At 70.2% G+C, this 41,386-nt stretch carries 46 protein-coding genes; 25 read left to right on the top strand and 21 right to left on the bottom strand.

Going from position 1 to position 41,386, the window contains the following annotated elements; all coding sequences use genetic code 11:
• Positions 1-210: 210 nt before the first annotated feature.
• Entirely contained in the window at positions 211-1,662 is a 1,452-nt protein-coding gene (gene nifE, locus KAK03_RS23965; RefSeq protein ID WP_210857205.1) for a nitrogenase iron-molybdenum cofactor biosynthesis protein NifE, read from the top strand.
• Positions 1,663-1,665: 3 nt separating this feature from the next.
• On the opposite strand, the gene KAK03_RS23960 is transcribed toward nifE, so the two are convergent.
• Positions 1,666-3,291, bottom strand: coding sequence for a methyl-accepting chemotaxis protein (locus KAK03_RS23960; protein ID WP_210857204.1), 1,626 nt, complete (start codon positions 3,289-3,291; stop codon positions 1,666-1,668).
• A 275-nt stretch (positions 3,292-3,566) separates the two neighbouring features.
• Here KAK03_RS23960 and nifN point away from each other — a divergent pair, with 275 nt between their 5' ends.
• The 6 genes from nifN to KAK03_RS23930 are packed head-to-tail and all read left to right on the top strand — an operon-like array spanning position 3,567 to position 6,806.
• On the top strand, positions 3,567-4,967 hold the full coding sequence (gene nifN, locus KAK03_RS23955; protein ID WP_210857203.1) for a nitrogenase iron-molybdenum cofactor biosynthesis protein NifN: 1,401 nt from the start codon (positions 3,567-3,569) through the stop codon (positions 4,965-4,967).
• 22 nt (positions 4,968-4,989) lie between these two features.
• Positions 4,990-5,388: a nitrogen fixation protein NifX gene (nifX, locus tag KAK03_RS23950; protein ID WP_210857202.1), complete on the top strand. Its 399-nt coding sequence runs from the start codon at positions 4,990-4,992 to the stop codon at positions 5,386-5,388.
• A gap of 7 nt (positions 5,389-5,395) precedes the next feature.
• The gene (locus KAK03_RS23945) at positions 5,396-5,881 is read left to right on the top strand and encodes a NifX-associated nitrogen fixation protein (protein WP_210857201.1); all 486 of its coding nucleotides are present in this window, start codon (positions 5,396-5,398) and stop codon (positions 5,879-5,881) included.
• Positions 5,874-6,077: a CCE_0567 family metalloprotein gene (locus KAK03_RS23940; RefSeq protein WP_210857200.1), complete on the top strand. Its 204-nt coding sequence runs from the start codon at positions 5,874-5,876 to the stop codon at positions 6,075-6,077. Before KAK03_RS23945 ends, KAK03_RS23940 begins: the two co-directional genes overlap by 8 nt.
• A 10-nt stretch (positions 6,078-6,087) precedes the next feature.
• The gene (gene fdxB, locus KAK03_RS23935) at positions 6,088-6,393 is read left to right on the top strand and encodes a ferredoxin III, nif-specific (RefSeq protein ID WP_210857199.1); all 306 of its coding nucleotides are present in this window, start codon (positions 6,088-6,090) and stop codon (positions 6,391-6,393) included.
• A 14-nt stretch (positions 6,394-6,407) separates the two neighbouring features.
• Positions 6,408-6,806 (top strand): nitrogen fixation protein NifQ, encoded by a 399-nt coding sequence (locus tag KAK03_RS23930; RefSeq protein WP_210857198.1) that lies wholly within the window; start codon positions 6,408-6,410, stop codon positions 6,804-6,806.
• An 83-nt stretch (positions 6,807-6,889) separates the two neighbouring features.
• Here the strand turns inward: KAK03_RS23930 and KAK03_RS23925 are convergent, their stop codons facing one another.
• Positions 6,890-7,114, bottom strand: a complete 225-nt coding sequence (locus tag KAK03_RS23925; RefSeq protein WP_210857197.1) for a hypothetical protein — start codon at positions 7,112-7,114, stop codon at positions 6,890-6,892.
• 130 nt (positions 7,115-7,244) lie between these two features.
• Entirely contained in the window at positions 7,245-7,634 is a 390-nt protein-coding gene (locus KAK03_RS23920) for a winged helix-turn-helix transcriptional regulator (RefSeq protein WP_210857196.1), read from the bottom strand.
• A gap of 97 nt (positions 7,635-7,731) precedes the next feature.
• Here KAK03_RS23920 and KAK03_RS23915 point away from each other — a divergent pair, with 97 nt between their 5' ends.
• Positions 7,732-8,586 (top strand): SDR family oxidoreductase, encoded by an 855-nt coding sequence (locus tag KAK03_RS23915; RefSeq protein WP_210857195.1) that lies wholly within the window; start codon positions 7,732-7,734, stop codon positions 8,584-8,586.
• 27 nt (positions 8,587-8,613) lie between these two features.
• Positions 8,614-10,077 carry a S41 family peptidase gene (locus tag KAK03_RS23910; protein ID WP_210857194.1) on the top strand — a complete coding sequence of 488 codons (1,464 nt, stop codon included), beginning with the start codon at positions 8,614-8,616 and terminating at the stop codon, positions 10,075-10,077.
• A gap of 61 nt (positions 10,078-10,138) precedes the next feature.
• Here the strand turns inward: KAK03_RS23910 and KAK03_RS23905 are convergent, their stop codons facing one another.
• The 8 genes from KAK03_RS23905 to KAK03_RS23870 form a co-directional block, all read right to left on the bottom strand.
• The gene (locus KAK03_RS23905; protein ID WP_210857193.1) at positions 10,139-10,351 is read right to left on the bottom strand and encodes a hypothetical protein; all 213 of its coding nucleotides are present in this window, start codon (positions 10,349-10,351) and stop codon (positions 10,139-10,141) included.
• 380 nt (positions 10,352-10,731) lie between these two features.
• The gene (locus KAK03_RS23900; RefSeq protein ID WP_210857192.1) at positions 10,732-10,935 is read right to left on the bottom strand and encodes a hypothetical protein; all 204 of its coding nucleotides are present in this window, start codon (positions 10,933-10,935) and stop codon (positions 10,732-10,734) included.
• A 125-nt stretch (positions 10,936-11,060) separates the two neighbouring features.
• Positions 11,061-13,001 carry a serine hydrolase domain-containing protein gene (locus tag KAK03_RS23895; RefSeq protein ID WP_210857191.1) on the bottom strand — a complete coding sequence of 647 codons (1,941 nt, stop codon included), beginning with the start codon at positions 12,999-13,001 and terminating at the stop codon, positions 11,061-11,063.
• A 104-nt stretch (positions 13,002-13,105) separates the two neighbouring features.
• The gene (locus KAK03_RS23890) at positions 13,106-13,303 is read right to left on the bottom strand and encodes a hypothetical protein (protein WP_210857190.1); all 198 of its coding nucleotides are present in this window, start codon (positions 13,301-13,303) and stop codon (positions 13,106-13,108) included.
• 139 nt (positions 13,304-13,442) lie between these two features.
• The gene (locus KAK03_RS23885) at positions 13,443-14,459 is read right to left on the bottom strand and encodes a TRAP transporter substrate-binding protein (protein WP_210857189.1); all 1,017 of its coding nucleotides are present in this window, start codon (positions 14,457-14,459) and stop codon (positions 13,443-13,445) included.
• Positions 14,460-14,502: 43 nt separating this feature from the next.
• Complete coding sequence (locus tag KAK03_RS23880; RefSeq protein ID WP_210857209.1) at positions 14,503-15,792, bottom strand: TRAP transporter large permease; 1,290 nt, start codon at positions 15,790-15,792, stop codon at positions 14,503-14,505.
• Complete coding sequence (locus KAK03_RS23875) at positions 15,792-16,295, bottom strand: TRAP transporter small permease subunit (RefSeq protein WP_210857188.1); 504 nt, start codon at positions 16,293-16,295, stop codon at positions 15,792-15,794. The genes KAK03_RS23880 and KAK03_RS23875 overlap by 1 nt, the downstream gene beginning before the upstream one ends.
• Entirely contained in the window at positions 16,285-16,788 is a 504-nt protein-coding gene (locus KAK03_RS23870; RefSeq protein ID WP_247661392.1) for a gluconokinase, read from the bottom strand. The genes KAK03_RS23875 and KAK03_RS23870 overlap by 11 nt, the downstream gene beginning before the upstream one ends.
• A gap of 158 nt (positions 16,789-16,946) precedes the next feature.
• Here KAK03_RS23870 and gntR point away from each other — a divergent pair, with 158 nt between their 5' ends.
• Genes gntR through KAK03_RS23855 form a run of 3 tightly spaced genes read left to right on the top strand, consistent with a single transcriptional unit; the run spans position 16,947 to position 19,225 of the window.
• Positions 16,947-17,969 (top strand): HTH-type transcriptional regulator GntR, encoded by a 1,023-nt coding sequence (gntR, locus tag KAK03_RS23865; protein ID WP_210857187.1) that lies wholly within the window; start codon positions 16,947-16,949, stop codon positions 17,967-17,969.
• A gap of 9 nt (positions 17,970-17,978) precedes the next feature.
• On the top strand, positions 17,979-18,659 hold the full coding sequence (locus KAK03_RS23860) for a DNA alkylation repair protein (protein WP_210857186.1): 681 nt from the start codon (positions 17,979-17,981) through the stop codon (positions 18,657-18,659).
• Positions 18,656-19,225: a YceI family protein gene (locus KAK03_RS23855; RefSeq protein WP_210857185.1), complete on the top strand. Its 570-nt coding sequence runs from the start codon at positions 18,656-18,658 to the stop codon at positions 19,223-19,225. The genes KAK03_RS23860 and KAK03_RS23855 overlap by 4 nt, the downstream gene beginning before the upstream one ends.
• Before the next feature lies 1 nt (position 19,226).
• Here the strand turns inward: KAK03_RS23855 and ccoG are convergent, their stop codons facing one another.
• Genes ccoG through KAK03_RS23840 form a run of 3 tightly spaced genes read right to left on the bottom strand, consistent with a single transcriptional unit; the run spans position 19,227 to position 22,350 of the window.
• Positions 19,227-20,627, bottom strand: a complete 1,401-nt coding sequence (ccoG, locus tag KAK03_RS23850) for a cytochrome c oxidase accessory protein CcoG (protein WP_210857184.1) — start codon at positions 20,625-20,627, stop codon at positions 19,227-19,229.
• A gap of 60 nt (positions 20,628-20,687) precedes the next feature.
• Positions 20,688-21,140 carry an RrF2 family transcriptional regulator gene (locus KAK03_RS23845; protein ID WP_210804290.1) on the bottom strand — a complete coding sequence of 151 codons (453 nt, stop codon included), beginning with the start codon at positions 21,138-21,140 and terminating at the stop codon, positions 20,688-20,690.
• Positions 21,141-21,150: 10 nt separating this feature from the next.
• Positions 21,151-22,350 carry an NnrS family protein gene (locus KAK03_RS23840; RefSeq protein ID WP_210857183.1) on the bottom strand — a complete coding sequence of 400 codons (1,200 nt, stop codon included), beginning with the start codon at positions 22,348-22,350 and terminating at the stop codon, positions 21,151-21,153.
• Positions 22,351-22,436: 86 nt separating this feature from the next.
• On the opposite strand from KAK03_RS23840, the gene KAK03_RS23835 reads away from it, so the two are divergent.
• The 11 genes from KAK03_RS23835 (at position 22,437) to KAK03_RS23785 (ending at position 31,916) form a co-directional block, all read left to right on the top strand.
• Entirely contained in the window at positions 22,437-23,492 is a 1,056-nt protein-coding gene (locus KAK03_RS23835; protein ID WP_210857182.1) for an HPP family protein, read from the top strand.
• A 105-nt stretch (positions 23,493-23,597) separates the two neighbouring features.
• Positions 23,598-24,032: a c-type cytochrome gene (locus KAK03_RS23830; protein WP_210857181.1), complete on the top strand. Its 435-nt coding sequence runs from the start codon at positions 23,598-23,600 to the stop codon at positions 24,030-24,032.
• 8 nt (positions 24,033-24,040) lie between these two features.
• Complete coding sequence (locus tag KAK03_RS23825) at positions 24,041-25,501, top strand: cbb3-type cytochrome c oxidase subunit I (protein ID WP_210857180.1); 1,461 nt, start codon at positions 24,041-24,043, stop codon at positions 25,499-25,501.
• A 1-nt stretch (position 25,502) separates the two neighbouring features.
• Positions 25,503-26,303 carry a CbbQ/NirQ/NorQ/GpvN family protein gene (locus KAK03_RS23820; protein ID WP_210857179.1) on the top strand — a complete coding sequence of 267 codons (801 nt, stop codon included), beginning with the start codon at positions 25,503-25,505 and terminating at the stop codon, positions 26,301-26,303.
• Positions 26,304-26,368: 65 nt separating this feature from the next.
• Positions 26,369-27,301, top strand: coding sequence for a 4Fe-4S binding protein (locus KAK03_RS23815; RefSeq protein WP_210857178.1), 933 nt, complete (start codon positions 26,369-26,371; stop codon positions 27,299-27,301).
• Position 27,302: 1 nt separating this feature from the next.
• On the top strand, positions 27,303-29,150 hold the full coding sequence (locus tag KAK03_RS23810) for a nitric oxide reductase activation protein NorD (protein WP_210857177.1): 1,848 nt from the start codon (positions 27,303-27,305) through the stop codon (positions 29,148-29,150).
• 70 nt (positions 29,151-29,220) lie between these two features.
• Positions 29,221-29,967, top strand: coding sequence for a Crp/Fnr family transcriptional regulator (locus tag KAK03_RS23805; protein WP_210857176.1), 747 nt, complete (start codon positions 29,221-29,223; stop codon positions 29,965-29,967).
• Positions 29,968-29,977: 10 nt separating this feature from the next.
• Positions 29,978-30,484, top strand: coding sequence for a ferredoxin-type protein NapF (napF, locus tag KAK03_RS23800; protein WP_210857175.1), 507 nt, complete (start codon positions 29,978-29,980; stop codon positions 30,482-30,484).
• A gap of 35 nt (positions 30,485-30,519) precedes the next feature.
• The gene (locus KAK03_RS23795; protein ID WP_210857174.1) at positions 30,520-31,011 is read left to right on the top strand and encodes a hypothetical protein; all 492 of its coding nucleotides are present in this window, start codon (positions 30,520-30,522) and stop codon (positions 31,009-31,011) included.
• Positions 31,012-31,120: 109 nt separating this feature from the next.
• Positions 31,121-31,618, top strand: coding sequence for a DUF922 domain-containing protein (locus tag KAK03_RS23790; protein WP_210857173.1), 498 nt, complete (start codon positions 31,121-31,123; stop codon positions 31,616-31,618).
• Between the two features lie 31 nt (positions 31,619-31,649).
• Positions 31,650-31,916: a hypothetical protein gene (locus tag KAK03_RS23785; RefSeq protein ID WP_210857172.1), complete on the top strand. Its 267-nt coding sequence runs from the start codon at positions 31,650-31,652 to the stop codon at positions 31,914-31,916.
• A gap of 3 nt (positions 31,917-31,919) precedes the next feature.
• On the opposite strand, the gene KAK03_RS23780 is transcribed toward KAK03_RS23785, so the two are convergent.
• The 7 genes from KAK03_RS23780 to KAK03_RS23750 form a co-directional block, all read right to left on the bottom strand.
• Positions 31,920-32,603: a NapC/NirT family cytochrome c gene (locus tag KAK03_RS23780; protein ID WP_210857171.1), complete on the bottom strand. Its 684-nt coding sequence runs from the start codon at positions 32,601-32,603 to the stop codon at positions 31,920-31,922.
• Positions 32,604-32,619: 16 nt separating this feature from the next.
• The gene (locus tag KAK03_RS23775; protein ID WP_210857170.1) at positions 32,620-33,096 is read right to left on the bottom strand and encodes a nitrate reductase cytochrome c-type subunit; all 477 of its coding nucleotides are present in this window, start codon (positions 33,094-33,096) and stop codon (positions 32,620-32,622) included.
• The gene (gene napH / locus KAK03_RS23770) at positions 33,096-34,010 is read right to left on the bottom strand and encodes a quinol dehydrogenase ferredoxin subunit NapH (protein WP_310738722.1); all 915 of its coding nucleotides are present in this window, start codon (positions 34,008-34,010) and stop codon (positions 33,096-33,098) included. Before napH ends, KAK03_RS23775 begins: the two co-directional genes overlap by 1 nt.
• Complete coding sequence (gene napG, locus KAK03_RS23765; RefSeq protein WP_210857169.1) at positions 34,007-34,801, bottom strand: ferredoxin-type protein NapG; 795 nt, start codon at positions 34,799-34,801, stop codon at positions 34,007-34,009. Before napG ends, napH begins: the two co-directional genes overlap by 4 nt.
• 114 nt (positions 34,802-34,915) lie before the next feature.
• Entirely contained in the window at positions 34,916-37,465 is a 2,550-nt protein-coding gene (napA, locus tag KAK03_RS23760; protein ID WP_210857168.1) for a nitrate reductase catalytic subunit NapA, read from the bottom strand.
• A 111-nt stretch (positions 37,466-37,576) separates the two neighbouring features.
• On the bottom strand, positions 37,577-37,903 hold the full coding sequence (locus KAK03_RS23755; protein WP_210857167.1) for a chaperone NapD: 327 nt from the start codon (positions 37,901-37,903) through the stop codon (positions 37,577-37,579).
• Between the two features lie 124 nt (positions 37,904-38,027).
• Positions 38,028-39,611 carry a cytochrome D1 domain-containing protein gene (locus KAK03_RS23750; RefSeq protein WP_310738720.1) on the bottom strand — a complete coding sequence of 528 codons (1,584 nt, stop codon included), beginning with the start codon at positions 39,609-39,611 and terminating at the stop codon, positions 38,028-38,030.
• Between the two features lie 310 nt (positions 39,612-39,921).
• Between KAK03_RS23750 and KAK03_RS23745 the strand changes: the two genes are divergently transcribed.
• Both KAK03_RS23745 and KAK03_RS25545 read left to right on the top strand, forming a co-directional pair.
• Complete coding sequence (locus KAK03_RS23745) at positions 39,922-40,461, top strand: hypothetical protein (RefSeq protein ID WP_210857166.1); 540 nt, start codon at positions 39,922-39,924, stop codon at positions 40,459-40,461.
• A gap of 123 nt (positions 40,462-40,584) precedes the next feature.
• The gene (locus tag KAK03_RS25545; protein ID WP_210857165.1) at positions 40,585-41,196 is read left to right on the top strand and encodes a DUF4304 domain-containing protein; all 612 of its coding nucleotides are present in this window, start codon (positions 40,585-40,587) and stop codon (positions 41,194-41,196) included.
• The last annotated feature ends 190 nt before the right edge of the window (positions 41,197-41,386 follow it).

Genomic DNA, 41,386 nt, shown 5'->3' with positions numbered 1-41,386 from the left:
GGTCGCTGCTTCATCGCAACACTCCTTCCGCCAGGCGGTCATAGTGTGTTGCATCGATCGGTTGAATCCGCCGCAGCGAGCCGTCATTCCTCGTTGTCACGAACCCTTCAATAGCCCCACGGCTGTCGCTACCGCCAACGCCTTCGCCTGGGAAGGTTGCCTGGCATCGAACGTGCATCAGTTGTGCATCCGCATCCCCAGGAGCCCGTGATGTCGCCCTCGCTGAAGAACAAGATCCTGCAGGTGTTCGAGGAGCCGGGTTGTGACAAGAACCAGGGCAAGAGCGAGAAGGAGCGCAAGAAGGGGTGCACCAAGCAGCTCACGCCGGGCGCGGCCGCGGGCGGATGTGCGTTCGACGGCGCGAAGATCGCGCTGCAGCCCATCGTCGACGTGGCCCACCTGGTGCACGGGCCGATCGCCTGCGAAGGCAACAGCTGGGACAACAGGCACAGCGCCAGCAGCGGCTCGCAGATGTACCGCACCGGCTTCACCACCGACATCAACGAGCTCGATGTCATCTATGGCGGCGAGAAGCGCCTGTTCAAGGCGATCCGCGAGATCATCGAGCGCCATGATCCGCCGGCCGTGTTCGTCTACCAGACCTGCGTCACCGCACTTATCGGTGACGACATCGAGGCGGTCTGCGCCCGCGCGGCCGAGAAGTTCGGCAAGCCGGTGATTCCGGTCAACGCGCCGGGCTTTGCCGGGCCGAAGAACCTGGGCAACAAGCTGGGCGCCGAGAGCGTGCTGGACTACGTGATCGGCACCGAGGAGCCCACCACCACCACGCCCTTCGACATCAACATCATCGGCGAGTACAACCTGTCGGGCGAGCTGTGGCAGGTCAAGCCGCTGCTCGACGCGCTGGGCGTGCGCGTGCTGTCGTGCATTGCCGGCGACGGCCGCTACCACGAGATCGCCACCGCCCATCGCGCGCGCGCCAACATGATGGTGTGCAGCAAGTCGATGATCAACATCGCCACCCGCATGCAGGAGCGCTGGGGCATCCCGTACTTCGAGGGCAGCTTCTACGGCATCGCCGACATGAGCACCACGCTGCGCGAGATCGCGCGGCTGCTGGTGGAGCGCGGCGCGCCGGCCGACCTGAAGGAGCGCACCGAGGCGCTGATCGCGGTGGAAGAGGCACGCGCCTGGGAACGCATCCGCGCCTACCGCGAGCGCCTGGCGGGCAAGAAGGTGCTGCTGATCACCGGCGGCGTGAAGAGCTGGAGCGTGGTCAGCGCGCTGCAGGAGGCCGGCCTGGAAGTGGTGGGCACCTCGGTGAAGAAGTCCACCCGCGAGGACAAGGAGAAGATCAAGGCCATCATGGGCGACGAGGCCGATGCGCACATGATCGACGACATGACCCCGCGCCAGATGTACGCGATGCTGCGCGAAGCGAAGGCCGACATCATGCTCAGCGGCGGCCGCAGCCAGTTCGTCGCGCTCAAGGCCCGCATGCCCTGGATGGACATCAACCAGGAGCGCCACCACGCCTTTGCCGGCTACGAGGGCATGGTGACGATGATTGCCGAGATCGACAAGGCGCTGTTCAACCCGATCTGGGACCAGGTGCGCGCGCCCGCGCCCTGGGACGCCGCCGACAGCCTGCTGCGCGAACAGGATGCGGCCCAGCTGGCGGCCGAAGCCGCTGCCGGCTGAGCCTCAGCGCGCGGCCCAGGCCAGCTCGCCGCTGGCGGCCGCGCTGGCGCCCAGCGCCTGAGGTTCGAGGCGGAAGACCTGCATCGTCTGCAGCAGGCGCGCGCCCTGCTGACGCAGGCTGTCGGCGGCGGCCGAGCTTTCCTCGACCAGCGCGGCGTTGCGCTGGGTGACCTCGTCGAGCTGCTCCATCGCCTGATGGACCTGGCTGATGCCGCGGAACTGTTCGTCGTTGGACTGGCCCATCTGCTGGATCAGCGTGGCCATCTCGCGCACCTGGCCGACGATGTCGCCCATCGCGCCACCGGCCTCGCCCACCAGGGCAGAGCCGGCCTCGACCCGCTCGACACTGGTCAGGATCAGGCCCTTGATCTCGCGTGCGGCGTCAGCGCTGCGCTGCGCCAGCGTGCGCACCTCGGACGCCACCACCGCAAAGCCGCGGCCCTGCTCGCCCGCACGGGCGGCTTCGACCGCCGCATTGAGCGCCAGGATGTTGGTCTGGAAGGCGATGCCGTCGATCACGCCGATGATGTCGTGGATGCGGCGCGAACTGGCGGTGATCTCGCCCATGGTCTGCACCACGCGGGCGACCACCTCGCCGCCGCGCTCGGCCGAGTCGCTGGCGGTGCGTGCCAGGGACGAGGCCTGCTGGGCGGTGGCGTTCGTGCCCTGCAGCGCGTGGGTGATCTGCTCCATCGCGGCAGCGGTCTGCTGCAGGTTCGAGGCCTGTTCCTCGGTGCGCTGCGACAGCTCCACACTGCCCACGGCCACCTGCGACGAGCCGGTGGCGATGGCCTCCGAGGCCTGCCGCACCTGGCCGACGATGCCCGCCAGGCTGCCCTGCATCGTCACCAGCGAACCCAGCACGCTGCCCTCCCTGGCGGCCGCGGCGCCCTGGACCGAACCCAGGTCGCCCTCGGCCACGCGCCGTGCGGCGCCGCTCAGCGCCTGGGGCTCGGCGCCCAGCATGCCCAGCAGCCAGCGGGTCAGCGACCAGCCGGCGAACAGCGCGATGGCCACGGCCACCAGGCCGGTGGTCACCAGGATGTTGCGGTTGAGGTGGAAGTCCGCCTCGGCCACGTCGACCTGCTGGCGCGAGCGGTCGTCCAGGTACTGCAGGTAGGCGTCGCCTTCGCGTTGCATGGCCGCCAGCAGCGGGCGGCAGTCGGCATTCATGCGCTGGATCGCGGCCGCGCGGTCGCCGGCCATGGCCTTGGCCACGATGTCCTGGGCCACCGGACCGTACTGGGCCTCACGCGCTTCCAGCGCCTTGAACAGTGCACGCTCGCGGTCCGCCACATCGGCGTGCTCGGCCAGTTGGGTGCGCAGGGACTGCAGCGCGTGCTTCAGCTTCTCGCTGGCGGCCTGCACCGCGCGCAGTTCCTGGGCGCGATCCTCGGCCGACTCGACCAGCACCAGGTTGCGGGCGGCGATCGCCCGCGCGCCGGTGGCGTCCACCACGTCGGCGGCGTTCTGCACACGGGCGCCGGACTGCTCGACGTGCACCGCCAACTGGTCGTGGCTGTCGGCCAGCTCGTAGATGGCCAGGAAGGCGACCGCGGCCACCAGGGCGGCCAGGGTGCCAAAGGCCAGGGTCAGGCGAGCCTTCAGGGACAGGGATTCGATCGGCATCGTGGGTCTCTCAACGTGTTGTCCGGGCCATGCTGTGTGGTGTGCGCACCCGTCCCCACCGGCCCGTGGGGGACTGGCGGGATGTTCGACCCGCTGCGCGTGGACCTAAGGGGAGAAAAGGCCTGCTTTCAGCAGGGTTGATTTGTCGCAAACCTGCCATTCCCGGCCGACGGTGCCGGGGCCGCTGGGCTAAGTCCTTGATTCTTTAGGCTCCTCCGGCTTGGCACCGATCCTGCGAAGGCCCTGTCGAATCCCCCGTCCAGGAGCCTGCGGCCATGGCCCATGTCAGCGACAGCAAGAAGGCGTGTGCGGTCAATCCGCTCAAGATGAGCGCGCCGCTGGGCGCCAGCTACGCCTTCCTGGGTCTGCAGTCATGCATGCCGGTGATGCATGGCTCACAGGGCTGTACCTCGTTCGGCCTGGTGCTGCTGGTGCGCCACTTCAAGGAGGCGATCCCGCTGCAGACCACGGCGATGAACGAGGTCACCACCATCATGGGCGGCTACGAGAACATCGAGAAGGCGCTGCTCAACATCCGCAGCCGGGCGAAGCCGGCGCTGATCGCGATCTGCTCCACCGGCCTGACCGAGACCAAGGGCGACGATGTGCCGGCCTTCATCACGCTCGCCCGTCAGAAACACCCGGAGCTGGCCGACACGGCGATCGTCTATGTCAGCACGCCCGATTACGTGGGTGCCTTCCAGGATGGCTGGGCGATCGCCGTCAAGGGCCTGGTCGAGCAACTGGCCGAGCCGGTGGCCACGAAGGTGGCACAGCGCGTGGCCCTGCTGCCCGGCTGCCACCTGACGCCCGCTGACCTGGAGGAGCTGCGCGAGATCGTCGAGAGCTTCGGCCTGGAGGTGTTGATCGCGCCGGATGTCTCGGGCTCGCTCGATGGCCACATCCCTGAGGACTGGCTGGGCACCACGCTGGGCGGCACGCCGCTGGATGAACTGCGTGCGCTGGGCAGCGCCAGCGCCTGCATCGCCGTGGGCGAGCAGATGCGCCCGGCGGCCGAGGCGCTGCAGCAGCGCTGCGGCGTGCCCTACCGGCTGTTCAACCGGCTGACCGGGCTGGCGGCCTGCGACGAGTTGCTGATGCACCTGTCGGCCCTCAGCGGCCAGCCGGTGCCGGCCAGGTGGCGGCGCCAGCGCAGCCAGCTGGTCGATGCGATGCTGGACGGCCACTTCCATTTCGGCCACCAGCGCGTGGCCATCGCCGCCGAGCCCGACCTGCTGTGGGCGCTGGGGCACTTCATCACCGAGATGGGGGCCGAGCTGTCGGTGGCCGTCACCACCACCCAGAGCCCGCTGCTGGCCCAACTGCCCTGCAACGAGGTGGTGATCGGCGACCTGGAAGACTTCGAGCTGGCCGCCAAGGTCGCCGACGCCGACCTGCTGATCAGCCACTCGCACGGTCGCCAGGCCGCCGAGCGCCTGGGCAAGCCGCTGTACCGCGCCGGTCTGCCGCTGTTCGACCGCATCGGCAACGCGCATGTGCTGAGCGTGGGCTACCGCGGCACGCGCAACCTGGTCTATGCGCTGGGCAACCAGTTCATCGACCAGATCCCGCACCACGGCCCCAACGACTGGCCGCTGGGCCCGGCCGCCCGCGCGGCCGCCCGGGGTGACGCCAGCCCCGCCACCGCGCCGGCCATCGCGGCCGCCAGTTTCTGAACCGCCACCCAAGGAGCCCGCCATGAAGGTTGCCTTCGCCACCCAGGACCAGCAGCGTGTCGACGCCCATTTCGGCTGGGCCAAGCACATCGCCATCTACGACGTGCAGCCCGAGGGCTTCAGCTTCGTCCAGGACGTCCATTTCGGCGAGGACCTGGCCGAGGATGGCAACGAGGACAAGCTCGCGCCCAAGCTCGAGGCCATCCACGACTGCGCCATCCTCTACGTGGCGGCGATTGGCGGCAGTGGCGCGGCGCGCGTGGTGGCGCTGAAGATCCACCCGATCAAGGTGCCGCAGCCCGAGCCCATCCTGGACATCCTGGAGAAGCTGCAGGAGGTGCTCAAGGGCACCCCGCCGCCCTGGCTGCGCAAGGCCCTGGCCAAGGGCCAGCCGGTCACCCACGACTTCGACGACGAGTGAACACCCCATGAGCGACACCCCCACCGCCGACGCCCCGGTCCTCTCCGACGAGGACTGGCTGCAGGACGGCTTCATCCGCGAGCTGATCAAGCAGCTGCGCGCCCAGGACACCCACGGCACCTGGGAGGGCAAGAGCGACCTGCAGCTGCTCGAGCCCTACATCCTGAGTGCCGAGCAGCGCCGCGCGCTGCCGATGATGGGCGACCCCGACCCGGAAACGCTGTGGCGGCTGGACCTGTTCCACAACGCCATCGGCCTGTCGATCGAGAAGGCCACCGGCTGCATGGTCAGCCCGATGATGAAGATGAGCCACGAAGGCTTCGGCCGCGCCATCCTCACCACCGGCCGGCTGATCGTCGTCAACCGCTACCTGCGCGACGTGCACCGCTTCGGCTACCCCAGCCTGGCCAAGCTGGCCGAGGCCGGCAACAAGCTGGTCAGCGAGGGTGTCGGCATGGTCGAAAAGTACCGCGAGGTGGCCACCTATGGCTGATCTGGACCAACTCAAGGCCGACGTCAAGAAGGCCAACGCCAAGGCCACGCAGGCCAAGATGGACCTGCATGACCTGTCGGAGGAGCTGCCCACCAACTGGCAGTCGATCATGAACGTGGCCCAGGTGGCCTTTGATGCGCACGCCGCGCTGGTGCGGGCCCGCGAGGCCCTGGCCCAGGCGCAGGCGGCGGCGTGAGGAGCATGGCATGAGCACATTCAGCGTCACGCTGCCCAGTGGCGCCGCCTGGACGCCCACCTTCGTGCAGTCGATCAACGAGGACAAGTGCATCGGCTGCGGCCGCTGCTTCCGCGTGTGTCCGCGCGGCGTGCTGGAGCTGGTCGGCCTGGACGAGGACGGCGAGCGCGTGCACGTGGACCTCGACGGCGACGACGACGAGGAGTACGAGAAGAAGGTCATGACCATCGCCCATGGCGAGCAGTGCATCGGCTGCACCGCCTGCGCGAAGATCTGCCCGAAGAAGTGCTACACCCACGCCGCGGCGCAGGTCTGAGCATGGGCCGCGTCATGCCCCCCTGGCCAGTGCTGCGCGAGGACTTTGCCGCCCGCCGGGCGCGGCGCGAGGACGAGGTGCAGGACGTGCGCGCGCTGCTGCTGGAGCATGCCGACCCCGCGGCCGGCCCACCCGAGTGGGTCGAGGCGGCTGCCACCGCGGTGGCCGTGGCCTGCCTGGGTGACAACCACCTGTGGCAGGACCTGCTGCTCGACGACCGGCAGCAGCTCAATGCCCTGCTGCGCCATTGGTTCCCGTCGCTGGTGGCTGCCAATGCGGGCGACATGAAGTGGAAGAAGTTCCTCTACCGCGCGCTGTGCGAGCGCGCCGAGGTCCTGATCTGCAAGTCGCCCAGCTGCGACATCTGCAGCGACCGGCCGCTGTGCTTCGAGGCGCCCGACACCACGCACTGAGTGCCGACGAAAAAACGCCCCGTCCAGCGGGGCGAAGCATGGACCCGGGAAGGGTCTGCGGAGTGGAGAGGGACCCGGCGGAATCAGCCGCGCGGCGCGTCGGTGCTGACGGCGGCCATCGGCACCGCGGCCAGCTGGGCCAGCACCGCGTCATCGTACTGACGGTCGGCGACCTGGCCGATGCCGGCCAGCAGCGTGAAGGTGATCGCGGCCGACAGGGCCAGGAAGCCCGCGCGTGCCGAGGTGCTGCTGGCCTGGAACTCGGTGGTCGGGGCGGTCATCACGGCGGTGGTGCGGGTGGCTTGCATGGCGTTCTCCTGGGGGGTGGCGGGTGTCGATGGGATGGACTGTAGGCACCGCGCCCACCCGCCGCCAGCGGCAGGCGACGGACCGCCAGAACGCGCGACGAAGCGCGGCCCGCGTGGATGAACGGCAGGCTCAGCCCGCGGCGGCGGCCGCGTCGCGCTGGGCGCGGGCGCGTTCGATGGCCGGCATCGAGGCCTCGATCCAGTCGGCCAGCTCATGCACATGGCCGGCCACCTGCATCCCCAGCCGGGTCAGCCGGTAGTCCACGTGCGGCGGCACCACCGGGTGGGCGGTGCGCTCGACGAAGCCGTCGCCTTCCAGGCCCTGCAGGGTCTGGGCCAGCATCTTCTCGCTGACGCCGCCGATCTCGCGACGCAGCTCGCTGAAGCGGCGCCGCTCGCCCGAGCGCAGCGCCACCAGCACCAGCACGCCCCAGCGACTGGTGACGTGCTGCAGCACCTGACGCGACGGGCACTCGGCGGCGAACAGGTCGCCGCGACGGGCAGCAGGGATGCGGGCCATGGGTACTTACCTTTTTGTATGTACTTACGATTAGTGAGTGTAAACGGCATGATCCATCCCGTCATCCCTTCACTGTTCCCGCTTCAAGGAGATTTCCATGTACGCCGTCACCGGTGCCAATGGCCAGCTCGGCCGCCTCGTCATCCGTCAACTGATCGCCCGCGGCGTGCCGCCCGCGCAGATCGCCGCGCTGGTGCGCCGACCGGCCCAGGCCGCCGACCTGGCCGCGCTGGGCGTGGCGCTGCGCGAGGCCGATTACGACCGCCCCGATACGCTGGCTGCCGCACTGGCCGGTGTCGATCGCCTGCTGCTGATCTCCTCCAGCGAGGTGGGCCGCCGCGCACCGCAGCACCAGGCGGTGATCGACGCCGCGCGGGCTGCCGGCGTGGGCTTCCTGGCCTACACCAGCCTGCTGCATGCCGACCGCTCGCCGCTGGGTCTGGCCGCCGAGCATGTGACCACCGAGGCAGCGCTGCGCGCCAGCGGCCTGCCGCACGCCCTCCTGCGCCACGGCTGGTACACCGAGAACTACCTGGCCAGCCTGCCGCCCGCGCTGCAGCACGGCGCCTTCATCGGCGCGGCGGGCGAGGGCCGCATCTCGTCGGCCACGCGTCAGGACTACGCCGAGGCCGACGCGGCGGTGCTGCTGGCGCCGCCCGCCAGCGGTACGGTGCTGGAGCTGGCCGGCGACGAGGCCTACACGCTGGCGGAGTTCGCCGCCGAACTGGGCCGGCAGAGCGGCCGCAGCCTGCCCTACGTGAACCTGCCGCAGGCCGAGTTCGAGGCCGCGCTGGCTGGCGCCGGCCTGCCGGCACCGCTGGCCGCGCTGCTGGCCGACTCCGATGCCGGTGCGGCGCAGGGCGCGCTGTTCGACGGCGGCCGGGCGCTGAGCGCGCTGATCCAGCGGCCAACCACGCCGCTGGCCCAGGCGATGGCCGCTGCCTTGCGCTGAACGACGCACGGCCCGCATACTGGGCCGATGCGCCGCCGTACTCTGCTCAGTGCCCTCGCCTGCACCACCACCGCCACCGCCGGCTGGGCGGCGGACCCGCCGTCGGCCGATCTGGCCGGCGACGTGGACATCGTCGCCGAGGTGCTGACCACGCTGCACCCGGGCGCGCTGCGCTACCACGATGCGGGCAGCCTGGCGGCGGTGCTGCAGCAACTGCGCCGCGCCTTCACCGCGCCCGAGGCCGATGACGGGGCCCGCTACCTGGCGCTGGCCGGGGCGCTGGCCACGCTGCGCTGCGGCCACAGTTTCGCCAACCCGGCCAACCAGTCCCGGCGGGTGGCCCAGGCGCTGTTCGATCGGCCCACGCGGCTGCCGCTGCGTTTTCGCTGGCTGGACGGCCAGATGGTGGTGCTGCCCTCACCGCTGCAGCCGGACGTCGCGCCGGGCAGCGTGATCGAGGCGATTGACGGCCTCGCGCCCGACGACTGGTGGCGCCGCCTGGCCCCGCTGGCGCGGGTCGACGGCCACAACCTGGGCAAGGCGCGGCGTCAGCTCTCGCTGGAAGAGGTGGATGGCCAGTGGCCGCTGTTCGACGTGCTGCAGGGCCTGCTGATCGGCGGCCCCGCCAGCGGCGCCTGGCGGCTGCAACTGCGCACGCCGCAAGGGCGGCAGACGACCGTGGAGCTGCCGGCCTGGTCCGGTGAGCAGCGCCGCGCCCAGGCCCGCGCGCTGGCGCCCGCACAGGGCGCCACGCCCTGGTCCTGGACCGTGCGGCCCGATGGCGTGGTGCTGCTGCGCATGCCCACCTGGGCGGTCTACAACAGCCGCTGGGACTGGCAGGGCTGGCTCAATGAGCGGCTTGACGAGCTGGCCGCCGACCGCGCCGTGCGCGGCCTGGTGATCGACCTGCGCGGCAACGAAGGCGGCCTGGACTGCGGCCACCCGGTGATCGAGCGCCTGGCGCGCGCACCCAGCCTGCTGCCGCAGCGCCGTTTGGTGCGCTACCGCCGCACACCGGCCCACCTGAACCCGGTGCTCGACACCTGGGACGACAGCTTCCGTGACTGGGGCGAGGCGGCCCGGCCGGTGGATGAGCGCTTTCTGGCGCTGCCGCCGGGCCCGACCACGGTGCAGCCCCGCGGCGCGCGCCTCACGCAGCCGCTGGCGGTGCTGGTGGACGCCTCCAACAGCTCGGCCACCTTCGGCTTCGCGCAGCGGGTGCGCCAGGACCGCTTGGGCCTGCTGGTGGGCGAGCCCACCGGGGGCAACCTGCGCGGCATCAACGGCGGGGCCTTCTTCTTCGTGCGGCTGCCCGCCTCGGGCCTGAGCTTCGACCTGCCGCTGATCGGCTACTACCCGCCCGAGGGCGCGCCGCTGCCCGAGGACGCCGGTCTGCAGCCCGACCACCGGGTGACCCCCTCGCTCGCCGACATCGCCGCCGGTCGCGACGTGGTGCTGGAGCGCGCGCTGGCGCTGCTGAAGCAGGCGTGAAAAAGCCCCGACCAGCGGGGCGAAGGGGTGGGCCGGCGAGGCCCTGCCAGCGAGGAACGTGTCAGCTGCGGACCGCGGTGCTCGCGTGGGCAGCCTGGGCGGTCAGCTGGGTGCCGCCGGCCTGGGCCAGCAGGGCCTGGTCGAACTGGCGGTCGGCGACCTGGCCGACGCTGTAGAGCAGCGTGAAGGTGATGGCCATCGCCAGGGCCGCGAAGCCGGCGCGGGCCGGGGCGGTGGTGGCGCGGAATTCGGTGGTCTGGGCGGTGGTGGTCATGGCGGGCTCCGTGGTCAGTGCGTTGTCGATGGGATGCACTGTAGGCAGCCGCCCCGCGCACCGCCATCGTCTGGCGACGGATTGCCTGGGCGGGCGGACAGTCGGCATCCAGCGCCGATGAAGGGTGGGCGCTGCGGTCGCCGCGTCTTCCTCCCGGGTCGCTGCAGTGGCGCCGCGGGCCGGACTGAGTCGGGGCTCGCCGCCCAGCGGCGCACGGGTGTGGCCGGCACACGCCGTGTGCCCTGCAGCGGCCCTGGTGGCGGCGCGCCCACGGCGCGGAGGTGCCGCAGCGCCAGCGTTCTCGGCGGCCCAGACGCAAAAAAGCCCCGACGAGCGGGGCGAAGGAGTGGGCCGGTGAAGCCCCCCGAGTGATGATCGTCTCAGCCGCGCACAGCGCCGTCGGCCTGGGCCGCCAGCTGGGTGCTGCCGGCCTGGGCCAGCAGGGCCTGGTCGAACTGGCGGTCGGCGACCTGGCCAACGCTGTAGAGCAGCGTGAAGGTGATGGCCATCGCCAGGGCCGCGAAACCGGCGCGGGCCGGGGCGGTGGTGGCGCGGAATTCAGTGGTCTGGGCGGTTGTGGTCATGGCGGGCTCCGGGGTCAGTGCGTTGTCGATGGAGTGCACTGTAGGGAGCCGCCCCGCCCGCCGCCATCGGCGGGCGACGAACTGCAGGAATCGGGCGACGAACCGACACCCGCCCGGATGCGCGGTCAGCGCCGCGGCGTCAACCGGTACTCGTGCTGGGCGTCGCGCAGCACCAGCGCGGCCGGGCGCGTGCTGTCGTCGCGCACGAACTCGATGCCACCCAGGCCGGGGTCGATGGTGTTGTAGCTCTCGCTGCCATCGGCGTTGCGCCGCCAGGCCATCTGGCTGCGCCAGTCACGCGCCAGGAACTCGACCCGGTCGCCGCGCTGGGCCACCCGGATCGTGCCCAGTGCCGGATGGTGGTAGGTCGCGGCCAGCGCGCGGCGGGCGGCGGCCGGCACCGGCAGCGTGTACAGCTCCTTGAACTTGGCCAGCTCGGCGCGGTGGTTGGCCACCGACACGCGCAGCTGCTCATCGGCCTCGGGCCGGCCATCGAAGACCACCTCCAGGAACTTGCGCAGCAGCGGGCCGCGCAGCAGCACGCCGGCATCCGAGTTGGTCAGGATGGTCAGCCCCATCTGGTGCTCGGGCAGCCAGATCATGTTGGAGTGAAAGCCCAGCATGTCGCCACCGTGCGACGCGATCGGGATGCCGTACTGGCGGTTGATGAACAGGCCCAGGCCGTAATGCACGTCCTCGCCCACCATCACCTGCGGCTGGTAGCGCGCGGCCCAGTTGGTCTCGCTGATCAGCGGCCGCCCGTCGGGCGTGCGGCCCTTGTTCAGCTCCATCAGCACCCAGCGCGAGAAGTCGTTCGGGCTGGTCCAGACCGCGCCGGCCGGCCGCGCCGGGATGATGGTGCGGTTCAGGCCCATGTCGGCCACGCGGGTGACGCCGTCGATGTCGTCGCCGTGCGGGCTGGCGTGGTTGCCGGCCAGGGCCTGGGCGTAGTCGAAGGTGGTGCGGGTCATGCCCAGCGGCTGGAACAGGCGCTGACGCATCTGGCGGTCATAGGCGGCGCCCACCTCCTTGCCAGGTTCGAGTGCGGCGGCAGCGATGTAGCCGCCCGCGGCCACCATCAGGTTGCTGTACTGGAAGACCTCGCCGAAGCGGCTGGTGGGCTTCATCTGCGCCAGCTGCTCGAAGGTGGTGGCCGCGGGCGCCTTGGCGTCGGAGAACAGCCAGTCCAGGTCCTGGCGCGGCAAGCCGGTGCAGGCGCAGACCAGGTGGCGCACCTCAACCTGCCGGGTGGTGTCGGCGTCGGCCAGGCGGAAACGCGGAAACACCTCCTGCGCGGGCTGGTCCCAGCGCAGCCGGCCGGCGTCCACCGCCTGGGCCATCAGCGCGCTGGTCATGCTCTTGGTGTTGGAGGCGGCCATGAACAGCGTGTCGCCGTCCACCGGCTCGGGCCGGCCCAGACGGCGCACGCCCAGGCCGCCGGCCCAGGCCACGCGGCCCTGGTCGATGAAGCTCAGGCCCACGCCGGGCACCTGCAGCTCGCGCATGCCGCGTTCGACGAAGGCCTTGAGCTGCTCGATGCGTTCCGGCGTCAGCGGCTTGGGCGTGCGGCCGGCAAAGCGCTCGCGCTCGTAGCCCTTGGGCCGCAGGCTGCCGATGAACAGGCTGATCGGCGAACTGCGCTTCTCGAGGGTGGCCTGCGAGCCCTCCAGCAGCACCACCAGCCAGCCCTCGCCCTGCACCGGCCGCCGCGCCGTGGCCTGCACCGCCAGCTTCTCGTTGGGCGAGGTCTGGTAATCGAAGACCTGGATGTCGGTCCAGCCGTTGCGCGGCGCACGCGCCGTGCTCAGCTCCAGCGTGCGGCTGAAGCCCGGCTTCACCCGCGCCCAGGCCTGGGCCACGGCATCGGCGGCGTCCTTGGCCTGCGGCAGGTCGACCAGGGTGACGCGCAGGTCGCCCTCGGGCGCGGTGGCGCTGAGCAGGGCGCCGTCGGCCTTCATCGCAAAGGCCTCGGGCGGGGTGTAGCTGTGGCCGGCCGCGGTGGTGTCGGCCCAGGCCGAGGCGCTCAGGGCCAGGGTGAGGGCGGTGGCGATCAGGGTACGGCGCATGGGGTCCTTCCAGGTCGTGCGGTGATCCAGATGCTACGGGAGCCTGAACGCAAAACGCCCCGGCAGGGCCGGGGCGATTCGTGGGGGGAGCGGGCGACGCGCGCTCAGACCTTGGCGGCGGGCACGGCGCTGGCGGCCAGTTGCACGGGGGTGGCCTGGGCCTGGGCCAGCCAGGCGGCGTCGTACTGGCGGTCGGCGACGCGGCCGACGCTGGCCAGCAGGCTCAGGCTGATCACCACGGCCAGGGCCAGGAAGCTGGCGCGGGCCGAAACGCTGGAGGCTTGGAAGGCGGGGGTGGTCATGGCGGGCTCCTGGGTCAGTGCGGTGTCGATGGGATGCACTGTAGGGAGCACCGCCGGCGGCGCCCAGCGGGATGCGACGAAGCGCCGATTTCGGGGGCTGACCGGCGCGGCCGCCGGATGGACGGCCGCGCCGCCGGCCTCACTTCTTGCCGCTGCGCAGCGTGGCCAGCGCGGCCTGGGTCTCGTTCCAGAGGTCCATGCCCACGTTGGCGGCGATGCTGGCGTTGACGCGGGTGAGCTTGTCGCGCATGCGGGCGGCCTCGGCGGGGGTCAGCTCGTTGATCTGCATGCCCTTGGCCTTGAGTTCATCCAGGGCCTTGGCGGCCTCGGCGCGGGTGTCCTGGCGCTCGAAGTCGCGGCTCTTCTTCGCAGCGTCCATCAGCACCTTCTGCTCGTCCTTGCTCAGGCCGTCCCACCACTTCTTGCTGACCAGCACGATCCAGGGGCTGTAGACGTGGTTGGTCACGGTGAGGTACTTCTGCACCTCGTAGAACTTGCTGGAGAGGATGGTGTTGTAGGGGTTCTCCTGGCCGTCCACCGCCTTGGTTTCCAGCGCCGAGAACAGCTCCGAGAAGGGCAGCGGCACCGCATTGGCGCCCAGGGTCTTGAAGCTCTCGAGGAAGACGTTGTTCTGCATCACGCGCAGCTTGATGCCGTCCAGGTCTTCCAGCTTGGCCACCGCGCGCTTGTTGTTGGTGAGGTTGCGGAAACCGTTCTCCCAGTACACCAGGCCCACCAGGCCCTTGTCCTGCAGCTTGTCCTTGACCTTGCTGCCGATCGGGCCGTCGAGCAGCGCGTCGGCCTCCTTGGCGTTGTTGACCAGGAAGGGCGTGTCCCACAGCGCCATTTCCTTGGTGATGCCCACCAGCGTGGCGGTGGAGCCCACCATCATTTCCTGGGCGCCGCCGATCAGGGCCTGCTGCATCTGGGTGTCCGGGCCGAGCGCGGCGGCGCCGACGGCGCGCACCTTCATCTTGCCGCCCGAGGCCTTTTCTACCTCCTCGGCAAACAGCTTGACCGCGCGGCCCTGGTTGGACTGCTCGTTCAGGCCGTAGCCGAAGCGGATCAGGCGCGGCTTGATGTCCTGGGCCTGGGCGGCCAGCGGGGTGAGGGCGGCCAGCGCGAGCGTGGCGATCAGGGTGCGGCGAAGGGTCATGGTTGTCTCCAAGGGGAACAGGGCAGGGCGGAACAGGAAGGCGTCAGCGCAGCCAGCGCACCGGCGCGGTGACGAACTCGGGGAACACGGTGAACAGCGTGAGGATGGCCAGGTAGACCACCAGGAAAGGGTTGACGCCCTTGATCACCTCGTCCAGGCGCAGCCGGCCGACGCCGGCCACGACGTTCAGCACCGTGCCCACCGGCGGCGTGATCAGGCCGATCGCGCCATTGAGCACGAACATCAGGCCGAAGTAGACCGGGTCGATGCCGGCCTTCACCGCGATCGGCAGCATCACCGGGGCGAAGATGAGGATCGTGGGCGTCAGGTCCAGCGCGGTGCCGATCAGCACCAGCACGATCATCATCACCGCCATCAGCAGGCGCGGATGATCGACCAGCGGACCCAGCAGACCGCTCAGCGTGTTGGGCAGGTCGGCCAGCGTGACCATGTAGCTGGCCACCTGGGCGCCGGCGCACAGGAACATCACGATGGCGGTGGTCTTGGCGGCGCGGGTCAGCACGCCGTACAGGTCGGCCAGGCCCATTTCGCGGTGCACCGCGAAGGCGATCACCAGGGCGTAGAAGGCGGCCACCACCGCGGCCTCGGTGGGCGTGAAGACGCCGCTCTTCATGCCGCCGATGATGATCAGCGGCATCAGCAGTGCCCAGAAGGCGCGGGCGCTGGTGCGCAGGCGCTCGCCCATGGGCATCGGTGCATCGGCCTGGACGTTCATGCCGCGCAGCTGCCACAGCCAGGCGAGCACCAGGCCCAGGCCCATGATCAGGCCCGGCACGATGCCCGACAGGAACAGCGAGGAGATCGAGGTGTTGGTGGTGACGCCGTAGATCACGAAGGGCATCGACGGCGGGATGATCGGCGCGATGATGCCGCCCGAGGCCATCAGCCCGGCCGAGGTGCCCATCGGGTAGCCCTGGCTGCGCATCATCGGCAGCAGGATGGTGGCCAGCGCGGCGGTGTCGGCCAGCGCCGAGCCGCTCATGCTGGCCATCAGGATGGCGGCGCCAATGGTGACGAAGCCCAGGCCGCCGCGCACATGGCCCAGCCAGGCGCGGGCCATGTCGATGATGCGCCGGCTGATGCCGCCGGCGTTCATCAGCTCGCCGGCCAGGATGAAGAAGGGCACGGCCAGCAGCGGGAAGCTGTCGATGCCCGCCACCAGGTTCTGCGCCAGCAGCTGGGTGTCCCAGAAGTCGAGCAGCCAGGCCATCGAGGCGCCGGTCAGCACCAGCGCGAAGGCCATGGGCACGCCGATGCCCATCAGCGCCAGCATCGCCACCACGAACAGCAGCGCGATCGTTCCCTGGCCCATCATTCCACCTCCGATTCGTGGCCCAGCGCGACCGGCTGACCCACCAGCAGCTGGCGCAGCGCCATCACGCCGATCGCCGCGGCGCTGAGAAGCGCGGGCAGCGGCAGCAACGCCGTGGGGTAGCCCATCACCACGCTGGTGCTGTCCCAGCCCACCACCACCTGCTGCCAGGCGCCCCAGCCCAGCAGCGCGCACGACAGCACGACCAGCGCATGGATGCCGCGCGAGACCCAGCGCAGCGCCAGCGGCCGGCCGGCCAGCGGCGCGAGCAGCGCGGTGAAGGCCATGTGTTCGCCCAGCGGATAGGCGGCGGTGGCGCCGATGAAGACCATCCAGACGAAGAGCAGGCGCGAGAGTTCCTCGCTGGCGGCGATGCCGCTGCCAAAGCCGTAGCGCAGCACCACGTTGACGAAGACGGCAGCGGCCATCACCGCCAGGCAGGCGGCCATGGCGGCCTCGGCCCAGCGCTGCGGCGCGGCGCGGGTGGGGGTGTCAGCAGACATCGTGGGATTCCTTCATCCAGGTCAGCACCTGCTCGCGCAGCGTGGCCAGCGGCAGGGTGGCGTCCAGGCTGACCACGCCGGGCTCGCCCGACGGGTCTTCCAGCGTGGCGAACTGGCTGTCGACCAGGCTCGCCGGGAACAGGTGATCGGGGCGGGCGGCCACGCGGGCGCGGGCCTCGTCCAGGCTCAGCCGCAGGTGCACGAAGCCCAGGCCGGGCGAGGCGGCGCGCAGCTGATCGCGGTAGGCGCGCTTCAGGGCCGAGCAGGTCAGCACCGCGCCTTGCGGCCGCTCGGCCAGCTGCGCGCCCAGCGTGGCCAGCCAGCCGGCGCGGTCGGCGTCGGTCAGCGGCTGGCCGGCGCGCATCTTGGCCTGGTTGGCCGCGGGGTGGTGGTCGTCGCCCTCCACCAGCGGCCAGCCCAGCGCGTCGGCCAGTGCGCGGCCCAGGCTGGACTTGCCGCAGCCGGAGACGCCCATGACAACCAGGTTCGACATTTGGATAGCGCTGTCCCGTTGATCTGAAAAAATCGGCCGCCCGATGGGCCGCCGCGGTCCCCGCCGCGCCGTGGCACACTCGGCGCGCTTGAATCGGGGATTGGATAGCGCTATCCTAAACCCGTTGGCAGCACCGCCGAAATCAGGGTAAACACTCAATGACCGCCCCTTCCCGCAAACGCGCCACCGGCCGGCCGACGCTGGCCGATGTGGCCGCCGCCGCAGGCGTGAGCCCGATCACCGCCTCGCGTGCGCTGCGTGCCACCCGGGGCGTGGACGAACAGCTCAGCGCCCGCGTGCGCGAGGCCGCCGAGGCGCTGGGCTATGTGCCCGACCCGGCCGCGCGCGCGCTGGCCTCGGCGCACAGCTCGCAGGTGGCGGTGCTGATCCCGTTGCTGTCCAACGCGCTGTTCGTCGACCTGCTCGAAGGCGTGCAGCGTGTGCTGCGCCCGGCCGGGCTGCAGACGCTGATCGGCGTCACCCACTACCAACCCGCCGAGGAAGAGGCGCTGCTGCGCAGCTACCTGGCGCATCGTCCGGCCGGCCTGCTGGTCACCGGCTTCGACCGCACGGCGGCGGCGCGCGGCCTGATCGAGCGCAGCCGCGTGCCCTGCGTGCACCTGATGGAGACCCAGGCCGCGGGCGAGGCCTACGCGGTGGGCCTGTCGCAGGACGCCGCTGGTGCGGCGATGACCGAGCACCTGCTGGCGCGCGGCCGCCGCCGCGTGGCCTTCGTCGGCGCGCAGCTCGACCCGCGCGTACTGCAGCGCCTGGCCGGCTACCGCCGCGTGCTGCAGGCGCATGGCCTGCACGACCCCGGGCTGGAACTGCTGGACCCGGCGCCCTCGTCGATCGCGCTGGGCGGTGTGCTGCTGCAGCGCCTGCTGGCGGCGCGGCCGGATGTCGACGCGATCTTCTTCTGCAACGACGACCTGGCCCAGGGCGGTCTGCTGGCGGCGCTGAAGGCCGGCCTGGCGGTGCCGCAGCGGGTGGCCGTGGCCGGCTTCAACGACCTGGCCGGCTCGGACCAGTGGCTGCCGCCGCTGACCACGATCCGCACGCCGCGCGCCGAGATCGGCGAACGCGCCGCGCGCATGCTGCTGGCGCTGCTGCGCGGCGAGGCGGTGGATGCCCGGCAGGTGGACCTGGGTTTCGAGCTGGTGGTGCGCGAGTCCACGTAGCATCGGCCCATGCAAGCCCACCCGCGCCTGGCCGATGCGATGCAGCGCCTGCAGGCGCTGGCGCGGCCCGACCAGCTGGCCGGCATGGCCCGCTTCGGCATGACGGCCGAGCACCGCCTGGGGGCCAGCGTGCCCTCGCTGCGCGCCCTGGGCAAGGACCTGGGCCGCGAGCATGCGCTGGCCCTGGCATTGCACGCCACCGGCGTGCCTGACGCGCAGATCCTGGCCGCCTATGTGGCCGAGCCCCGGCAGTTCACCGTGGCCGAGATGAACGCCTGGGCCGCCCGCTTCATAGCCTGGGACACCTGCGACCAGGCCTGCACCAATGCCTTCGCCCCCAGCCCGCGGGCCTGGGCCCGGGTGCCGGTGTGGGCGGCCGACGAGCGCGAGTTCGTCCGCCGCGCCGGCTTTGCGCTGCTGGCTGCGCTGGCGGTGCATGACAAGCCCGCGCCCGATGAGCGCTTCCTGGCCATGCTGCCGCTGATCGAGGCGCACGCCGATGACGAGCGCAACTTCGTGAAGAAGGCGGTCAACTGGGCGCTGCGCCAGATCGGCAAGCGCCAGCCCACGCTGCTGGGGCCGGCGCTGGACTGCGCCCAGCGCCTGAAGCAGCGCCCCGAGCGCAGCGCGCGCTGGATCGGCAGCGACGCCTTTCGTGAACTGATTCCCCGACTGGAGCGCACCCGATGAAGTCCCTGCACCTGCTGGCGCTGGCCGCACTGTGCGCCACTGCGCACGCCGCGCCGATGCGCTACGAGATCGACCCCGCCCACACCTACCCCAGCTTCGAGGCCGACCACATGGGCCTGTCCGTCTGGCGCGGCAAGTTCAACCGCAGCGAGGGCCTGGTGCTGATGGACCGCGCCGCTGCCAGCGGCAGCGTGGACCTGATCGTGCACACCGACAGCATCGACTTCGGCCACGATCAGATGAACAGCGTGGCGCGCGGCGACAGCCTCTTCGATGTCGAGCGCCACCCCTTCGCGCGCTACCGCGGCACGCTGGCCGGCTGGCAGGACGGCCAGCCCACCCGCGTGGAGGGCGAGCTGACGCTGCACGGCGTGACCCGCCCACTGGTGCTGGAGATCCGCCGCTTCGCCTGCAAGCCGCACCCGCTGAACAAGCGCGAGCTGTGCGGGGCCGACGCGCTGGCCACGCTGCAGCGCGACGCCTTCGGCATCGACGCCGGCAAGGCCTTCGGTTTCGACATGGCGGTCACACTGCGCATCCAGGTGGAGGCGCTGGCCGAGCGCTGACTCAGCGTGGCACGTAGAAGGTGGTGGCGGCCTCGGCCGGTGCGCCCTCACCCGCCTGCAGGCGCAGCGTGATCGGGTGCGAGCCCGGCGTCAGCTGCTGCGCCGCCTCCATCGGCAGGGCCACCTGCACCGTGTGGTTGACGATGCCCGAGGGCGGCAGCGCGGTGGCGGGCAGCGTGCTCACCACCAGCCCGGGCAGGCCATCGACCGACAGTGTCAGCCTCTGTGCCTGCTCGGTCTGGTTGCTGACCTGCAGCCGGTAGACGTTCTCCAGCCGCCCCTGTTCGTCCCAGCGCGCCAGCGCGGCGCGGTCGCGCACCACGTCCAGGCGCAGCGGCGGGCGGTGCGACAGGCTCCAGGCGAAAACGCCCACCAGCACCGCCATCAACGCGGCGTAGATGAGCACCCGCGGCCGCAGCAGGCGGCGAATCATCTGGCTGCGGCTCCAGTGGCCTTCCAGGCCCGCCTCGGTGGCGTAGCGGATCAGGCCGCGCGGCGCGCCGATGCGGTCCATCACGCTGTCGCAGGCGTCGATGCAGGCGGCGCAGCCGATGCAGGCATTCTGCAGGCCGTTGCGGATGTCGATGCCGGTGGGGCAGACCTGCACGCACAGCGTGCAATCGATGCAGTCGCCCAGGCCGAGTGCGGCGGCATCGGCGGTCTTGGGCCGGGCGCCGCGCGGTTCGCCCCGCGCCACGTCGTAGCCGATGATCAGCGAATCGCGGTCGATCAGCGCGCTCTGGAAGCGGGCGTAGGGGCAGATGTAGGTGCACATCTGCTCGCGCAGGAAGCCGGCGTTGCCATAGGTGGCGGTGCCGTAGAACATCACCCAGAACAGCTCCCAGGGGCCCATCGCGCCGCTCAGCGAGTGCAGCGCCAGCTCACGGATGGGCGTGAAGTAGCCGACGAAGGTGAAGCCGGTCCACAGTGAGAAGCCCAGCCAGGCCGCGTGCTTGCCGCCGCGTCGCCCCAGCTTGTCCAGGCCCCAGCCGCTGTTGTCCAGGCGCAGGCGGGCACTGCGGTCGCCTTCGAAGCGGTGCTCGATCCACAGGAAGATCTCGGTGTAGACCGTCTGCGGGCAGGCATAGCCACACCAGATGCGCCCGGCCACCGCGGTGACGAAGAACAGCCCCAGCGCGCACAGCACCAGCAGCGCGGTCAGGTAGAAGAAGTCCTGCGGGTACAGCAGCAGGCCGAAGACGTGGTAGCGCCCGGCCTCCAGGTCAAAGAGCAGCGCCTGGCGGCCGTTCCACTGCAGCCAGGGCACGCCATAGAAGAACAGCTGGGTGATCCACACCAGCGCGATGCGCCAGCGGGCATACAGGCCGTCGATCGCGCGCGGGTGGATGCGCTCGCGCGGGGCGAGCTGCAGGAGGGGAGCGGGAGGAGGGTTCGGAGACATCAGTGGAGCAGGCCCGCCGCAGGCGGGCCGGACATCAGACAGGGACAGGCGCGCAGCCGCTCAGCCGGCGCGGGCCACGGGCGGTGACACGCGCGCCCAGGCGGCGCGGCCCACCGGCAGCACATCGGCCAGGGTCTGCTGGTCGAGTTCGGCCATGAAGGCCGCCAGGGCGCGGTTGAAGACGCCGGTCAGGCGGCAGCCACCGGTGAGCTTGCAGCCTTCGGGGTGATCGCCCAGGCACTCGACCAGCGCGAAATCGGGCTCGATGCTGCGCACCAGCGCACCCAGGTTGATCTGCTCGGGCGGCAGCGCCAGGCGCATGCCGCCGCCCTTGCCGCGCACCGTCTGCAGCCAGCCGGCCAGGCCCAGCTGGTGGGTGATCTTCATCAGGTGGGCCTGCGACAGCTCGAAGGCCTCGGCCACCTCGGCGATGGTGCACAGGCGGTCGCCGCGCTGCCGGCCCACGTAGATCAGCAAGCGCAGCGAATAGTCGGTCATCTGGGTCAGGCGCATGGCGTGATTGTCAGCCCGGTTGGCCGTCCACGCGCGCGCGGCACAGCCAAGGCCCGTAGCGCCACAGGTACAAGGCGTAGGCCAGCGACCACAGCAGCGCCGACACCAGCGCGGCCTGCGGCAGCAGCGCCGGCCACAGCAGCGGCGCCCCCACCCGCACCACGGCGGCGGCCGTCACGCTCAGGTAGGCGCTCACCTCCAGCGCACCCGCGCGCAGCGGTCGGCCGGTGTGGCCCATCGCCGTGCGCGTCATCATGCCCAAGGTCATGCCGCCGATCAGGCCCACGGTCAGCGCATGGGTGGCCAGTCCCGGGGGCACCACCCCAAACTCACTGCCCAGGCGCAGCGCCAGGTGCACCGGCAGCCAGGCATAGGCCAGGTGCAGCACCCAGACCAGCGGGTTGGCCGCCGTGCGCCAGGGCTGCCAGCGCCACCAGCGGGCGGTCTGCGCCCCCAGCGCGGTGGCCAGCACCAGCCCCAGCAGCGGCGCTGGAGCGCCCAGCAGGTCGCAGGCCAGCAAGGCCAGCACGCTGCCCAGCGCCACCCGCTCCAGCGGTGCATGGCGGCTCGCCTGCAGTCCTGCAATGCCGTTGTTGGTGAACATCGGCACCACGCGCCCGGCCATCACCGCGACGATGAACATCATCAGGTCCAGCGCCACCGGCACACCCAGCCGCGCGGGCAGCACCAGAGCGCCCATCTGCGTCAGGTGCAGCGCCGCGCAGGCCACGGCCAAGGCGACCAGCAGGCCGACGAAGAAAAAGTTGCGTCGGCTGCCTCCGGCCCGCAGGGCGCGCCAGAGTCCCCAGGCGGCCAGCAGCGGAAAGGCCACGTTGACGACCAGGGCCGCCACTGCCCAGGGCGTGAGTACCAGCACCCGGCCCAGCAGCCACAGCCCAGCCAGCGCCATCAGCCCACGGCCCTGGGGCGTGGGCTGGCCCGACCAGTTGCGCCCGGCGGTGAACAGAAAGCCCACCACCACCGCCAGCGTGAAGCCGAACAGCATCTCGTGCGCATGCCAGACCGATCCGCGCAGCACCGGCGTGTCCAGCCAGCCGCTGAACTGCAGTGCCCACAGCGGCACCGACAGCGCCGCCAGCGCCGCCGCCAGCAGGTAGAACGGGCGAAAGCCCAGCGCCCACAGCGCGAACTGGCCGGGCCGCGGCGCGCGGCCGATGGGCTCGGTGAGGGGAATGAAGACGGTGGCCATGGCGGGTGATATCAGGGAGAACCCGATTGTCCGGGCAGCGCCATCCAAAAGCAAACCCGAACATATATCTTATAAAGTGCGGGGCCATGACCCCGCCGCCGACGACCCCGACGCTCCCCTGGTGGCAACGACTGCGTCCGCCCGCGCTGGCCATCGACGCGCGCGAGCGCATGCGGGTGGTGGCGGGTGCCTTTCTGGGGATCGCGTTGACGGCACTGCTGGCGCCCTGTTGGCCGCCGGCGCCCGGCCTGCCCTGGTTGATGGCGCCGCTGGGTGCGAGCGCGGTGCTGGTGTTCGCGCTGCCGGCCAGCCCGCTGGCCCAACCCTGGCCGGTGCTGGTGGGCAACGCGGTGTCGGCCCTGGTCGGCTGGGCCAGCGCCAGCTGGCTGCCCTGGCCAGCGCTGGCCGCGGCGGTCGCCGTGGGCGGCGCGATGGCGGCGATGCTGGCGCTGCGCTGCCTGCACCCTCCGGGCGGCGCCGTGGCCCTGCTGGCGGTGCTGCTGCCGGCCCACCAGGCCAGTTATGCGGTCGATCCGGTGCTGCTGGACTCGCTGGTGCTGGTGCTGGCCGGCTGGGCCTGGAACAGCGCCACCGGACGTCCCTATCCCCACGCGCCCCAGGCCGCGCCGGCCCCCACCCGGGCCTGGGACTTCAGCGACAGTGACCTGGACACGGCGCTGGCCCACTACAACCAGATCGTCGATCTGCCGCGCGACGACCTGCGCGGCCTGCTGGCCGATGCCGAGCAGCAGGCGGTGTCGCGCCGCCTGCGCGCGATCCGCTGCCAGGACGTGATGACCGCCCAGCCACTGCGTGCGCGCAGCTTCACCACGCTGGACCAGGCCTTGCGCGTGCTGGCCGAGGCCCAGGTGAAGGCGCTGCCGGTGGTCGATGCCGATGAGCATGTGGTGGGCATCGTCACCCGCGCCGACCTGCGCGGCCCCGCCGACCCGGCCACCACCACCGTGGCGCAGGTGATGTCGCGCCAGGTGCGCGTGGCCAGTGCCGAGCGCCCGCTGGCCGACCTGCTGCCGCTGTTCAGCCATGAAGGCCACCACCACCTGCCGGTGATCGGTGCCGACCGGCGGCTGGTCGGCATCCTCACGCAGACCGACGTGATCACTGCGCTGGCCAGGCTCTGAGTCGGGGGCGGCGCAGGCCGTCGTCGGCATCCTTGAACCGGTTCAAGGAAAGAACCCGAGCAAAACAGGAGGATTCGCCCATCGTCCAACGAGGAGGGCTTGTCCATGAGCCAGACCGCAGGCGGGTTCACCAAACAGATGGCCCGCAACATGTTCTACGGTGGCGCCGCGTTCTTCGCGCTGCTGTTCGTCGCGCTGGTGTTCCACACCGAACAGCGCATTCCCGAGCGCTCCAACGCGCAGGCCATCACCCCCGCGGTGGTGGCCGGCAAGAAGATCTGGGAGACCCGCAACTGCATCGGCTGCCACACGCTGCTGGGCGAGGGCGCCTACTTCGCGCCGGAGCTGGGCAATGTCTACAAGCGCCGCGGCCCCGACTTCATCAAGGGCTGGATGAAGGCGCAACCCACGCATGTCGAGGGCCGCCGCCAGATGCCGCAGTTCAACCTCAGCGACGAGCAGCTCGACCACCTGGTCGAGTTCCTGAAGTGGACCAGCGAGGTGAACACTGAACAGTGGCCGCCGAACATCGAGGGGTGAGACCAGTCATGAGCACACACATTCTCAAGTACGAGAGCCAGCGCGTCGCGAAGCTGTACTTCATCGCCGCGATGGGCCTCTTCGCCGGACAGATCCTGTTCGGCATCGGACTCGGCCTGCAGTACCTGCTGGGCGACTTCCTGTTTCCCTACATCCCGTTCAACATCGCGCGGATGGTCCACACGAATCTGCTGATCGTGTGGCTGCTGTTCGGCTTCATGGGCGCGGCCTACTACCTCATTCCCGAGGAGGCCGAGACCGAGCTGCACAGCCCCAGGCTGGCCATTGCGCTGTTCTGGATCTTCCTGGTGGCTGGCGCGCTGACCATCGTCGGCTACCTGACGGTGCCCTATGCCAAGCTGGCGGAGCTGACCGGCAACGAGCTGCTGCAGACCATGGGACGCGAGTTCCTCGAGCAGCCGCTGCCGACCAAGCTGGGCATCGTGGTGGTGGCGCTGGGCTTCCTCTACAACATCAGCATGACGGTGCTCAAGGGCCGCAAGACGGCGATCAGCCTGGTGCTGCTGATGGGCCTGTGGGGGCTGGCGCTGATGTTCCTGTTCAGCTTCGTCAACCCGCACAACCTGGTGCGCGACAAGATGTACTGGTGGTTCGTCGTCCACCTGTGGGTGGAGGGCGTGTGGGAGCTGATCCTGGGCGCGCTGCTGGCCTTCGTGCTGGTCAAGACCACCGGCGTCGACCGCGAGGTGATCGACAAGTGGCTGTACGTGATCATCGCCTTCGCGCTGATGACCGGCATCCTGGGCACCGGCCACCACTTCTACTTCATCGGCCTGCCGGGCTACTGGCAGTGGATCGGCAGCGTGTTCAGCGCGATGGAGCCGATCCCCTTCTTCATGATGACGGTGTTCGCCTTCAACATGGTGCAGCGGCGCCGGCGTGAACACCCCAACCAGGCGGCGATCCTGTGGGCCGTGGGCACCTCGGTGCTGGGCTTCCTGGGCGCCGGTCTGTGGGGCTTCATCCACACGCTCAGCCCGGTCAACTACTACACCCATGGCACGCAGATCACCGCGGCCCACGGTCACCTGGCCTTCTACGGCGCCTACGTGCTGGTGGTGATCACCTTGATCAGCTACGCCATGCCCACGCTGCGCGGCCGCCTGGCCAACAGCGCCCGGGCGCAGAACGTGGAGATGTGGAGCTTCTGGATCATGACCATCGGCATGGCGACGATGGTGCTGGCGCTGACCGGCGCCGGCATCCTGCAGGTCTGGCTGCAGCGCATGCCCACCGAGGGCGCGATGGGCTTCATGGCCACCCAGGACCAGCTGCGCTTCTTCTACTGGATCCGCATCGTGGGCGGCGTGACCTTCCTGATCGGCCAGTTCGCCTACTTCGCCAGTTTCTTCATCGGTGGCGAGCACGTGCTGAGCGAGGACCAGGCGCCCAGCCTCGGCGGTGGCGGCATCCTGCGCCGCGCCCCGGCCCGCCAGCGGATGGACTGACATGGACCATGCCGAACAGCAGCACCTCGCCGGGCTGCCCTTCTATGCGCCGCAAGGCGGCGAGGTGGCCTTGTTCACCCACGCCTGGCGCCAGCGCATGCCGGTGCTGATCAAGGGCCCCACCGGCTGCGGCAAGACCCGCTTCGTCGAGCACATGGCCGCCCGCCTGGGCCGGCCGCTGGTGACGGTGAGCTGCCACGATGACCTGGGCGCGGCCGACCTGGTGGGCCGCCACCTGATCGGCCCGCAGGGCACCGAGTGGCACGACGGCCCGCTGGCCCGCGCGGTGCGCAGCGGCGCGATCTGCTACCTCGACGAGGTGGTGGAAGCGCGCAAGGACACCACCGTGGTGCTGCACCCGCTGGCCGACGACCGACGCCAGTTGCCGATCGAGCGCACCGGTGAGCAGCTGCAGGCGCCGCCCGGCTTCATGCTGGTCATCAGCTACAACCCGGGCTACCAGAACCTGCTCAAGAGCCTCAAGCCCAGCACGCGCCAGCGTTTCGTGGCCCTGGACTTCGGCTACCCGGACGCGGCCACCGAGCGCGCCATCGTGCAGGCCGAGGCGGGCGTCGATGCCGGCGTGGCCGCCCAGCTGGTGCACCTGGCGCAGGGCCTGCGCCGCCTGACCGGCCACGACCTGGAGGAGACCGCATCCACCCGCCTGCTGGTGATGGCCGCGCGGCTGGCCGCCGATGGCCTGCCGCTGCGGGCGGCCTGCCGTGCCGCGATTGTCGATGCGCTGACCGACGACGCCGACACCGCGGCGGCGCTGGCCGAGGTGGTCGACGCCAGTCTCTGAACCCTTTTCCGCGACAGTGGCCTTTCCTGGGTGCGGCCCGCTCTCCTTCTTCGTTGCGTGACCCCATGCCGCCCCGCCACCGTCGCCTTTTCCAACTCGCGTTCTTTGCGCTGTTCCTGATCGCGCCGGCCCTGGACTGGCTGCGCTGGGACCTGCATGAGGCGCAGCTGTGGTTCCTGGGGCAGCGCTGGACGCTGGGCATCGACGACTTCCGGGCCGGGCGCATCGACGCCACCCAGGCGGCACTGGGCATCCTGCTCAAGGGCTTTCTGCCGGGGATGCTGGCCGTGGCCGCCTTCCTGGCCGTGGCCTGGCGCTGGGGCCGGGTGTACTGCGGCTGGCTGTGTCCGCACTTCTCGATCGTCGAGCTGCTCAATGCCACGCTGCACCGCGCCTGTGCCAAGTGGAGCCTGTGGGACCGCTCGGCCACGCCGCGCGATGACCGGCCGGCGGATGCACGCTGGTGGCCGGTGTTCTTCGGGCTCAGCGCCCTGTTCGGCGCGCTGTGGGCGATCACGCTGCTGAGCTACCTGCTGCCGCCCGCCGAAGTCTGGGGCGGTCTCGTGCACGGCACGCTGACGCCCAACCAGGCGCGTTTCCTGGCCATCGGCACGGCGGTGTTCAGCGCCGAGTTCGTGCTGGCGCGCCACCTGTTCTGCCGCTTCGGCTGTGCGGTGGGCCTGTTCCAGAGCCTGGTCTGGATGGCCAACCCCAAGGGCATGGTGGTGGCCTTTGACCGCGCGAAGGCGCGCGACTGCCAGGGTTGCGCGACGCAGCGCTTCGGCCAGGGCGCCGCCTGTGACCGCGGCTGCCCGATGCGCCTGCACCCGCGCGACATCAAGCGCCGCATGTTCAGCTGCGTGCAGTGCGGCCAGTGCCTGCAGGCCTGCGACGAGTCGCAATCGGCGCGCGGTCGCGCGCCGGTGCTGGAGTGGCGCATCGGTGCCGATGCGGTGCGCGAAACCCTGCGCCAGCGGCGCGAAGACCGGGGAGGCTGAGGTGGAAGAGTGGATCGGTCGGCAGTGGCATCGCCTGGTCACCCAGGCCGCCTCGCGCGAGCATGCGGCAGCCGCGGTCACGCTGGACGAGGTGCAGCGCACGCTGGCGCTGCTGTTCCGTGCCGGCGGCGGTGACAGCGCCGTGCGCCTGGCGCCGGTGGGCGAGCGTGCCGTGGGCGGCCCGCGTGACTGGCTGCAGCGCCTGGCCGGCAGCGGCCAGCGCGCCGCGCTGGGTCAGCTCAGCGAGCAGGTGCTGGCCCTGCCGCCGCGCCTGGCGGTGTTCGCCGAGCGTTCCCTGAACCGTGATCTCTACATCTGGCTCGCGGCCCTGGCGGCGCACGACGCGCCCAGTGGCGACTGGCTGGTGGGCCAGACCCGCGCCAGCGCGGCCGCGCTGCAGCAATGGCCCGGCCTGCGCCAGCGCCACGCACGCCTGCTGGCGGCGCACCTGGCCCAGCGCCCGGCGCCCGGCACGCTGCGTGGCGACGCGGCCCGCGCCGAGCGCCTGGTGCAGCAGACCCTGCGCGGCCAGCCGGTGCCGCTGGACACCGGCATCGGTCCGGCCGACGTGGCGCCGGTGTGGCTGTGGCTGGAGGCGGGCGCCGCACCGGCGGCCGCGGCGTCCGGCCGCCGCGACCCCAGCGGTGACACCCCCGCCGCCCTTGACACCGTCAGTGACCGCACCCGCCGCCGCGCCGAGCGGGTGGCCCACGACACCCCGCGCGCGCCGCTGATGATGTTCTTCCGCGCCGAGTCCATCCTCAGCTGGGGCGAGTTCGTGCGCGTGAACCGCGCCACCGATGACGACGACCACCCCGACGCACTGCAGGCCGCCAACGACATGGAGCGCCTGGCCATCGCCCCCGATGGCCAGCGCAGCGCCTCGCGGGTGCGCTTCGACCTGGACCTGCCCAGCGCCGCGGTGGACGACCAGCCGCTGGGCGCGCCCGAGCGCCTGCCCGAGTGGGACTGGAAGCGCCAGCGCCTGCTGACCGACCACTGCGCGGTGCAGCGGGTGGTGGCGCCGGCGCCGGCCGCCTTCGTGCCCACGCCTGAGCTGCGCCGCACCGCGCGCCAGGTGCGCCGTCGGCTGGAGCTGCTGCGCGCGGCCCCTGAGCGCCAGCGCGGCGAGGCCGAGGGCGATGAGATCGACCTCGACGCCTGGGTGCGCCACCGCATCGATGCCGCCACGGGGGCGGTCAGCGGCGAGCCACGGGTGTTCCAGCGCGCGCGGCGCAGCGGCCGCAGCCTGGCCACGCTGCTGCTGGCCGACCTGTCGCTGTCCACCGACGCCCATGTCTGGCTGGGCGGCGGCGACAAGCAGCGCAGCGCCCGCGTGATCGATGTGATCCGCGACGCGCTGTATGTGTTCGGCGAGGCCTTGCAGGCCAGTGGCGATGCCTTCGAGATGCTGGGCTTCTCGTCGGTGCGCCGCCAGCAGGTGCGCATCCAGCACCTCAAGGGCTTTGACGAGCGCTGGGCCGCGCCGGCGCAGGCCCGCGTGGGCGCGATCAAGCCCGGCTACTACACCCGCATGGGCGCCGCGATCCGCCATGCCAGCGCGCGCCTGGCCGCGCGCCCCGAGCGCCAGCGCCTGCTGCTGCTGCTCACCGACGGCAAGCCCAACGACCTGGACCACTACGAGGGCCGCTGGGGCCTGGAGGACACGCGCCACGCGGTGCATGAGGCGCGCGCGCTGGGCCTGACCCCGTTTGCCGTGACGATCGACGAGCAGGCCCACGACTACCTGCCGATGCTCTTCGGCGAGCACGGCTGGGCCCTGGTGCACCGGCCGCAGGAGCTGGTGCAGCGGCTGGCGGCGGTGCAGGCGCGGCTGGCTGGCACTTGATGCGAGTCAAGACATGAGCGGCAGCGACCCACCACAATGGCGCCTCGGCGCAGGGCCGCAGGAGACTCCGATGGAAGGGCGCCACTTCGATATTCCCCGCTACCTGGCGGTGCTGCCGCTGTTCCAGGAGATGACGCCGCCCGAGCTGCAGCGCCTGGCCGAAGGCTGCCGGCTGCGCCGCTTCGCGCGCGGTGAGGACGTGTTCCGCCTGGGCGAGCCCTGCGAGGAACTGCATGTCACCGTGATGGGCCAGGTCAAGCTGTTCGCGCTGTCGCCGGCCGGGCAGGAAAAGGTGATCGAGCTGGTCGGCCCCGGCAACAGCTTTGCCGAAGCGCTGATGTTCACCGGCAAGCCCTACATCATCAACGCCCAGGCCCTGAACGACACGCTGCTGCTGTCGGTGGGCAAGGCCGCGGTGCTGCGCGAGATCGAGAACGACCCGCGCTTTGCGCTGCGCATGCTGGCCGGCATCTCGCGCCGGCTGCATGGCCTGGTCCACGACGTGCAAGCCTATGCGCTGCACAGCGGCATGCAGCGCGTCATCGGCTACCTGCTGCGCGACCTGCCCGACCACGCCGAGGACGCTGCCGGCATGACGCTGGCCGACGCCGGTGGCACGCCGATGCCGCTGCCGCCGCGCGAGCACCGGGTGTCTCTGCCGGTCAGCAAGGCCACGATCGCCTCGCGTCTGTCGCTGACGCCCGAGTACTTCTCACGCGTGCTGCACGAACTGGCCGCGCAGGGCCTGATCACGATCGACAAGCGCGACATCCTGATCCCGGACCCGGCTCGCCTGGCGGGGCACCCGCTGCAGTGAGCGTGCGCTGATGGACCCACGCCGGCGCCTGTTCCTGCGCGGCACGCTGCCGCGCGGTGACGAGCCGCCCACGCCCCCCCGGCCGCCCTGGGCGCTGCGCCCCGATGCCGCCTTCACCGCGCGCTGCACCCGCTGCGGCGACTGCCTGCGCGCCTGCCCGCAGCAGGTGCTGATGGCGGGCGACGGCGGCTTTCCCGAGATCCGCTTCACGCAGCGCGGCTGCAGCCTGTGCGGCGACTGCCGCGCCGCCTGTCCCAGCGGCGCGCTGGACCGCAGCGCCGCCGAGCCCTTTGCCGAGCGGGTGCAGGTGGCCCCCCACTGCCTGGCCGAGCGCGGTGTGGAATGCCGCGTCTGCGCCGAGGCCTGCGACGCACGGGCCCTGCGCTTTCGGCCGCAGCCCGGTGGCGTCTGGCGGCTGCAGGTGGCGCTGGACCAGTGCAGCGGCTGCGGTGCGTGTGTCGCCCCCTGCCCGGTCGGGGCGATCACGCTGGCCCAGCCCGGTCCGCAGCGGGCCTGATGGACGCGGCCCGGCGGCCGTGGCATGGTGCCGGCATGAAGACCCTTTTCCTGACCGCCGCGCTGGCCACTCTGCTGGCCGTCTCTCCGCCCCCGGCCTCCGCCCAGGAGGTCGCCCGCTCGCCCCTGCTGGGCACCTGGTCGGTCGACCTGTCGCGGCTGCCCATTCCAGAGGCCATGCGCCCGCGCAGCGTCAGCATCCGCTTCGCCGAGGCCGGGCCGTCGCGCCTGGCGATGACGGTGGAGGTGGTCGACCCCGCCGGCCAGACCCTGCGCGCCGAGGGCGTGAACACGCTCGATGGTTCGGCGGCGCCGGTCAGCGGCAACCTCGAGGCCGACACCGCGGCCTTCACCCAGCCGGTGCCCGGCGTGCTGGTGCTGCAGCTCGCCCGCGGCGGTCAGCCCGCCTCGACCCGGGTCTACACCGTCTCCGCCGACGGCCAGGCCATGACCGAGACGGTGGCCTATTTCAACGACGCGGGCCAGCCGGCGCTGCGGGCCAATTTCTTCAGCCGGAAAGGCCGCTGAGCACGGCGGCACGGGCCGCCGCGGCTCCCCCTGCCGCGGCCGCGCCTTAGGGGTACAGCGGCTGGCGCCGTGTCCCTAGCATGGCTGGACTTCACACAGGAGAGCGGCCATGGGCAAGCGCAGCGTCAGCGTCAAGGTCAACACCCCCAAGGTCAGCAAGTACACCGTCAAGGGCGACACGCTGGCCGAGGTGCGCAAGAACCTGGACAGGCGCGAGGAATGGGGCCTGTACGACGCCACGCAGAACTTCAAGAGCGGTGGCAAGGTCGACAGTGAGGGCCAGGTCACCAGCGTCACGATCGAGCTGAACCCGGTGATCGAGCTGCCCACCTGGGCCGGCTACAGCAAGGCCACCAAGCCGCAGAAAGCCTCGTGGGATGCGATGCTGAAGAAGCTGTCCGCCCACGAGTACAAGCACCACGACATCCAGGTGGCCGGTGCGGCGGCGCTGAAGAAGGCGATCGAGTCGGCCAAGGAACTGGACGCCGACGCGCTGAACGCGCTGATCGAACAAGCCCAGACCGACACCCAGAAGGCGCAGGACAGCTACGACCGCAGCAGCGGCCATGGCGCCAAGGAAGGCGTGGAGCTGGACGAGGACGCCTGACGGCGCCCCCGCCACCCGCTACCATCGCCCCATGACCAAGTTCCTGATCGCCGTGCTGGTGCTGCTGGGCGTGGCCCTGGCCACCAACCCGGGCGCCGACAGCCACCGCGCCAAGCTCAAGGCCGAGATCGCCGAGCGCAGCCAGATCGCCGGCGTGCTGGGCCTGGGCGGACTGGCGGCGCTGGTGTCGACCTACTACACGCTGGGCGTGGCCTCGTACACCACCATCAACGACAAGGTGGTGAGCTACGGCGCCTTCGGCCTGGTGGTGATTCCCGACCTGGGCAACGGCCGCTGAGGCTCAGCGCGCCGCGCTGTCGGCCCCGGCCGCAGCGCTGGCGGCGGTGTTCGCCGGCTTCACCGGCGCCGCGGGCGGCAGCTGCGCCGGCTCGTCCTTCGGCGCGCCGATGTTCTGCTCGATCGCCGGCAGCGTGTGGGCAATGCCCTTGTGGCAGTCGATGCAGGTCTGGCCGGCGTTGACCGCCTCCTGGTGGCGACGTGCCGAGCGCTGGTTCTGCTCGGCATAGTCCATGTACGCGAAGTTGTGGCAGTTGCGGCATTCCTGGCTGTCGTTGGCCTTCATGCGCGCCCATTCATGGCCGGCCAGTTCGGCCCGCTTGGCGTTGAACTTCTCGGGCGTGTCGATGCTGCCCAGGATCTTGTGCAGCACCTCGTTGCTCGCCTGGATCTTGCGCACGATCTTCGGGCCCCATTCCTTGGGCACATGGCAGTCGGGGCAGGTGGCGCGCACGCCGGTGCGGTTGTTGTAGTGGATGGTGTTGCGGTACTCGACGTAGACGTTCTCCTTCATCTCGTGGCAGGAGATGCAGAAGGCCTCGCGGTTGGTCCATTCCATCGCGGTGTTGAAGCCGCCCCAGAAGATCACGCCGCCCAGGAAGGCGATGGCCAGCAGGCCGAAGGTGGGGGTCTTGACGAAGGCCCAGCAGCGGGCGAGCAGGCCGGTCTTGGCGGTGGTGTCGGTCATGGCGTGTGCTCCCGCCTCACTGCATGCCACGGGCACGCTGGAAGGTGTTCTCCACCAGCGGCTTGGCGTCGGTCTGCGGCACGTGGCACTGGGTGCAGAAGTAGCGGCGCGGGCTGATGTTGTCCAGCTCCTGGCCGTCGCGGGTCTTAAAGTGCGTCACGCTCACCCGCGGCGCACCGCTGGACTTGGCCTTGCCGAAGGAGTGGCAGTCCATGCACTTGTTGAAGTTCTTGGTGATCTGGTAGCCGCTGATGGTGTGCGGGATCAGCGGCGGCTGCTGCATGAAGTCGCGGTCCGCGGGCGCGTGGTCACGCTCCTGCTTGATGGCCGTGGGGGCGTTGTCCTGGTTCAGCGGCGTGCCGCCGCGCAGGCCCTGCAGCTTGACCGGGCCGGTGGGCGCGGGCGCGTCGGCGGCACTGGCCAGGTCGGCGCCCATCCATACGAGCCCGGCGGCCAGCAGCAACTTGGCAAAGGTGTTGATCAGCGTGCTCATCAGGATCTCCGGGTGTCGAATCGGTGGGTCAGGGTGAAGACGTCGGGGCCGCAGACATCGATGCAGCGGCCGCAGTGGGTGCAGGCGGCGTCCAGGATCACGGGCGAGGCGCCGCCCTTGCCCTTCAGCGCGATCGGGATGACCTGCGGCTCCGGGCAGACGGCGTAGCAGTCGGCGCAGTCGTTGCAGCGGCTGCTGTGGCGGGCCGACACGCGCAGCAGCGAGGCCTGGCCGATCAGCGCGTACAGCGCGCCTTGCGGACAGACATGGCCGCACCAGCCGCGCGGTGCCACCAGCAGGTCGAACAGAAACACCGCGGCGGTGATGCCCCAGGCGATGCCACCGCCAAAGACCAGCGCACGCTGCGTCATGCTGACCGGGTTCACGGCCTCCCAGGCCGGCAGGCCGGCCAGCGCGCTGGCCAGCAGCACCGCGCCCAGCAGCCAGTGGCGCAGCGCGCCGCGCGGCGCACGGCCGGTGCCGATGTGCAGGCGACGGCGCAGCCAGGCGGCGGTGTCGGTGACCACGCCCACCGGGCAGACCCAGGCGCAGAACGTGCGGCCACCCACCAGCGCGTAGAAGGCGATGACGATGCCGGCACCCACCAGGGCTGAGAGCTCAGGCACATGGCGGCTGGCCAGTGTCTGGGCCAGCACGAAGGGGTCGGTCAGCGGCAGCACGCCCAGCGTCAGGCTGCTGGACAGGTTGCCCTTGACGATCCACACGCCCAGCCACGGCCCGGCCAGGAACAGCGCCAGCAGCGCCAGCTGGGTCAGCCGGCGCAGCAGCCACCAGCGGTGCGCGGCCAGCCAGCCCTTGTCCTGCACGGCGGCGGCACCAGGGCGCTGCACCGTGGCGGCACGCTTCAGACCGAAGCTGCGCGATTCGGCGGGTGACAGCGGCGCGCTGCTCACTTTGCGGCCTCCGAGGCGCCGGCGTAGGGCGCTGCGCCTGAGCGCAAGGGGTTCAGGTCACCGGGCACCGGGTGCTCGGGCAGGCGCTGCACCGGTGCATCGAACTGCGGCCGGCCGGCGCGGTTGGCGGCATCCCACCCTTTGCGGTAGTGGTGGCCCAGCTCCCCGCGGGCCAGCTGGGTGGGCAGCACCTTGATCGCGGCCTGCTCCAGCACGCAGCTCTTCTCGCACTTGCCGCAGCCGGTGCACTGCGCGGCATTCACCGTGGGCAGCAGCATCGCGTGGCGGTCGGAGCGCGGGTTGCTGACCTTGACCAGTGAGATCGCCTGATCGATCAGCGGGCACACGCGGTAGCAGACATCGCAGCGCAGGCCCAGGAAGTTCAGGCAGTTCTCCTGGTCGATCAGCACCGCGGTGCCCATGCGGGCCTGGGCGATGTCGGTGAGCTGCGGGTCCAGCGCGCCGGTGGGGCAGGCCTTGACGCAGGGCACGGCCTCGCACATCTCGCAGGGGATCTCGCGGGCGACGAAGTAGGGCGTGCCGATCGCCACATCAGCGGCCATGCCGGCGCCCCATTGGCTGAGCTTGAGGTTCTGGGGTGGACAGTCGCGCACGCACAGGCCGCAGCGCACGCAGGCGGCCAGGAAGCGCGCGTCATCCAGCGCGCCGGGCGGGCGCAGCGCCTGGGCCGGTCGTGCCAGCGCCGGGCGGCCGGCCAGGGCCGCGCCGCCGGCGATCAGGCCGGCGGTGGCGGCGCTCGCGGCGCCCTGCATCAGTTCACGACGTTGCATGTCAGCCCCTCGCCCGGCGGGTACGCCGGTCGATCTCCCGGGGGGATCGCGCCCGCCTTGGGGCGGCCCGGCGCCGGGCGCGCGAAAACGCTTCGATTCGCATCAGCTCAGGCCTCAGGCGCGGACCACCTTGACGGCGCACTTCTTGAAGTCGGTCTCCTTGGAGATCGGGCAGGTGGCGTCCAGCGTCAGCTTGTTGACCAGCCGGCCTTCGTCGAAGAAGGGCACGAAGACCAGGCCGCGCGGCACCTTGTTGCGGCCCTTGGTCTCGACCGCCAGCGTGATCTCGCCGCGGCGCGAGGCCAGCTTGACCTGCATGCCGCGCTGGATGCCGCGCGCCTGCGCGTCATCGGGGTGCATGAAGACCACGGCCTCGGGCACGGCGCGGTGCAGCTCCGCCACACGGCGCGTCATGCTGCCGGTGTGCCAGTGCTCCAGCACGCGGCCGGTGCACAGCCACAGGTCGAACTCCTTGTCGGGCGATTCGGCCGCGGGCTGGTAGGGCAGGGCGAAGATGTTGGCCTTGCCGTCCTTGTGGCCGTAGAACCTGAGGCCCTCGCCGGCCTTGACGTAGGGGTCATAGCCCTCGCGGAAGCGCCACAGCGTTTCCTTGCCGTCCACCACGGGCCAGCGCAGGCCGCGGGCCTCGTGGTAGGTGTCGAAGCTGGCCAGGTCGTGGCCGTGGCCGCGGCCGAATTCGGCGTATTCCTCGAACAGGCCCTTCTGCACATAGAAGCCGAAGGCCTCGGACTCGGCGTTCTTGTAGCCCTGGATGTACTTTCCGTTGACCTTGCCCAGGTCGGCCACAGGGTACTTGTTGACCTTGCCGTTCCTGTAGAGCACGTCGAACAGCGTCTTGCCCTTGACCGAGGGCATCTTGGCGATCAGCTCGGCCGGCCAGACCTCTTCCACCTTGAAGCGCTTGGCGAACTCCATCATCTGCCACAGGTCGGAGCGGGCCTGGCCGGGTGCGGCCACCTGCTGGCGCCAGAACTGGGTGCGTCGCTCGGCATTGCCGAAGGCGCCTTCCTTTTCCACCCACATGGCCGAGGGCAGCACCAGATCAGCCGCCATCGCGCTGACGGTGGGGTAGGGGTCGCTGACCACCACGAAGGCCTTGGGGTTGCGCCAGCCCGGCAGGATCTCGCCGTTGATGTTCGGACCCGCCTGCATGTTGTTGGTGGTGCTGGTCCAGTAGCAGCGGATCTTGCCGTCCTTCAGGGCGCGGCTTTGCGCCACGGCGTGCAGGCCGATCTTGTCGGGGATGGTGCCCTCGGGCAGGCCCCAGATCTCCTCGGTGTGGTGGCGGTGCTCGGGGTTGGTGACCACCATGTCGGCCGGCAGGCGGTGGGCGAAGGTGCCCACCTCGCGGGCGGTGCCGCAGGCGCTGGGCTGGCCGGTCAGGCTGAACGGCCCGGAGCCCGGCGTGCTGATCTTGCCGGTCAGCAGGTGGATGTTGTAGACGAGGTTGTTGGCCCAGGTGCCGCGGGTGTGCTGGTTGAAGCCCATGGTCCAGAACGAGACCACCTTGGTCTTCGGGTCGGCGTAGAGCTTGGCCAGGTCCTCCAACTGCTTGACGGGCACACCGGACAGCGCGCTGACCTTCTCGGCGGTGTACTCGCTGACGAACCTGGCGTACTCGTCAAAGCTGATCGGCGTGGCGTCGTTCGGGTTGCCCTTGGGCTTGCCGTCGGCGCCGGGGTAGCCATTGCTGGTGGCGTCCTTCTCCAGCGCGTGCACCGGACGCAGGCCGTAGCCGATGTCGGTGGCGCCCTGCTTGAAGTTGATGTTCTTCTTCACGAACTCGGTGTTCACCTTCTTGTTCGTGATGATGTAGTGGGCAATGAAGTTCAGGATGGCCAGGTCGGTCTGCGGCACGAAGACCATGCCGCTGTCGGCCAGGTCGAAGCTGCGGTGCTCGAAGGTGGACAGCACGGCCACCTTGACGTGCGGCGCCGACAGCCGCCGGTCGGTGATGCGGCTCCACAGGATGGGGTGCATCTCGGCCATGTTGCTGCCCCACAGCACGAAGGCGTCGGCCTGCTCGATGTCGTCGTAGCAGCCCATCGGCTCGTCGATGCCGAAGGTGCGCATGAAGCCGGTGACGGCGCTGGCCATGCAGTGGCGCGCGTTGGGGTCGAGGTTGTTGGTGCGCAGGCCGGCCTTCATCAGCTTGGCGGCGGCGTAGCCTTCCCAGATCGTCCACTGGCCGGAGCCGAACATGGCCACCGCGTTCGGGCCCTCGGCCTTGATGGCCTCCTTCCACTTGGCGGCCATCACGTCGAAGGCTTCGTCCCAGCTGATGGGCGTGAACTCGCCGTCCTTGTCGTAGACGCCGTTCTTCTTGCGCAGCAGCGGCGTCTGCAGCCGGTCCTTGCCGTACATGATCTTGGACAGGAAGTAGCCCTTGATGCAGTTCAGGCCGCGGTTGACGGGCGCTTCCGGGTCACCCTGGGTGGCCACCACGCGGCCGTCCTGCACACCCACCATCACCGAGCAGCCGGTGCCGCAGAAACGGCAGGGCGCCTTGTCCCAGCGCACGCCGGTGGCGGCGGCGGCCTTGTCGGCGGCGGGGGCGGCCTCGGCGACGATGGGGATGCCGGCGGCGGCAGCGCTGGCGGCGAGGGCCTGGGCCTTCAGGAAGTCACGGCGGTTGGCTTGCATGGTGGGGTCTCCTGCCCGGGCTGCGCGCGGGGCGCGGCGGGCATCTGGGAAAGGGATCAGGGGTTCAGGGTCGAGGCTAGGGAACAAGCCTCGGGCTGTCCTTGAACCGGTTCAAGTCGGGGTGCGACGGGCGGGCGCCAGGCTGTCGCGCCAGGCGCGGTAGTCGATGGCGTCGCTGCCTTCGGGGGGTGGCGCATCGGGGCCGGAATACTCGTAGACCAGCGAGGTGCCCATCACGTCGGGCCACTGCGCCACCTGGGCCAGCGTGGCGGCGGCGCTGACGGGTTGGCCGTCCAGCATCGCGTCCTCGATCACCGCCACCAGGCGGCCGTCTCCGGGGTTGAGCGCCAGGTCCACGCCGGGCAGCGCCGACAAGCGCTGTGCCACGGGGGCGGCGTGCTCGGGACGGGTGCGCACCACCGTGCCCAGGATGCTCATGGGTGTCTCCTCGGTCTCCAGACTCTGAGGCGTGACTGTGCCGGCTGGAGGCCGAGCCTGCCTTGATATCCATCAATAAGCTACATATGCCATATAGCTTTCAGGCGGGCGGCGGCAGCGCGGGTCAATGCGAGGTGCCTTCGCTGCGGCTGATCTTGTTCCACACGTTGTACTTGCCCACCGGCTTGCTCATTGGCAGCCGCTTGACCTCTTTCAGCGTGGCCGCGTCGTAGACGATCAGCGCGCCATCCATCTCCCACAGGCTGGCCAGCGCGTAGCGGCCGTCCCTGGTGAACTCGATGTGGGCCAGCGTGCGGCCGGGCTCGCGTACCGTGGCCACCGGCTGCAGTGTGGCCTTGTCGATCAGCGTGAGCGTGTCCCTGGCGGTGGGGCTCATCATCGAATCGGTCCACGCGTAGCGGCTGGACTCGTGGCTGCGCATGAAGAAGCCCGGGCCGGGCGTGGCGATCGTGGCCACCGGCTTCCAGGTGGCCATGTCGATCACGTCCACCCCGCTGCCCTTCAGGTTGGGGCTGGCCAGCACGGTGGTGTCCTTCCAGGCCCAGGTGATGCCCGAGCCCAGGTGCGGCATGCCGGCCAGCGGCAGATCGGCCACCTTGCGGCGGATGTCCAGGTTCACCACCTGCGCGGTGGCGGCACCGGTCGCGGTCTTCGGCCGCGTGGCGCCCAGCACATGGCGGTAGCGCTGGTCGAAGAAGAAGTCGTCCAGCGGCTCGTCCAGCGGGGTGCGGCGCACGCCCAGGAAGCCGGGCCTGGCGATGGCCTCGCCCATCTTGTAGTCGTGGACCAGGCCGTCGTAGATGGGCGCGGCCTGCGGGTCGTAGGAGATCTCCCACAGCTCGGGCAGGTCCTTCAGCGCGACGATGAAGCTGCGCCGCGGCGCCGCGTCATACACCGCCGAGACGCGGCTGGCCGTCTGGCCGTCCAGCGTGGTGGCCTCGAAGCTGCGCACCAGGTTCAGCTGCGCGTCGAACAGCGCCAGCGTGCGCGGCAGGTAGTTGGCCGCCATCACGTAGCGGCCATCGCCACTGACGGCGAGGTTGCGCATGTTCAGGCCGGCGCGCACCTCGGCCACCACCGTCAGGTTCCACAGGTCATATTTGGTGATCCAGCCATCGCGCGAGCCGAAGAACACATAGCGCCCGTCGGGCGTGAACTTCGGCCCGCCGTGCAGCGCATAGCGGCTGGCAAAGCGGTGGATCACCTCGAAACGGTCGCCATCGACCAGCGACACATGGTGGTCGCCGCCCTCCACCACCACGAACAGGTTCATCGGATCGGCCTGCCACAGCGGCCGCGCCGGCAGCGCGTCGGCCCTGTCCAGCGCCACGCGGGAGGCGCGGATGTCGACTTCAGTCCAGCGGGGCGCGGGCAACACCGGCTGGTAGATCCAGCTGGCGAGCGCCGTGATCTCATCGGCCGTGAGCTGGGCCCCGAAGGCCGGCATCTGCGTGGCGGCGCGCCCCTGGGCGATGGTGCGCTGCGCGTCGGCCGGGCGCAGGCGCTCGAGGCTGTCGGGCAGCAGGGCCGGCCCCATGCCACCGGTGCGCTGGTCGCCGTGGCAACTGGCGCAGTGCTGACGAAACAACGCAGGGGCGTCGGGCAGGGCCTGGGCCAGCGCCCAGGGTGCCAGCAGCGCGCCAATCAGGGCCAGGCCAAGCCGGGCCAGCAGTGTCGAAGGGCTCATGCCGCGGACTCTAGGCACCACCGACGCGACTGGCCTTGAACCGGTTCAGGTTCTGAGTCGATCTGCCAGCCCTGCGGCAGCCCCAGGGCCGCCCTTGGCAAATGCAGGCCAGGACTGCAGAATGGTTTGTAACAGGCGCCGGTTTTCGCGTCGAATTTAATACTGGATAAATATCCAGTCAAACCAGGGAAAAAGACAGATGCGACAGGCACTTGCGACTGCCAGCGGCGGCCATCTTAGGGCGCAGTGGTCCAATAGTGGCGCAGGCTGTTGATCCCCAAAACACGTTAGGCCGCATAGCCGACATCCAATGCCTACCTACGCTGCGCCCGGATCTCCCGAGAAGAAGCTGGAATCGCGCAATGCTCAGAAGGTGATGCGCCTCCTCTCGAACAAGCTCAAGTCGCTCGGCTTTCAGCGCACAAAGACGAGCTTCTTCACTCGCCACAAGACGCTTGTGATCGAATTCGTTCACATTCACAAGTACTCGTTCGAACCATCATTCAGAGTGCACTTCGGGATTCGCGTTAGAACCGATACCTTCCCCGCAGCCCACTTGAACGGACCGTCGTCCGACGCGATCGAAGATCCGCAGATCCCAAATCGAAGGCTGTACAACTTCTCCTTCGACCCAAATGATGCAAGCTTGGAAGCTTGCGCAGAAAGCATGTACCAGTGCGCCCTTGCAGAAGGCGCATCTTGGTTCGCCTCGATGGAGAAGCTCGAGCTTCTTCTTTCGCCGGCATCGCCGCTCACTCCAGAGGCTCGCGCGGCGTTGCAGCGTGAAGTGGATAGTTCATCCATGGTTCAGGTTTCCGATGAAACGCGACAGGTGCTGAATGCGGCCTAACCCTTCGCTGGAACCGACGCTCACCGTCATGGCACTTGGCCCGCTTCCCGGCTTAGGTCATCATCCGTCCAGCGGGCCAAGCGCCATGCCGGTGTGCGCGGCTCAGCTCGAACGTTAGGCGTCATGAACAACCCGTCTCCGCCGCGCCTCGAATCCGCAATTCGATTGGCCTTAGCGCCACTTCTTCGGGCTGAAGGCTTCGTAGGCTCGGGGCGCCGCTTCCACCAGTGCGTGGGCCCGTGGATTCAGATCATCACCGTGCAAGGGTCAAGATACGGTGGGTCCTTCGCTGTGAATCTGGGAATTCACTTCGCCTCGGCACCTGACCTCGCTGGGAATCCGCCCGACCCGAAGAAGATGAGCGAAGCGCACTGCGAGTTTCGGCGCCGCCTCTCAGACTCAAACGCAGACAGGTGGTGGAAGCATGAACCGGATCACGCATCCATGCTCACCGCCGTTGAATCAGCGGCATCCGTGTACGCACACTTTGGGCGCCGCTACTTTGAGCTCGCATGCGCGGACCTGAACGCAATCACACCTGAGGCACTCTCGTCCGGTACCTACGACCTGCAAGGTTTTGGAACTACCAAAGTCCGACTTGGCTTAGCCCTCGCCAGGATCAGAAAGCTGCAAGGAAGATCGGATGAGTCCCGCGAATTTGCCCAGTATGCAGTTCAGCACGTAGGCTCGGCTACCGCGCTCGAGTCGGAACTACGTGTGCTCGCAGCGACATGACGCCTAACCCTTCGCTGGAACCGACGCTCACCGTCATGGCACTTGGCCCGCTTCCCGGCTTAGGTCATCATCCGTCCAGCGGGCCAAGCGCCATGCCGGTGTGCGCGGCTCAGCTCGAACGTTAGGCCGCATAGACGACCCGCGATGCATTCCAACGCACCTTTTCAAGCCGCATTGGCGGAACTGCGAA

Origin of the sequence: Ideonella alba, assembly GCF_018069845.1 — a bacterium.
Lineage (GTDB): Bacteria > Pseudomonadota > Gammaproteobacteria > Burkholderiales > Burkholderiaceae_C > Ideonella > Ideonella alba.
The sequence above is the reverse complement of the archived record's forward strand: the minus strand, read 5'-3'. Positions and strand labels throughout refer to the sequence as shown.

Coding starts and splice junctions, on each gene's coding strand:
- nifE (WP_210857205.1), top strand. CDS start 211: ATGTCGCCCTCGCTGAAGAACAAGATCCTGCAGGTGTTCGAGGAGCCG.
- KAK03_RS23960 (WP_210857204.1), bottom strand. CDS start 3,291: ATGCCGATCGAATCCCTGTCCCTGAAGGCTCGCCTGACCCTGGCCTTT.
- nifN (WP_210857203.1), top strand. CDS start 3,567: ATGGCCCATGTCAGCGACAGCAAGAAGGCGTGTGCGGTCAATCCGCTC.
- nifX (WP_210857202.1), top strand. CDS start 4,990: ATGAAGGTTGCCTTCGCCACCCAGGACCAGCAGCGTGTCGACGCCCAT.
- KAK03_RS23945 (WP_210857201.1), top strand. CDS start 5,396: ATGAGCGACACCCCCACCGCCGACGCCCCGGTCCTCTCCGACGAGGAC.
- KAK03_RS23940 (WP_210857200.1), top strand. CDS start 5,874: ATGGCTGATCTGGACCAACTCAAGGCCGACGTCAAGAAGGCCAACGCC.
- fdxB (WP_210857199.1), top strand. CDS start 6,088: ATGAGCACATTCAGCGTCACGCTGCCCAGTGGCGCCGCCTGGACGCCC.
- KAK03_RS23930 (WP_210857198.1), top strand. CDS start 6,408: ATGCCCCCCTGGCCAGTGCTGCGCGAGGACTTTGCCGCCCGCCGGGCG.
- KAK03_RS23925 (WP_210857197.1), bottom strand. CDS start 7,114: ATGCAAGCCACCCGCACCACCGCCGTGATGACCGCCCCGACCACCGAG.
- KAK03_RS23920 (WP_210857196.1), bottom strand. CDS start 7,634: ATGGCCCGCATCCCTGCTGCCCGTCGCGGCGACCTGTTCGCCGCCGAG.
- KAK03_RS23915 (WP_210857195.1), top strand. CDS start 7,732: ATGTACGCCGTCACCGGTGCCAATGGCCAGCTCGGCCGCCTCGTCATC.
- KAK03_RS23910 (WP_210857194.1), top strand. CDS start 8,614: ATGCGCCGCCGTACTCTGCTCAGTGCCCTCGCCTGCACCACCACCGCC.
- KAK03_RS23905 (WP_210857193.1), bottom strand. CDS start 10,351: ATGACCACCACCGCCCAGACCACCGAATTCCGCGCCACCACCGCCCCG.
- KAK03_RS23900 (WP_210857192.1), bottom strand. CDS start 10,935: ATGACCACAACCGCCCAGACCACTGAATTCCGCGCCACCACCGCCCCG.
- KAK03_RS23895 (WP_210857191.1), bottom strand. CDS start 13,001: ATGCGCCGTACCCTGATCGCCACCGCCCTCACCCTGGCCCTGAGCGCC.
- KAK03_RS23890 (WP_210857190.1), bottom strand. CDS start 13,303: ATGACCACCCCCGCCTTCCAAGCCTCCAGCGTTTCGGCCCGCGCCAGC.
- KAK03_RS23885 (WP_210857189.1), bottom strand. CDS start 14,459: ATGACCCTTCGCCGCACCCTGATCGCCACGCTCGCGCTGGCCGCCCTC.
- KAK03_RS23880 (WP_210857209.1), bottom strand. CDS start 15,792: ATGGGCCAGGGAACGATCGCGCTGCTGTTCGTGGTGGCGATGCTGGCG.
- KAK03_RS23875 (WP_210857188.1), bottom strand. CDS start 16,295: ATGTCTGCTGACACCCCCACCCGCGCCGCGCCGCAGCGCTGGGCCGAG.
- KAK03_RS23870 (WP_247661392.1), bottom strand. CDS start 16,788: ATGTCGAACCTGGTTGTCATGGGCGTCTCCGGCTGCGGCAAGTCCAGC.
- gntR (WP_210857187.1), top strand. CDS start 16,947: ATGACCGCCCCTTCCCGCAAACGCGCCACCGGCCGGCCGACGCTGGCC.
- KAK03_RS23860 (WP_210857186.1), top strand. CDS start 17,979: ATGCAAGCCCACCCGCGCCTGGCCGATGCGATGCAGCGCCTGCAGGCG.
- KAK03_RS23855 (WP_210857185.1), top strand. CDS start 18,656: ATGAAGTCCCTGCACCTGCTGGCGCTGGCCGCACTGTGCGCCACTGCG.
- ccoG (WP_210857184.1), bottom strand. CDS start 20,627: ATGTCTCCGAACCCTCCTCCCGCTCCCCTCCTGCAGCTCGCCCCGCGC.
- KAK03_RS23845 (WP_210804290.1), bottom strand. CDS start 21,140: ATGCGCCTGACCCAGATGACCGACTATTCGCTGCGCTTGCTGATCTAC.
- KAK03_RS23840 (WP_210857183.1), bottom strand. CDS start 22,350: ATGGCCACCGTCTTCATTCCCCTCACCGAGCCCATCGGCCGCGCGCCG.
- KAK03_RS23835 (WP_210857182.1), top strand. CDS start 22,437: ATGACCCCGCCGCCGACGACCCCGACGCTCCCCTGGTGGCAACGACTG.
- KAK03_RS23830 (WP_210857181.1), top strand. CDS start 23,598: ATGAGCCAGACCGCAGGCGGGTTCACCAAACAGATGGCCCGCAACATG.
- KAK03_RS23825 (WP_210857180.1), top strand. CDS start 24,041: ATGAGCACACACATTCTCAAGTACGAGAGCCAGCGCGTCGCGAAGCTG.
- KAK03_RS23820 (WP_210857179.1), top strand. CDS start 25,503: ATGGACCATGCCGAACAGCAGCACCTCGCCGGGCTGCCCTTCTATGCG.
- KAK03_RS23815 (WP_210857178.1), top strand. CDS start 26,369: ATGCCGCCCCGCCACCGTCGCCTTTTCCAACTCGCGTTCTTTGCGCTG.
- KAK03_RS23805 (WP_210857176.1), top strand. CDS start 29,221: ATGGAAGGGCGCCACTTCGATATTCCCCGCTACCTGGCGGTGCTGCCG.
- napF (WP_210857175.1), top strand. CDS start 29,978: ATGGACCCACGCCGGCGCCTGTTCCTGCGCGGCACGCTGCCGCGCGGT.
- KAK03_RS23795 (WP_210857174.1), top strand. CDS start 30,520: ATGAAGACCCTTTTCCTGACCGCCGCGCTGGCCACTCTGCTGGCCGTC.
- KAK03_RS23790 (WP_210857173.1), top strand. CDS start 31,121: ATGGGCAAGCGCAGCGTCAGCGTCAAGGTCAACACCCCCAAGGTCAGC.
- KAK03_RS23785 (WP_210857172.1), top strand. CDS start 31,650: ATGACCAAGTTCCTGATCGCCGTGCTGGTGCTGCTGGGCGTGGCCCTG.
- KAK03_RS23780 (WP_210857171.1), bottom strand. CDS start 32,603: ATGACCGACACCACCGCCAAGACCGGCCTGCTCGCCCGCTGCTGGGCC.
- KAK03_RS23775 (WP_210857170.1), bottom strand. CDS start 33,096: ATGAGCACGCTGATCAACACCTTTGCCAAGTTGCTGCTGGCCGCCGGG.
- napG (WP_210857169.1), bottom strand. CDS start 34,801: ATGCAACGTCGTGAACTGATGCAGGGCGCCGCGAGCGCCGCCACCGCC.
- napA (WP_210857168.1), bottom strand. CDS start 37,465: ATGCAAGCCAACCGCCGTGACTTCCTGAAGGCCCAGGCCCTCGCCGCC.
- KAK03_RS23755 (WP_210857167.1), bottom strand. CDS start 37,903: ATGAGCATCCTGGGCACGGTGGTGCGCACCCGTCCCGAGCACGCCGCC.
- KAK03_RS23750 (WP_310738720.1), bottom strand. CDS start 39,611: ATGAGCCCTTCGACACTGCTGGCCCGGCTTGGCCTGGCCCTGATTGGC.
- KAK03_RS23745 (WP_210857166.1), top strand. CDS start 39,922: ATGCCTACCTACGCTGCGCCCGGATCTCCCGAGAAGAAGCTGGAATCG.
- KAK03_RS25545 (WP_210857165.1), top strand. CDS start 40,585: ATGAACAACCCGTCTCCGCCGCGCCTCGAATCCGCAATTCGATTGGCC.